The 44,363-nt window shown below is 60.8% G+C and carries 44 protein-coding genes and 1 pseudogene (1 of these 45 cut by a window edge); 29 read left to right on the forward strand and 16 right to left on the reverse strand.

The features are described 5' to 3' along the window. Together BX592_RS13075 and BX592_RS13080 are read right to left on the reverse strand one after the other, a co-directional pair. A protein-coding gene (locus BX592_RS13075) for a response regulator (protein ID WP_134192188.1) crosses the window boundary here: on the reverse strand, window positions 1-244 show its 5' end (the start). Its footprint begins 404 nt before the window's first position; only the first 244 of its 648 coding nucleotides appear in the window; its start codon is at window positions 242-244; the stop codon falls past the left edge of the window. Then, complete coding sequence (locus BX592_RS13080) at window positions 241-2,286, reverse strand: PAS domain S-box protein (RefSeq protein WP_134192189.1); 2,046 nt, start codon at window positions 2,284-2,286, stop codon at window positions 241-243. Before BX592_RS13080 ends, BX592_RS13075 begins: the two co-directional genes overlap by 4 nt. A gap of 276 nt (window positions 2,287-2,562) precedes the next feature. Between BX592_RS13080 and BX592_RS13085 the strand changes: the two genes are divergently transcribed. Beyond that, window positions 2,563-3,057 (forward strand): universal stress protein, encoded by a 495-nt coding sequence (locus BX592_RS13085; protein ID WP_134192190.1) that lies wholly within the window; start codon window positions 2,563-2,565, stop codon window positions 3,055-3,057. A gap of 75 nt (window positions 3,058-3,132) precedes the next feature. Here BX592_RS13085 and BX592_RS13090 read toward each other — a convergent pair whose 3' ends face one another. The 3 genes from BX592_RS13090 to BX592_RS13100 all read right to left on the reverse strand — a co-directional run bounded on the left by BX592_RS13090 (window position 3,133) and on the right by BX592_RS13100 (window position 5,418). Further along, complete coding sequence (locus BX592_RS13090; RefSeq protein WP_134192191.1) at window positions 3,133-3,999, reverse strand: universal stress protein; 867 nt, start codon at window positions 3,997-3,999, stop codon at window positions 3,133-3,135. After that, the gene (locus tag BX592_RS13095) at window positions 3,996-4,499 is read right to left on the reverse strand and encodes a universal stress protein (protein WP_134192192.1); all 504 of its coding nucleotides are present in this window, start codon (window positions 4,497-4,499) and stop codon (window positions 3,996-3,998) included. Before BX592_RS13095 ends, BX592_RS13090 begins: the two co-directional genes overlap by 4 nt. A gap of 79 nt (window positions 4,500-4,578) precedes the next feature. Beyond that, on the reverse strand, window positions 4,579-5,418 hold the full coding sequence (locus BX592_RS13100; protein ID WP_134192193.1) for a universal stress protein: 840 nt from the start codon (window positions 5,416-5,418) through the stop codon (window positions 4,579-4,581). A gap of 329 nt (window positions 5,419-5,747) precedes the next feature. On the opposite strand from BX592_RS13100, the gene phbB reads away from it, so the two are divergent. The 4 genes from phbB (at window position 5,748) to BX592_RS13120 (ending at window position 9,592) form a co-directional block, all read left to right on the forward strand. Then, complete coding sequence (phbB, locus tag BX592_RS13105) at window positions 5,748-6,494, forward strand: acetoacetyl-CoA reductase (protein ID WP_134192194.1); 747 nt, start codon at window positions 5,748-5,750, stop codon at window positions 6,492-6,494. Between the two features lie 95 nt (window positions 6,495-6,589). Then, window positions 6,590-8,365, forward strand: coding sequence for a PHA/PHB synthase family protein (locus tag BX592_RS13110; protein WP_377681479.1), 1,776 nt, complete (start codon window positions 6,590-6,592; stop codon window positions 8,363-8,365). 151 nt (window positions 8,366-8,516) lie between these two features. Then, window positions 8,517-9,044 carry a flavodoxin family protein gene (locus BX592_RS13115; protein WP_134192196.1) on the forward strand — a complete coding sequence of 176 codons (528 nt, stop codon included), beginning with the start codon at window positions 8,517-8,519 and terminating at the stop codon, window positions 9,042-9,044. Beyond that, entirely contained in the window at window positions 9,032-9,592 is a 561-nt protein-coding gene (locus tag BX592_RS13120; RefSeq protein ID WP_243849519.1) for a hypothetical protein, read from the forward strand. The genes BX592_RS13115 and BX592_RS13120 overlap by 13 nt, the downstream gene beginning before the upstream one ends. Here the strand turns inward: BX592_RS13120 and BX592_RS13125 are convergent, their stop codons facing one another. Continuing rightward, window positions 9,593-9,802: a ChaB family protein gene (locus BX592_RS13125; protein ID WP_134192197.1), complete on the reverse strand. Its 210-nt coding sequence runs from the start codon at window positions 9,800-9,802 to the stop codon at window positions 9,593-9,595. It lies immediately after the preceding gene. Between the two features lie 203 nt (window positions 9,803-10,005). Between BX592_RS13125 and BX592_RS13130 the strand changes: the two genes are divergently transcribed. Genes BX592_RS13130 through BX592_RS13140 form a run of 3 tightly spaced genes read left to right on the forward strand, consistent with a single transcriptional unit; the run spans window position 10,006 to window position 12,663 of the window. Beyond that, entirely contained in the window at window positions 10,006-10,665 is a 660-nt protein-coding gene (locus tag BX592_RS13130) for a BON domain-containing protein (RefSeq protein ID WP_134192198.1), read from the forward strand. Window positions 10,666-10,722: 57 nt separating this feature from the next. Continuing rightward, window positions 10,723-11,373 (forward strand): BON domain-containing protein, encoded by a 651-nt coding sequence (locus BX592_RS13135; protein WP_134192199.1) that lies wholly within the window; start codon window positions 10,723-10,725, stop codon window positions 11,371-11,373. 30 nt (window positions 11,374-11,403) lie between these two features. Beyond that, window positions 11,404-12,663, forward strand: coding sequence for a cation:proton antiporter (locus BX592_RS13140; protein WP_243849520.1), 1,260 nt, complete (start codon window positions 11,404-11,406; stop codon window positions 12,661-12,663). A 162-nt stretch (window positions 12,664-12,825) separates the two neighbouring features. Here the strand turns inward: BX592_RS13140 and BX592_RS13145 are convergent, their stop codons facing one another. Beyond that, window positions 12,826-13,089, reverse strand: coding sequence for a hypothetical protein (locus BX592_RS13145; RefSeq protein ID WP_134192200.1), 264 nt, complete (start codon window positions 13,087-13,089; stop codon window positions 12,826-12,828). 326 nt (window positions 13,090-13,415) lie between these two features. Between BX592_RS13145 and BX592_RS13150 the strand changes: the two genes are divergently transcribed. Next, entirely contained in the window at window positions 13,416-13,922 is a 507-nt protein-coding gene (locus BX592_RS13150) for a hypothetical protein (protein WP_134192201.1), read from the forward strand. A gap of 127 nt (window positions 13,923-14,049) precedes the next feature. On the opposite strand, the gene BX592_RS13155 is transcribed toward BX592_RS13150, so the two are convergent. The 4 genes from BX592_RS13155 to BX592_RS13170 form a co-directional block, all read right to left on the reverse strand. Next, window positions 14,050-14,568 (reverse strand): glycine zipper domain-containing protein, encoded by a 519-nt coding sequence (locus tag BX592_RS13155; RefSeq protein WP_243849521.1) that lies wholly within the window; start codon window positions 14,566-14,568, stop codon window positions 14,050-14,052. A gap of 36 nt (window positions 14,569-14,604) precedes the next feature. After that, the gene (locus BX592_RS13160; RefSeq protein WP_134192202.1) at window positions 14,605-15,378 is read right to left on the reverse strand and encodes a DUF4410 domain-containing protein; all 774 of its coding nucleotides are present in this window, start codon (window positions 15,376-15,378) and stop codon (window positions 14,605-14,607) included. Between the two features lie 3 nt (window positions 15,379-15,381). Next, entirely contained in the window at window positions 15,382-15,789 is a 408-nt protein-coding gene (locus BX592_RS13165) for a hypothetical protein (RefSeq protein WP_134192203.1), read from the reverse strand. 74 nt (window positions 15,790-15,863) lie between these two features. Then, the gene (locus BX592_RS13170) at window positions 15,864-16,193 is read right to left on the reverse strand and encodes a hypothetical protein (RefSeq protein WP_134192204.1); all 330 of its coding nucleotides are present in this window, start codon (window positions 16,191-16,193) and stop codon (window positions 15,864-15,866) included. Window positions 16,194-16,452: 259 nt separating this feature from the next. Between BX592_RS13170 and BX592_RS13175 the strand changes: the two genes are divergently transcribed. Genes BX592_RS13175 through BX592_RS13200 form a run of 7 tightly spaced genes read left to right on the forward strand, consistent with a single transcriptional unit; the run spans window position 16,453 to window position 24,540 of the window. Continuing rightward, entirely contained in the window at window positions 16,453-16,695 is a 243-nt protein-coding gene (locus BX592_RS13175) for an EF-hand domain-containing protein (RefSeq protein ID WP_134192205.1), read from the forward strand. A gap of 56 nt (window positions 16,696-16,751) precedes the next feature. Next, a complete protein-coding gene (locus tag BX592_RS13180; RefSeq protein WP_243849534.1) occupies window positions 16,752-18,224 on the forward strand; it encodes an efflux transporter outer membrane subunit in 1,473 nt (490 codons plus the stop codon). 20 nt (window positions 18,225-18,244) lie between these two features. After that, window positions 18,245-19,339, forward strand: coding sequence for an efflux RND transporter periplasmic adaptor subunit (locus BX592_RS13185; protein WP_243849522.1), 1,095 nt, complete (start codon window positions 18,245-18,247; stop codon window positions 19,337-19,339). Further along, the gene (locus BX592_RS13190) at window positions 19,336-21,387 is read left to right on the forward strand and encodes an efflux RND transporter permease subunit (RefSeq protein ID WP_279589185.1); all 2,052 of its coding nucleotides are present in this window, start codon (window positions 19,336-19,338) and stop codon (window positions 21,385-21,387) included. The genes BX592_RS13185 and BX592_RS13190 overlap by 4 nt, the downstream gene beginning before the upstream one ends. Next, window positions 21,381-22,451, forward strand: coding sequence for an efflux RND transporter permease subunit (locus tag BX592_RS34850; protein ID WP_279589186.1), 1,071 nt, complete (start codon window positions 21,381-21,383; stop codon window positions 22,449-22,451). Before BX592_RS13190 ends, BX592_RS34850 begins: the two co-directional genes overlap by 7 nt. A 32-nt stretch (window positions 22,452-22,483) precedes the next feature. After that, the gene (locus BX592_RS13195; protein ID WP_134192207.1) at window positions 22,484-23,227 is read left to right on the forward strand and encodes a response regulator; all 744 of its coding nucleotides are present in this window, start codon (window positions 22,484-22,486) and stop codon (window positions 23,225-23,227) included. Then, window positions 23,224-24,540, forward strand: a complete 1,317-nt coding sequence (locus tag BX592_RS13200) for an ATP-binding protein (protein WP_134192208.1) — start codon at window positions 23,224-23,226, stop codon at window positions 24,538-24,540. Before BX592_RS13195 ends, BX592_RS13200 begins: the two co-directional genes overlap by 4 nt. Window positions 24,541-24,592: 52 nt before the next feature. Here BX592_RS13200 and BX592_RS13205 read toward each other — a convergent pair whose 3' ends face one another. Continuing rightward, window positions 24,593-25,072 carry a CreA family protein gene (locus BX592_RS13205; protein WP_134192209.1) on the reverse strand — a complete coding sequence of 160 codons (480 nt, stop codon included), beginning with the start codon at window positions 25,070-25,072 and terminating at the stop codon, window positions 24,593-24,595. Between the two features lie 218 nt (window positions 25,073-25,290). Beyond that, window positions 25,291-25,932, reverse strand: coding sequence for a hypothetical protein (locus BX592_RS13210; protein ID WP_134192250.1), 642 nt, complete (start codon window positions 25,930-25,932; stop codon window positions 25,291-25,293). 229 nt (window positions 25,933-26,161) lie between these two features. On the opposite strand from BX592_RS13210, the gene BX592_RS13215 reads away from it, so the two are divergent. After that, window positions 26,162-28,453, forward strand: a complete 2,292-nt coding sequence (locus BX592_RS13215) for a heavy metal translocating P-type ATPase (RefSeq protein ID WP_134192210.1) — start codon at window positions 26,162-26,164, stop codon at window positions 28,451-28,453. Window positions 28,454-28,490: 37 nt separating this feature from the next. Here the strand turns inward: BX592_RS13215 and BX592_RS13220 are convergent, their stop codons facing one another. Then, a complete protein-coding gene (locus BX592_RS13220; RefSeq protein WP_134192251.1) occupies window positions 28,491-29,489 on the reverse strand; it encodes a universal stress protein in 999 nt (332 codons plus the stop codon). Between the two features lie 335 nt (window positions 29,490-29,824). On the opposite strand from BX592_RS13220, the gene BX592_RS13225 reads away from it, so the two are divergent. The 11 genes from BX592_RS13225 to BX592_RS13280 all read left to right on the forward strand — a co-directional run bounded on the left by BX592_RS13225 (window position 29,825) and on the right by BX592_RS13280 (window position 41,620). Continuing rightward, window positions 29,825-30,346, forward strand: a complete 522-nt coding sequence (locus BX592_RS13225; protein ID WP_134192211.1) for a hypothetical protein — start codon at window positions 29,825-29,827, stop codon at window positions 30,344-30,346. Between the two features lie 710 nt (window positions 30,347-31,056). After that, window positions 31,057-31,791, forward strand: a complete 735-nt coding sequence (locus tag BX592_RS13235; RefSeq protein WP_166676353.1) for a helix-turn-helix transcriptional regulator — start codon at window positions 31,057-31,059, stop codon at window positions 31,789-31,791. 82 nt (window positions 31,792-31,873) lie between these two features. After that, complete coding sequence (locus BX592_RS13240) at window positions 31,874-33,229, forward strand: FAD-binding oxidoreductase (RefSeq protein ID WP_134192214.1); 1,356 nt, start codon at window positions 31,874-31,876, stop codon at window positions 33,227-33,229. A 133-nt stretch (window positions 33,230-33,362) separates the two neighbouring features. Next, window positions 33,363-34,829: an AlkA N-terminal domain-containing protein gene (locus tag BX592_RS13245; protein ID WP_134192215.1), complete on the forward strand. Its 1,467-nt coding sequence runs from the start codon at window positions 33,363-33,365 to the stop codon at window positions 34,827-34,829. Next, window positions 34,811-35,395, forward strand: coding sequence for an enoyl-CoA hydratase/isomerase family protein (locus tag BX592_RS13250; RefSeq protein WP_243849523.1), 585 nt, complete (start codon window positions 34,811-34,813; stop codon window positions 35,393-35,395). Before BX592_RS13245 ends, BX592_RS13250 begins: the two co-directional genes overlap by 19 nt. A 97-nt stretch (window positions 35,396-35,492) precedes the next feature. Further along, a complete protein-coding gene (locus tag BX592_RS13255) occupies window positions 35,493-36,500 on the forward strand; it encodes a helix-turn-helix domain-containing protein (protein ID WP_166676354.1) in 1,008 nt (335 codons plus the stop codon). Between the two features lie 28 nt (window positions 36,501-36,528). Further along, window positions 36,529-36,867 (forward strand): P-II family nitrogen regulator, encoded by a 339-nt coding sequence (locus tag BX592_RS13260; RefSeq protein ID WP_134192217.1) that lies wholly within the window; start codon window positions 36,529-36,531, stop codon window positions 36,865-36,867. Between the two features lie 613 nt (window positions 36,868-37,480). Further along, a complete protein-coding gene (locus BX592_RS13265) occupies window positions 37,481-39,163 on the forward strand; it encodes a carboxylesterase/lipase family protein (protein WP_134192218.1) in 1,683 nt (560 codons plus the stop codon). 193 nt (window positions 39,164-39,356) lie between these two features. Then, window positions 39,357-40,145: an ABC transporter substrate-binding protein gene (locus BX592_RS13270; protein ID WP_134192253.1), complete on the forward strand. Its 789-nt coding sequence runs from the start codon at window positions 39,357-39,359 to the stop codon at window positions 40,143-40,145. Window positions 40,146-40,163: 18 nt separating this feature from the next. Beyond that, window positions 40,164-40,895, forward strand: coding sequence for an amino acid ABC transporter permease (locus tag BX592_RS13275; protein WP_134192219.1), 732 nt, complete (start codon window positions 40,164-40,166; stop codon window positions 40,893-40,895). After that, window positions 40,892-41,620, forward strand: a complete 729-nt coding sequence (locus tag BX592_RS13280) for an amino acid ABC transporter permease (protein ID WP_134192220.1) — start codon at window positions 40,892-40,894, stop codon at window positions 41,618-41,620. Before BX592_RS13275 ends, BX592_RS13280 begins: the two co-directional genes overlap by 4 nt. Window positions 41,621-41,954: 334 nt before the next feature. On the opposite strand, the gene BX592_RS13285 is transcribed toward BX592_RS13280, so the two are convergent. After that, window positions 41,955-42,533 (reverse strand): methylated-DNA--[protein]-cysteine S-methyltransferase, encoded by a 579-nt coding sequence (locus BX592_RS13285; RefSeq protein ID WP_243849524.1) that lies wholly within the window; start codon window positions 42,531-42,533, stop codon window positions 41,955-41,957. A 230-nt stretch (window positions 42,534-42,763) separates the two neighbouring features. Here BX592_RS13285 and BX592_RS13290 point away from each other — a divergent pair, with 230 nt between their 5' ends. Further along, on the forward strand, window positions 42,764-43,648 hold the full coding sequence (locus BX592_RS13290) for a LysR family transcriptional regulator (protein WP_134192221.1): 885 nt from the start codon (window positions 42,764-42,766) through the stop codon (window positions 43,646-43,648). Between the two features lie 153 nt (window positions 43,649-43,801). Here the strand turns inward: BX592_RS13290 and BX592_RS13295 are convergent. Then, window positions 43,802-44,269 (reverse strand): annotated as a pseudogene (locus tag BX592_RS13295) (SDR family NAD(P)-dependent oxidoreductase); the annotation flags it as partial. Between the last annotated feature and the right edge of the window lie 94 nt (window positions 44,270-44,363).

Consider the following 44,363-nt stretch of genomic DNA (forward strand, 5'->3'; position numbering starts at 1 on the left):
TGAGCACGAGGATGCGCAACTCGGGCTTTTCATCCTTGATCTGTTTGATCAGTTCAATGCCATTGCGGCCCGGCATCGACAGGTCCAGCACCAGCACCTGCGCGGGGGTTTTGCGCACGAGCGCAATGGTGGTCACGCCGTCGCACGCTTCGCCGGCTACCTCGAAGCCGCTGGCGCTCTGCAGGATGTGGCGCAGGCCGTCGCGCACCATCGCATGGTCGTCCGCAATCAATACCCTGGTCATGGAAGCGTCTCTTCCTGTTGCACGGCGCGTAGCGGAAAGGAAATGGTCAGCGCGAAGCCGTGATCTTTCGCTGTATCGATGGTAACCGTTCCGCCGAGCAGGCGCGCGCGTTCGCGAATGCCGATCAACCCGAAGGTGCGCGGTGTGCCGGCGTTCGGGTTCGCTTGCGCGCGCCGTTCATCGGCCGGTGCGCCCCGGCCGTCGTCCTCGACCTTGAGCAGGCAATGGTCGCCAGTCGTTGTCAGACTCACGCGCACAACCGTGGCGTCCGCGTGTCGTGCGACGTTGTTCAGCGCTTCCTGAACGATGCGGAAGATCGCAGTGGCGGCCTCGCGCGTGAAACTCGTCTGTCCGGCGTCGATCCGCCGTTCGGCGGGGATTCCGTAGCGTTGCGTAAAGTCGTTCGTCAGCCAGTCGATCGCCGCCAGCAATCCCAGGTCGTCGAGCATCACGGGCCGCAGATCGGCGGCGATCCGGCGCAGCGACGCGACCGTCGAATCGATGAGCCTGCGCATGCCGTCGAGCAGTCTGAGTGCCTGCGCCGCCGCGTGTCGATCGACAGGCGCATCCGGGTTTGCGGGCCGTAGTGCGCGTTCGGCCGCCGACAGGTCCATTTTCAGCGCGGTTAGCTGCTGGCCGAGATCGTCGTGCAGTTCGCGGGCGATGCGCGTTTTTTCCTCCTCGCGCACCTTCTGCAGGTTCGCGGACAGATCGGCCAGTTCCTCGCGCGACTGCCGCAGCGCATTTTCCGCACGCACCCGCTCGGTGACATCTCGCAGCACGACCGTGTAGAGCTTGCCCATGCGGTCGCGAATCTGCGAAATGGACGCCTCCAGCGGGAATTCTTCTCCGTTCGCGCGCACGCCGAACAGCACGCGCTGCCTGCCCATCTGCCGGTCGGACACACCGGTGATGCCGAACTGCTCGACATGTTTCGTGTGCGCTTCGCGATAGCGCTGCGGGATAAACCGGTCGAGCGTCGTGCCGATCGCCTCCATTGCCGATACGCCGAACACGCGTTCGGCCATCGGGTTGAAGATCACGATGCGCTGCGCGTCGTCGATCGTGATCACCGCGTCCGACGACGCGCGCACGACGCTCATCATGCGCGCCTCGTTGAGCACCTCATCGCTCGCGCCTGTTGCACCGTTTGCACGGCGCGACGCCCAGTAGCAAGCGAGCGTCGACAACACCGTTGCGGCAAGGCCGGCCACCAGAATCAGCGCGACCGGGCCGGCCGCGCCCGTCGCGGCGTCGCGATTGGCCGCGAACACGAACGTCAGCGGAGTGCCGCCGAATGAAAACGTCCTGGATGCGTCGAACGCGTGCTGTGGCGCCGGTACGTCCTCCGCGCCGCGCGACGCTTCGTAGACGGTCACTGGTGGCGAGCCGGCGACGAGACGCATGTCGATGCCCTGCTCGGAGATGCCGGCTGGTTCGAACAGACGCGCTGGATCGACCGACGCGAGCAGAAATCCGGACGGCTCGCGCCGGCCGGCTGACACGGGCGGGCTGGCGCGCGGCGCGCGCACCGGCAGCACGAGCAATAAAGCGCCTTCTTGCGGTTGCACGACGCCGACGGCGGGCACGGCAAGCCCGGTCTGCTGCGATGCGGTGGCACGGCTGAGCGCGGCGCGCACCGCCGGATCGCCGCGCGCGGCAAGCTGATCCGTGCTCATATACTCGAGCGTGCGTACAGGCGTGCGTGCGTTGCCGACATCGAGGGTTTCGGCGAATTCGCGGATTGCCTGCCCGGGCGGGACCGAAGCGCTTTCGATCGCGGTGCGCCCGGCTTCGAGCAACAACACGCTGCCTTCGAGCTGGTTGCGGGCGGTCGTGGCCAGACGCTCGACGCGGCGCTCGAAACGGGCGTGGGCCGTGTGCCGCAAGTCGTGCTCGACCCACATGGCCACACCCAGGCTGCCTGCCACGCCGCCGGCGACGATCAGTCCAATGACGACGGCCGGCTTGCGCAACCGCCAGCCCGGTTCGAGCCGGCGCGGCGTCTGCCCGTCCTGGTCCGCCTGATTGCGCGCTGCCATTTGCAACACCTCCGATCGATTCGACGGTATATCGCTTTACGCGCCAATGCGATGGCTGTAACAGGTCGCCTACCGCTGCATGCGCGTTTGGGGCGGCCGGCATGCTCGTGGCCACCGCACGCAAGATTGTGCTCGCGCGCACGCCGCGCGCCAATCCGGACCTACCGTGCGCTTCCTGTTGATCCGCGTCAACAGCAACCGGTTCGCCTTCGCCAAACTGGACTGGCGGCGCATGGCGCCGCGCTAGTCGGCTGGCATGCTTCAACGGAGGTCACGATGTACAAGAGGATATTGGTTGCGCTCGACGGCAGCCGCTGCGCCCGGCGCGCACTGGATGAAGCGATCGCCATCGCGGCTCGCGCGCACGCGGTCGTCGAAGCGGTCAGTGTGGTGTCGCACGGGCTGACGCTCGTCGATATCGATTCAGGATTCGTCGAGGAGCATGTCGTGGAGACGGCTTCGTACAAGGAGGCTGCGGCGGCGTTGGAGGAGGCGGAACAACAGTTTCGCGAGCACGACGTGACGGGCACCGCGCGCATGATCGATTCCAATGGCTCAACGGTAGCCGAGGTTCTGACGCTCGCGGCTGAGTCGTGCGGTGCCGATCTGATCGTGATGGGCGTGCATGGCCGCCGTGGGCTGAAACGTTTGCTGATGGGCAGTGTTGCGGAAGCCGTCTTGCGGGCGACAAACCGGCCAGTGTTGCTGGTGCGGGCCGCCGCACCGGAATCGCCGAGCCCGGACTCAGCTACGGCGCGATCGCCGCAATAGCCGTGGCGACCGCGCTTTACACAATGTAAAGAGGCCGCGCGGCGCCGCCGGCCTCCTGCTCATCACGATGTCTGCTCAATGTGACATCAGCACCGGTACCGTCATCGACTCCAGGATCGTGCGCGTCGCCCCGCCCAGCACGCGCTCCTGCGCGCGCGAGTGTCCGTATGCGCCCATCACGAGCAGATCGGCATGCAGATCCGACACCCGGTTCAACAGCGTCGCGCCGGCGCTTACGCCGGCCACGCGCGGCGTCGTCGAAAAGGACGCGCGGATATGATGCCGTTCGAGAAACGAGGACACGTCGATCGCGTGCGGTGCATGGGTGTCGCTCGCTTCGTATACTTCATCTCTTTCGTCCCTTGCATCCCGATGCCGGACGATCTCCTCGACCGTCACAAACCTCGCGCGCCGGATCAGCGGCAGCGAATCCGATAGTGCGCGGGCCGCTTCCAGGCTTGCGTCCCATGCGACGATCACGTTGTCGCCAAGCGTCTCGACCTTGCCGGCATACGGGATAACAAGCGCAGGCCGGCCGGACGTCATCAGCAGATCTTCGACGAAATGCCGCGCGATATACGTCGCCGGATCTTTCGGGTCCGTCTGGCCGAGCACGCTCAGGTCCGCATGCCGCGCGTGCAGCGTCGCGGTCTCGACCGCGGGTCCTGGCGGGGCGCGCCATTCGGCGCTGCATCCGGCCCGTTGCGCGGCATCGAGAAACGCGCTTCGCGCGCGCTGCTGCCGCTCCTCATGCTGCGCTTCGAGCGCGGCGGGCCGCAGGCTTTCATCGGTGCGGCATAGCGGGTGAAGCAGCTCCTGGCAAACGATATAAAGGCCGATCACGTGTGCATCGAAACGCCGCGCGAGATCCAGCGCGACCGCGGTGCGCGCCGAGCACGGACGACTGTCGTCGAGGTGAACCAGCAGCGTCTTGTAGCTCATGACAGTTCCTTTTCCGCGGCCGACTGCTCCGCCTCGTCGACGTTTTGGTTGCGCGCCTGCGCGGGCATCAGAAGAACAGGGCAGGACGCGACGCGCAGCACGCGTTCGGCCACGCTGCCGAGGACGAGCCGCCGGAAGCCGCGTCGCCCGTGCGTGCCCATCACGATCAGGTCCGCGCGGCATTCGGCGGCCGCCAGCTGAATGCGGTGCGCAACGTCTTCGCCGGGCGCCACGGCTTCGACAATGCGCGGGCTGCCGGTAACGGCGAGTTTCGCCATCCGGTCGCGTGCCGCCTCGATCACGCGCTCGCCTTCCTCGCGATATGCGTCTCGCACGATCGCCGGGTCGAACCCGGGCGTGTCATAGGCGATCAGCGGCACGTCGATCACGTACACGGGATGCAGCTGGGCGTGATTTTCGCGCGCAAGCCGCAGTGCTAAGCCAAGCGCGCGGGTCGATGTGTCGCTGCCGTCCAGCGCAACCAGAATGTTCGAATACATGGGGGCTCCTTCACGAAATGCCGTTTATGCGGTTCCGGTCCTTTACGCCGCGCACCCGGCGTCACTGCTCACCGCCGCCTTACCTCGACATCAGCACCGGAACGGTCATCGATTGCAGAACGGTTCGCGTCGCGCCGCCCATCACCGCCTCCTGCCAGCGCGCGTGACCATACGCGCCCATCACGATCATGTCGCAGCCGTGCTCGTGCGCGCACGTCAGCAGCGTGTCGCCGACGCGCGCATCGGTCCATCCTTCGAGCTCCAGCACATCGATGTCCGCGCCGTGGCGCGCGAGCGCAAGCGCGATATCCGCGCCGGGGATGCGTGCGCCCGGCGCTTCGCTGGCCGCGCCGTGCACGGTCACGACCGTGCTCTGTTTCGCGCGCGACAGAAACGGCAGCGCGTCATAGGCGGCGCGCGCGGCTTCCCGGCTACCGTCCCACGCGATCAGAATGCGCCTGCCGACGTCCGGAAATACGCCTGCGTACGGCACGAACAGCACCGGGCGTCCGGCCGCCATCACCAGATGCTCGGCGAAGTGGTCGTCGATGAACGACTCGGGGTCGTTCGGGTCGGTCTGCCCGGCGATCACGAGATCCGCCACGCGTGCCTGCTGCGTGGCGGCCCGGTTGCCGTGTCCGTTCGAACACAGGAAATGCCCGGTGACCTTCGCGCGTGCGCACTCCGCCTGAAACAGCCGCTCCAGCGCGCCGCGCCGCTGCTCGCGCCGGCGCATATGTTCGGTGTAGTAGTCCGCGGTGCCGGCCATCACGAAGAACGCGCGTGAATCGGGCGTGAAGGTCACGTACAGCCCGATGAGCTGCGCGTCGAACTGGCGGGCGATGCGCAGCGCGAGCTCAAGCCGTTGTTGCGCATGTTCGCTGTTGTCCAGATGGACCATAAGGCTCCTGTAACTCATCACTCGCTCCGTCGCTGGGTCGCCTGGTTGGTCAGCGGGCACACGGCCCGAACTCGAATCCAGTCTATGGCGCGCGGTGTCTGCGGCGTTGACGCAGATCAACGGGGCAAGCCGGCGTGCGCGGCAGCCGATGCGCGCGTGTGCCGCGTTCGCTTGACCCACATCAACGGCCGGCACTGCATAGGCACTAGATTGAACGCACGGCGGCGATGCGCTGCGACGGGCGTCGCACGAAGCTGCGGCATCAGCCAGCTGCATCAGCCGGCTGCATGATGCGATCGGAAACACGACGGTTCAAACGCAATGGCAGGCAGATCAGGGAGAACAGCATGTCGGACAAACGCGTGGCTTTCATCACAGGTGGCATGGGCGGGCTGGGTGCCGCGATCAGCCGCCGTCTCCATCAGGCCGGCGTGACCGTGGCGATGTCCCATTCGCCCGGCAACGATCACGTCGCGACATGGCTGATGCATGAGCGCGATGCGGGTCGCGACTTTCGCGCGTACGAGGCGGACGTGGGCGATTTCGACTCGTGCGAAGCATGCGCGCGCCGCGTGCTGGCCGAACTGGGGCGGGTCGACATCCTGATCAACAATGCTGGCGTGACACGCGACGTCACGTTCGCGAAGATGTCAAAGGAGGATTGGGATCGCGTGATGCGAACCGATCTGGACAGCCTGTTCAACATGACCAAGCCGTTCATTGCCGGCATGGTCGGACGCGGCTTCGGGCGGGTCGTCAATATCGGCTCGGTCAATGGCGCGCGCGGCGCTTACGGGCAGACCAACTACGCGGCCGCCAAGGCCGGCGTGCACGGCTTTACCAAAGCGCTGGCGCTGGAGGTCGCGAAACACGGTGTGACGGTCAACACGGTGGCGCCCGGCTATCTGGCTACCGCGATGGTCGAGGCGGTGTCGCACGACGTGATGCAAAGCCGCATCCTGCCGCAAATTCCGGTCGGCCGGCTAGGCAAACCGGACGAAGTGGCGGCGCTCATTGCTTTTCTGTGTTCGGACGATGCGGCTTTTATCACCGGCGCGGAGATCGCGATCAACGGCGGCATGCACATGCGATGAGCGAGATCAGCGGAACCGAAGCGCACGCGAGCATTCCGGCAGCGCAGGTGCGCGACGCCTCCGGCACCGTGCCCGCCGGCGTCCGGGGCCGAACCATGGCCGACGTCGGACACCCGCGGCGACCGAGGCCTTCGCAGGCGAAGCAGCACGATTTCGCGACGGCGTTGTCCGCGCATGCCGATCCGCTCGACCAGGCGGCGCAGGCGACGCTTGCTTCGCTTACCGGCGGCTTGTCGCCGGCATCGATGGCGCTCGCACTGCTCGACTGGTCGATGCACGTCGGGCTCGCGCCCGGAAAATGTCTGGACCTTGCGATGCGCGCATCGCATGCGTGGTCGTCCGCGCCGACTCGCGATGATGCCGCGCCGCCGGACACACTGCCGGCTGCCGACGCGACAGGTGACCCCCGGTTTGCCGATGCCGCGTGGTCGCACTGGCCATACTGCGTGTGGCGTGACGGCTTCCTGCGCGTGCAGCGCTGGTGGCGCGATGCGACCACTGGCGTGCCGGGGGTGAGCCGCCATCACGAAGACATGGTGAGTTTCGGCGCGCGTCAATGGCTGGATGCGTGGTCGCCGAGCAATTTCGTCGCGCTCAATCCGCTCGTGCTGCAAACTGCGGTGCGCACCGGCGGCGCGAATTTCGCGGCCGGTGCGCGCCACTGGCTCGAAGATGCCGAAGAGATTGCCTGTGCGCTGCGCGGCAAGCAGGCAGTGCGCGATCGCGGATACCGGCCGGGATATGAACTGGCGATTACGCCGGGGCGCGTGGTGTGGCGCAACGCGCTATGCGAACTGCTGCAATACACGCCAACGACGACCCGCGTCGCATGCGAGCCCATCTTTATCGTGCCGTCGTGGATCATGAAGTACTACATCCTCGACCTGCAGCCGCACAATTCGTTGATCCGCTATCTGGTCGGCGCGGGCTTCACGGTATTTGCCGTGTCGTGGCGCAATCCGGATGCGGCGGACCGCGAGCTCACGCTTGGCGATTACCTGAAACTGGGCGTGCTCGAGCCGCTTGCGTACGTACGCGAACGTTGCGAACGCCTGCCGGTGCACGCGGTCGGTTACTGCCTGGGCGGCACGCTGCTCGCCATCGCCGCGGCGGCGCTCGCGCGCGACGGCGCGCCGGATGCACTTCGCTCGATCACATTGCTGGCGGCGCAGACCGACTTCAGTGCGCCGGGCGAGCTGGGGCTGTTTATCGACGCGAGCGCACTGGCCGCGCTCGACGCGCTGATGTGGCGCCAGGGCTATCTGGACGGCGCGCAGATGGCCGCGGCCTTCCAGCTGCTCAACGCGCGCGATCTGATCTGGTCGCGGATGATGAGCGAGTATCTGCTCGGACGCCGCTCGAAGCCAAGCGATCTGATGGCGTGGAACGCGGACGCGACGCGCATGCCATACCGGATGCACATCGAGTACCTGACGCGACTGCTGCTGAACAACGATCTCGCGGAAGGGCGCTATTGCGTCGACGGAAGACCAGTCGCGTTGTCGGACATCGCCGTGCCGGCGTTCGTCGTCGGCACCGAGCGCGATCACGTTTCGCCGTGGCGCTCGGTGTACAAGCTGAACCTGCTCACGCACAACGAGCTCACGTTTGTGCTGACCGCCGGCGGACACAACGGCGGCATCGTTTCCGAGCCGGGCCATGTGGGCCGCTACTATCGCTGCGCGACGCGCGTGCCGGATGCGCCTTATCGCAGCCGGCACGATTTCGTCGAGCATACGGCGCCGGTCGAAGGATCCTGGTGGCCATGCTGGGCCGCATGGCTACACGCGCATTCGCGCGGCGACACCGGCGCACGCCGGGTCGATACCGGGCTGGCCGACGCACCCGGCTCTTACGTGCTGCAACCCTGATGCACGGACGGCGTTGCACCGCCTCTGCTGCGGTGCGCATGCGCTTGTTGATCGACGTCAATGCCGGTCGATGGTCGTTTCGTACAGTGACCACAAGCGCCGCGATTCGCGGCAGGTAGTGGGATGCGAACCCGTCATAGGAGATCCGGTCATGCAAGCGCCTCCTCGAATACTCATCGTGTGCTTCTCGAGAAGCGGCACGACACGACGCCTCGCCGATCGGCTTGCGGCGATTCTGCCGGCCGATTGCGAGGGCATTCGCGAACGCGGCGACCCGCGGCGGCGCCGCGGCATACGGGGTTTTGTACGTTCGCTTGCCGACGTGATCGCGCAGCGGCGCGCGGACGTGGTGCCGACCGCGTACGATCTGGCACGCTACGACATCGTCGTGGTCGGTACGCCGGTCTGGGCAAGCTGCCCGTCGACGCCGGTCGCGACCTGGCTTGCCGACCACCGGAACCAGCTTCGCCACGTGGCGTTTTTCTGCAGCCTCGGCGGACGCGGCAGCGACAAGGCGTTCGAGCGGATGCGCGCAAGCGCCGGCGTATCGCCGTTAGCCACCTGTGCAGTGACCGCGGCGGATGTGCAGTCGGGACACGACCATGCGCTGCTCGATGCGTTCGCGCACAAGATCCGCCATCGCCTCTCGACACTGGAGACGATCGAATGGACGATGTAGCCCGGCGCAACGGCAACATCACGTATCAGCATGCCGGCGCGCCACGCGCGAGTGGCGCGCGTGCGATGGCTGTACGCGCGTGCGTTGCGCTGGTGTGCGCCGCTTGCGCCGCGGGCTGCACCATTTCGAACTGGAATGATCCGTACTGGCACAGCCCCAATGGGGATGAACGCACCGCGGCATTTCTGAAAACCGAAACGCAGCTCGCCGCCGCACGTGAGCACGCATCGGTGGTCTGCGATACACAGGACGCCTGCGATCGGTTCTGGGCGCGCACCCGCGCCTATGTCGTCGAACATTCGCCGACGCGCATCCGTCGTGCGGACGATAGCGTCATCGAAACTGCCCGGCCCTATGAGTTTGGCATCGCGTACTTTCGGGCGGAGCGCGCGACCCATGACGACGGTTCCACGCGCATCAGCCTGAAAGGCCTGTGCCGCGGTATGTACAACGGTGCGGGCGGACCGGGTTGGACCTACTCGCTGTGCGCACCGCAGATCGAAGCGGCCGAAGCCGCTTTCCAGCAGACCATCGAACAACCCGGCTGATCATCGCCGCGCGACCCATTCATTTCCCACCTTCAGATACGAACGCTTCACCGCCGCCCATGCGACCCGATGCGCGATTTCCTCGTGTCGAGCGTCGGCCGCATATTCGTCATACGCGGCATTGAATGCAGCGCGGTAAATGTCCTGTGCGTGCGGCGGAAGATGTTCGCGCACCGATGCGGGCAGATCTTCATTGCTGGAGTAGGGCATGTCTTTCTCCTCGTTGTAACGGGCAAGACGTCCCGGTACGGGCAGCGTCGGCGTCAGACCGGCGCTCGGTGCATCGATGCATCGAGCGCTTGATTCCGGTCAAATCGCGCACGCGCGCACGCACTACGCTAGGTCAGGAGAGCAGCGCGGCTGTGCAATGTGCGCCGCTCGAATCGATATCAGCATACGAGCAAGGACCGGCAATGAGCACTGTAAAACCCGATAGTCAGATCCGGCAGGAAGTCGAGGACGAGTTGGCAGGCAATGCGGCGATCGATGCAAACCGGATCGGCGTCTGCGTGTCGAACGGCATCGTTACGCTGTCCGGCAATGTCGCGAGCTACGCCGAAAAACTCGCGGCTGAGAAATCGGCGATGCGCGTTTCCGGCGTCGACGCAGTGGTCGTGAAGCTCGATGTCAGCTTGCCGCAAAACGACCGACGCACGGACGAAGACATTGCAATAGGTATCCGCGGCATTCTCGACTGGATCGCCGGGCTCGACGAGTACAGCGTCAAGGTGAAAGTGGAGAAGGGCTGCGTGACGCTGACCGGCGAACTCCACGATGCGTACCGCAGCCGGGTCGCCGAGCAGCATATCGCGCACATGCGGGGCGTAGTCGGCGTTGCGAATCAGATCCGGATTCGCGGCGAAGCGTCGTCGGTCGACATCGAGCAGAACATCCGCAAGGCGATCCAGCGGCATACGGAGCGCGAACTGAAGCATATCGGCATTCAGATCGAACAAGGCAAGGTCGCGCTGTCCGGGCGGGTCACCTCGCCCGCGGAGCGCGCGCTGGTGCGCGGTGCGGCGCTTGGCACGCCGGGCGTCACAGCGGTCGACGACCGGCTGCGCGTCGCGTGAAAACGCGCGCGCATCACAGCGTAGAGAGTGAGAGTTTTGCGCAGACAGGAGTACACGATGAAAGCCCACGATAACGTGAAGCGCGCCGTCGAGCAGGAATTGCTCTGGGACAGGGGCGTCGACGCGCGGTTGATCAAGGTCGGCCTGACCGGCGGGATCATCACGCTCAACGGGTCGGTACCGAACGGCGCGCAAAAAAGGACGGCGCTACGCGCGGCTCAGCGCGCGGCGCCCGATGCAGTGGTCCATGACAATCTCGTCGTCCGGTGTCCGGAGGGTCGGCATTGCGTGGACACCGAACTCGCCGGCGAAATTCGCCTGAAGATTGCGCGAGACGCGATGCTGCGCAATGCGGCGATCGACGTCACGGTCACGGACCGGCGCGTGACGCTCACCGGCATGGTCGACTCTCCGGATCAGCGGGACGAGGCCGTGGCGTTGATCAGGGAGTTTCCGGGCATCGCGGACATCGACAACCGGGTCGTCACGCGTCTGGGCAAAATGGAGAGGGCGGTGGCCAGCAGTATTGCGAACGCGCTACTGAGCGCGAGCTTGCAGCCCGCCGACGATATCGTCGTCGATGTGCGCGATGGCATCGTGCGTTTGACCGGTACCTGCGCGTCGGCGACGCAAAAGGAGGCGGCCTGCAACGCCGCGTGGAACGCGAAGGGCGTGCGCTGGGTCGTCGATCAGTTGCAGGTGCGTTGACGACCCGCACGCATCGCTGGACGGAGCCCGATGATGCTGATCTTTGGCGTATTTGTCGCGTGTGTTTTTTTCTACAGCGTTCTGTCCCAGCGTCTCGAACGGACGGTGCTGACCGCACCGATGCTGTTCACCGCGCTCGGCATACTCACTGCGTGCTTGCCTGAAGCGCTCAAGGAAATGGCGCTGGAGCGCGACGACTTGCTGCTGATCGCCGAACTCGGGCTTGTGATGACGCTCTACACCGACGCCGCGCGCGTCGAGACGCATCGGCTGAGGGGGGAGACGAACCTGCCGGTGCGGCTGCTCGGGACCGGCATGCTGCTCACCATCGTGCTTGGCCTGCTGGGCGCCATGGCGCTGTTCGGCGCGTTGTCGTGGTGGGAGGCCGGCATTCTCGCGGCAATTCTGGCGCCGACCGATGCGGGGCTTGGCCAGGTCATCGTGACGAGCGCACTCGTGCCGAGGCGAATCCGCCAGGCATTGAACATCGAGGCGGGACTCAACGACGGGCTCGCGGTGCCGTTTCTGATGTTTTTTATCGCCGTCGCGGTCGCGCGCGAAACCAGCGGAGGCGGATGGATACTAGCGCGCTTCATGATCGAGCAACTGGGTTACGGTGCGCTGATCGGCGTCGGCATCGGCCTCGCCGGCGGCTGGCTGCTGGGCCTCGCGCAGCGCAAGGCCTGGGTCGCGGAGCCGTTCCTGCGGCTAGGCGTCGCGGCGCTGCCGCTGGCCTGTGTGCTCGCATCGGTCGCGACCGGCGCAAGCATGTTTATCGCCGCGTTTGTCGCCGGCCTCGGGACCAGTGTCGGTTATCGGGATGTCGGCAAGCATAGCGTCGACTTCTCCGAAGGACTGGGGCAGCTATTCAATCTGTTCGTGTTCTTTCTGTTCGGGCTGTTCGTCGCGCGCTACTGGACGCAGTTCACGGTCACGATGATTGCCTACGCGGTGTTGAGTCTGACGTTGATCCGGATGGCGCCGGTCGCGCTCGCGCTGAAAGGCACCGGCATGAGCTGGCCCACCATGCTGTTTATCGGCTGGTTCGGTCCGAGAGGACTGGCGTCGATCGTGCTCGCGCTGGTCTATCTCGAAGGGGACGCGCAACTGGCAGGGGAGACGACGATCAAGCTCACCGTGATGGTAACTGTCCTGCTTAGTATTTTCGCTCACGGGTTGAGCGCGCTGCCCGCGATCAACGGCTATGCGAAAACCGTCGCGTCATTAGGCGATCGGGCTCCGGAGCAGGAGGCGCCCGACGCCGTCGAACCGGGCGCGGGGCACGCGTGACGGGCCGGTGGTGCGCCCCAATATGGCGATCCGCCAATACCGTACCGGCGGTCTGGGCGAGAGAACCGCGCGAGCCATGCGATCGTTCATTCGGAACGCTCGTTCATTCGGCAGCGCGGTCATCCGAGCTCGGCTTCCCTTGCATGATGGACGAGTGGAGCCTTACATCAGGCTACCGTCGATCTCCGGATATTCCTGGTCGAGTATTTCGAACACCTGTGCCGTGCGGCCATGCAACTCGTGGGCGAGCCGGCGCTGCAAGTGTTCGTCGGAACGCAGCCAGGTGAAGGCGTTCAGCACTTCCGCGGAGGTTGGATGGACGTCGAGAATCTTTACGACGACATCGTCTTCGAAGGGTCCGATGATTTGACGAATTTCATTTGCAGTGGCCGGCTGCTGCGCACCTGACGCGGTTTGACTGTGCATGATGTGCTCCGTTGCGCGGGTCCGCGCATTCGCATGCAGACAGCGTAGATGCAGCCAGCGCGAACGTGTTGACGTGCGTCAAGACAGGCATTGCGCGTTCATCGAAACAAACCGGCAGCCTATAGCCCTTCCGTTGCTCGTGCCCACCGCGCGGTGACGTTCACGGGACGCTCCGGGTGGTTCAGCAATGCGCAGCGGCTGATGCTCCGCGCACTCGCAATTTCGTGACATTTTAGTAAAGCTTTAAAGCCCGAGATGCCGATGCCGTTATCACGGGTTGTGATCCGCGCCGCTGCGGTCCATACCAGTGCGTTGGAGTACCGAACGTGAGCGCCCTGAAAGGGCACCTTACTCAAATTATTCCGGAGTCTGCTGTGACATCGTCGTTTCTTCAAACACAATTGAATCTGCGTGCATCGCTGATGGATACCGCCAGTTCACACAACCGGCAAGCGAGCCCATTCGCGACAGTGGGGCAAGCGCATTCGCAGGAGTCGCAAGCGCAGCACGCAAGCGGAAACGAACCGGTTGAAGCCGATCCTGTTCAATTGTCCGCAGCGGGCAAAGCCATGGCGGCAGCGGCACACGTTCATGGCGATAGCACATCCGTCGAAGTGCAAGCGACCGAAGTCAGCACCACGGTATCGTTTAGTCCAACTCTGATGACAGCGACGTATAGTCTCGCCACGGGGCAACTGCTCTCGCTGGGCGCGCTCGGACGTGTTGATGCGCAGCAGAACCTCACGGTGACGGAATTGACAGCAAGAATCAGCCTGATCGAGCAGGAGTCGAAAGCTGACTTCCCATCGCTGGATATTGGCAACCCAAAGTAAATTTAGCGTGGAAAACTGACGATACGTTTTTGCCATCAAATCGTAAGGCGCACGTCTCCCGATCGGGCCACGCTCGTTGAAAGACACATATGTGGCATTGAACACGGCTCATCGGGAGAAACCGACGCTAATATGGAACGTAGTAGTAGGAAGGGACATAGATCAAGGTGGACGCTGGCGAGAGCACACGCGGTCCCGGCGTCGCGATCGTATCGCCTTTCGCAGTGATGCACTGCGCGTACACATTGTTGTATTGAGCCTGCAATCCAGCTTCGCTCTGTGCATGTTGCTGGCTACCCTTCAAACCACCCAGCACGAGTCCGGCCCCCGCGCCGATCGCGGCGCCGACACCGGCATTGCCGGCTCCCGCTCCGATCAGCGCTCCGGCCGCGGCCCCCGCCGCGGTGCCAATGGCAGGCGCCGCAAGTCCGGCCTTGCCTGCGTTTGCAACTCCCGCACTGCCGTCAATAGTTTGCGAGGCATAGGCGCGGCAACTGTAGTCATCCTGCTGAAACTCATTGAGGCTTTTGCCTTTGGGTGGCAGTGCAGTGATCGTCGGATAAGTCGGCGGCGCGATCGCACATCCGCCGCAGGCCGCGATGAGCGCGGCAATCGGTGCAAGCCGCACCATCGTGAAGGGAATCATTATCGAAGTCCTTGTTGACGAAACGCTCGACGGAACTCAGTTCGTGCGCGGCGCTGTTTGCCATCCTTCGGCGCTATCGAGCTTCACGATGCGTTTCGCGATCAGATCGGCGACTCTCTTTGCGTCGTCGATAGGGCTTGCGCGGAGCGTCTCCGATGTCGCATGAAAGACGCCGCCTGCCGCCGCCGACTCAACCAGTCGTCCTGCGACTGCGCCAACTCCGAGCGTTTCGGCCATGCCAGGCATGTGCCCGCTGTTTCGCGATGCCTTGCTCGACTCCATCAACATCTGTTCGCCATCGGCCGCCTGATACCAGAGCTGCACGGACGTCGCGATCTGGCTCTTGCCCGCGCCCAGTCCGATTACAAGACGGCTCGCCCGATTACCGGCATCGACTTTTTCAAACGTCCCTCTGACGATCAGGACATTTTGCCCAAGTGGCGGCGCATCGGTTAGCCGTATCGCCGGCACCCCCTTGCCGCGCAATTCCTTGACGATCTCGTCGGCGAGCGCGTCCTGCACACCGGACGCAAGCGAGAGCTGGCGCATGGAGTCTGACTGGCCGTGAAGGGACGCGTTAAGTGTCTCGACGAGGCTATGATCCGTTTGAACCAGTGCAGGGTCTATCTCAAACGCGTACACGAAAACCGCTTGCGGGCGGACAAGCGCGGCGCGCGACGCTTGTTCCGCTCGATCGACGTTTCCTCCGCCGCACCCCGCGAGCGAAAACATCGTCAGACAGGCCGAAATTGCGGCCAGCGTGCAGCGAACCTTGGCCGCCGTGATTGACGCGCCTCGCATCCGTTTCATTGCTTATCCTCGGTCATGCATTTGATAGAACCCCTCGCGTCCTCTTTCGGCGCCGCCTGACAGGCATTCGTCGAGTTGATCCGCCATTGCACCTAGCGCGTCAAGATAAATGCCTGACGATGAACCGTAACTGCGGGCAAGACCGGCGAGGTCGAGCAGCGCGGCATATCTGGCGGCACATTGCTTAGGAAGATCGACGGTCGGAGCCGCGGCGGCTTGCATTTGCACAAGCGTGGGGTTGCCCAGCGGAACGGGTGTGCAGCCCTCGAGCGACGCTATGCCGAGCGCGACGAAGAAAATCCAATTAACCGCAAATGCGGAATACGACGGCAAACAGCGCAACCGTTCCTTTACCGATGCTCTACGGTGTCGCGATAACGTCCAGAGCCTGGACACCATGATGTTGGACATATGGGTCAATGAATGTATGAAGCACGACGACGCTCGGCAAAAGGCGGCCACGCGCGGACATGCTCGAGTTACGGTCAGTGGTGGTACCCGTAGTAGCCCCCACCGCCATGGCCGTAGTAGGCGTGGTATCCATAGTTGTAGTAGCCGCCGCTATGGATGCCGACAACCAGCGACGGAGCGACGGCCACTGCCGGCGCCGCGACGACCGGAGCGGCCAAGACCGGTGCGGCGACAACCGGAGCCGTCACGATCACAGGCGCGGGCGGCGCGGCCACGACGACTGCGGGCGGGGCGACCACTACCGGACCCGCGACCGCAACCCCGACCGTCACACCCGCAACCGCGGAATCGGCGAGCACAGCCAGAACAACGCCGGCAGTGGATATCGAAAGCGTCCTGCTCATCACGTAGCCTCATTGAAAGAATCGAAGAAAAGAACGTCAGGCGCTTGGGGCAGGTGGCGCCTGACGGGCCTGTCGGATAGCCGGCAATATAGGCCTGCGTGCCGGTAAAAGTTGTACTCAAGTTATGTCAGGATATTTCGCTGCCGTCCGTGACATGAATTGACATGAAATATTACGGAGAGGGCGCGCGCTCATCTTTAGACTTCACTGCGCTAATGAATCAGCCGGAGCGAATTCCATGAAGCGATGTCGTGCATGTATGGCCTTTGTGGCCGTCTCTCTTCCGTGTATGGCGCAGTCGAAGGCCGCTCAGATACTCGCATTGAGATTTGCCGATGCCGACGCCGATGCCGACGCCGACGGCAAGCAGACCCACTGCGAGGCTGCGGCTGGCACGCCGCGCGTCGCGCAGTACTTCGACCAGATCGATAGCGATCGCAAGCGCTACGTACCACTTCAGGATGTAGAGAACTTTGTCGCGCGTCATCAGGCCAGGCCGTGAGGGATGCGTATGCGTCGTGGCACGCTCTGCGTATCCTGGCGCCCGTCGTGGGCTTGATGATGTCGGGATGCGTAGCGGTGGGTCCGGATTACGTGATCCCGGACGCGAAAATGGAGCAGTCGTGGCTTGGCACGCTCGACACACAGGAGCGCTCCAGGTCGTGCAGCTTGCTCTGGTGGGAATCGTTCGGCGACCCCGTTCTTGTCGATCTGGTCAAACATGCCCGCGAGAACAGTCCGACGCTCGAAAGCGCGGCGGTGCGCATTGCGCAAGCGGCGGCGCAATTGGCTGGTAGCGCGTCGACTGAATATCTGCAAAGCGGGAAACTCTCTGCCGGCGGAAAGCAGATTCATCACACGAAGATCGGTCCGTTCCCCGAAGGGACACAGCAGTCCGCCTTCGGACAGGGTACGGCGTCATGGGAAATCGACTTCTGGGGGAAATATCGCCGGCAGATCGAGGCTGATCGGGCGAACGTCCATGCAACAGAGGCCGCCTATGACGATGCGTTGGTATCGCTGACAGGTCAGGTCGCCAGCACCTATATCGATTTGCGCGTGAGCGAGGCACGACTATCCATCGCCAGACAGAACACCGAACTGCAGCGCAGTGAAGCAGCCATTGCGAGCGCGCAGCATCAACTCGGCGAGACGAGTGAACTCGCTGCGGCGCAGGCCGCGACCCTGCTTGCGCAAACGGAATCGCAAATCCCCCCGCTCGAGAGAATGCGCGCCCAGGACCGCGACCAGTTGGCATTGCTGATCGGTACAACGCCGACGGAGATTGACGGCATCGTGAAAGCAACCGGCGTGGTTCCAGTGCCACCGCACGCTATCGATGCCGGCATCCCGCGCGATCTGCTCAGGCGCCGTCCTGACGTGCGGCAAGCGGCGTTTGATGCCGCGCAGCAGAGCGCCTTGATCGGCGTGACAAAAGCGCAGCTCTATCCGTCATTTTCGCTAAGTGGCATCTTCGACGTCTCGTCAGGCTATTCGCACGCGACCGACCCCTTTGCATTAGGAAGCGCTGGCTTTTCGGTACTTGCAGGGACGTTGACATTGCCGGTGTTCAACCGGGGGCAACTGACGAGCCAGGTGCGGGTGCAGGATGCCCAATTCGAAAGCGCGGTGCTCAATTATCGGAACGTGGTGCTGCAGGCACAGCAAGAGGTGGAGGACGGGCTGGCCGGATTCTCGAGCACATCCGATGCATTGCGGCCTTTGCAGCGCGCAGTATTGACTGCAACACGGGCACTCGAACTTGCCACTCGTCAGTACTCAGCCGGTGAGGTTGCGTATCAGTCGGTGCTCGATTCTCAGCGCTCGTTGTCACAGGACAAGGATTCCCTCGCGCAAGGTCAAGGCGCGCTGGCACAGGCGGCCGTTTCGCTTTATCGGGCACTGGGTGGAGGATGGGAAAGAACGGTCGATGATATTCCGATATCCGAAGAGATCCGCACGTCGATGTCGGCCCGCACGTCATGGGGCGGACTGCTGGACAAGACGCATGAAGCGGCGCTTGCGCGCTAACTATTTTCAGGTCATTTCCGATGTACTGGTCGATGTTGAGCGCCCGCCGGGCGGGATTTGTGAAAGCCGCATGTCTGCTGATGCTCGTTTCGGGTTGTCACCGTGGGTCCGTCGCACAGCCCGCTCCACTTCCGGTTGTGCAAGTGTCCAGACCGCTGATCAGGCAGATCCAGCCCAGCTTGATATTGCCTGGAACGGTGGTCGCGTCAAGGAGCGTAGACCTTGTAGCGCGCGTGCCGGGATTTTTGAACTCCATCAATTTTGTCGATGGGGCCGACGTGAGCGCGGGGCAGTTGCTGTTTCAGATAGAGCCGGATACCTACCGCGCGCAACTCGCGTATGACCGTCTGGCGTTTGACAACGCGGATCGCGAGCTAAAGCGCCAGCGCCAGTTGCTAGATACGCGCGCAACGTCCGAGCTGAACGTAGAAAACGCACAGACCGCGCGCGACCAGGCGGACGAGAAGCGCGAACTCTCCGCGATCAATCTGCAATACACCCGAATTGAGGCGCCGTTTGCAGGCCGGATTGGCATTCATCTCGTGGATGCCGGGAATATGGTCGGCGCATCAGGGCCGACCAAACTGGCGACGCTCGACAGAATCGCGCCTGTGTATGTCGACTTCACACTCAATGAGCAAGACGCGGTGCGACTCGGTATCTTTGAGAAACTGTCAAAAGGCGAAAGTGCGATTCCAGTCAGCGTAGCGGCAACGGAATCAAAGCAGGCGGCAACAGGCGTTGTTTGCGCAGTCGATAACCAGATGGACAGCGCGACGGGATCCATCCGTCTGCGCGCGGCCTTCGTCAACGCTGACCATCGGCTGATTCCAGGCATGTCGGTGCGGGTTTCACTGCCATCGACGTCCGCCTATCGCGCGATGCTTATACCGCAGTCAGCGGTCGTAACGGACCAGGACGGTGCATCGGTGTTCATTGTCAGCGCTGACAAGCGCATCGTTCGACGCAGCGTCACGACAGCAGACCGCTACGACAGCATGATCGCCATCAGTGCCGGACTCACAGCGGACGATCTGGTCGTAACAGGGGCACCTGGCGTTGCAGCAGGGCAGAAAGTGCAGAGTCGTATCGTTAGCGCCGGAGCGACGCAATGATCCGCTTCTTCATCGATCGCCCGATCTTTGCCAACGTTATCGCACTGCTGATCGTATTGCTCGGCGGCGTGGCCCTTTTCAATCTTCCGGTAACCCAATACCCGCCGATCACACCACCTACAGTTCAGGTTGTCGCGCACTATCCGGGCGCAAGCGCGCAAACCGTCGTCAACCGCATCGCGTTGCCTGTCGAGCAACAGGTGAATGGCGTTGAGCATATGTTGTACATGCAATCTTCGGCAACGAACGATGGCACATACACGCTAAACATTACCTTCGCGATCGGTACGGACATCGACCGTGCGCAGGTGCTTGTTCAGAATCGCGTGGCCGCTGCGACCGCGCTGTTGCCGCAGCCGGTTCAACAACTGGGCGTGACGGTTCGCAAGCGTTCTACTGCGATACTGCAGATCTACACGCTTCAGTCGTCCAATCCTCGCCACGGCGCGCTTTTCCTTAGTAACTACGCGACGATCAACCTGCATGACGAATTGGCGAGAGTGCCCGGTGTCGGCGACGTAACGATATTCGGCGCGGGGCAATACAGCATTCGCATCTGGCTCGATCCGCAGCGCCTGGGCCAGCAGGGTCTCACACCCGCCGACGTGATTCAGGCAATTCAAAGCCAGAGCCGCGACGTCAGTGCCGGACAACTCGGCGCGCCGCCGGTCCCCACTGGGCAGCCATACCAGATGACGATCAACGTCGACGGCGCTTTGACCGGGCCGACGCAGTTCGACGACATCGTGATTAAAGGTGATAACACGAATGGCGGCCGTCTCGTGCGCATCAGGGACGTAGGACATTGCGAGCTCGGTGCCGCCAGTTACAGCCAGTTCTTCGATCTGGACGGGAAGCCTGCGGCGGGCATCGCCATATACCAGCTTCCGGACGCCAACGCGCTTGACGCGGGACGCGCGGTACAGGCAAGGATGGCCGCATTGGCGGAAAACTTTCCGCGCGACATCACGTATGGCTTGCCGTTCGATACGACGCGCTTTGTTAGCGCGTCGGTAAAGGACGTATACGTGACACTTGGCGAGACAGGTCTGATAGTCCTGGTGGTGATTCTGGTCTTTCTGCAGAACTGGCGTGCCACGCTGATACCGGCAACGACCGTCCCTGTGACGATCATCGGCGCCTTCGGCGCGATCTACATCATGGGGTTCACGATCAATCTGCTTACGCTTTTTGCGATCGTGCTCGCAATCGGTGTGGTGGTCGACGATGCAATCGTGGTGGTGGAGGCGGTCAGCCACCGGATGGAGGCGGGCTTGCCCGCGCGGCAGGCTACGCTGGACGCGATGCGTGAGCTGCTCGGGCCGATCGCGGGCATTACCCTCGTACTTGTATCGGTTTTCCTGCCGGCGGCGTTTCTTCCCGGCCTCACCGGGCAGATGTACCGCCAGTTCGCGCTCGTGATCGCCGCCACGACGCTGATCAGCGCGCTAAACGCGCTGACGCTGAAGCCGGTGCAGAGCGTGCGCTGGCTACGTACACGCCGGTCAGGACTGCCATCCCCGTTCAGCCGATTTTTCAACCGGCTCTATCTGCCGCTGGAACGGTCGTATCTACGAGGCGCAACGTTCCTCGTGCGGCATGGCTGGTTTTCAATCGCGGGGGCTTCGGCGCTCGTGCTCGCCGCGCTCTTTGCATTGATGCATGTGCCGACGGGTTTCATCCCGCTCGAAGATCAAGGCTATCTGTTGATCGCCGCACAAACAGCCGACGCGGCGTCACTTGAGCGTACCCGCATCGTCATGCAGGAAATACAACGGAGGGTCGCCGCGATCCCCGGCGTCGATCATGTGATCAGTATCGGTGGAGTGTCCGCGCTCGATAACAATGCATCCGCATCGAATGCCGGAATTCTCTACATAACGCTCAAAGACTGGAGCGCTCGCGGGAAAGGAGAGGACCTTCGATCGCTGTACCTGCGTCTGAACCACGAATTGTCCGGAATACCCGATGTGCGCACGCTCTGCTGGTACCACCGCCCATTCAAGGCCTGGGTAGCGGCGGCGGTTTTCAAGCCGAAGTCGTGCTGACCGACGGGTCGCACGACTACGCCAAGCTGCAACGGGCGACCGGCTCACTGATCGATGCCGTTGCACATCGCCGGGAGATTCAGGTTCTGATGAGTCCGTTCAGCGCCGATGTTCCGCAAATCTTGATTCGTGTCGACAGAGCTAAAGCCGAGGCGATGCAGGTTGGTGTCGACACGGTATTCGACGCGCTGGAACAGTTCGTCGGGTCGAGCTTCGTGAACCAGTTCACGCTGTTCAATCATACGTTCCAGGTATACGTCCAGGCCGACGGGAAGTTCCGGAAAAGCGCGGACGACCTTCGCGGCATCTTTGTGCGCGGCAGTGCGGGGCAGATGGTTTCGCTGGCCAACCTGATACGGATTGAACACGGCACCGGTCCAGGCATTGCATCGCTTTACAACCTGCGACCCGCTGCGACGCTCAGTGGCACGCCGGCCGCGGCGTATAGCTCGGGGCAGGCAATTCAGGCAATAGAAAACGCCGCAGCACGAGTATTGCCACCGGGTGTAGGGATCGAATGGACGGCCATGTCTTATCAGGAAAAACTCGTCGGCAACACCGCCTATGTGGTTTTCGCATTCGCGGTGCTGCTTGTGTTTCTGGTGCTTGCGGCACAGTACGAAAGCTGGTGGTTGCCGGGCGCCGTCATTTTCGGTTTGCCGATGGCGCTGTTGGGCACTGCAACTGTGCTCCTCAGTCTTGGTGTTGCGAATAACCTTTATACGCAGATCGGCATTGTCTTGCTGATTGCGCTGTGCGCAAAGAACGCAATCCTGATTGTGGAGCTGGCAAGAAAGCGGCGTGAGCAGGGTCTCGAGATCGAAGCGGCCGCTATAGAGGCCGCTCGCATACGGTTCCGCCCCATTCTGATGACGTCGATTGCCTTCATTCTAGGCGTTTTGCCAATGGTCGTAGCCTCCGGCGCCAGCGCGAGCGCCCGACGATCGCTTGGTATTGCAGTGTTTTCCGGAATGTTGGCGTCGACAGCGATTGCGACGCTTTTTGTTCCCAGCTTCTACGTCGTTCTTCAGCGGTTATCTGAACGAACACGCGCAGGCCGTTAGCACAACGCTCACCATCAAACCGGTTAAGCCCCATGAGTACAGACCTTGAACGCGAGCAGGCGCCAGGACGTCCCGCACGAATAATTGTGCTGGACGACGAAGCTGAACTGCGCAATATGTTGCAGAGTTTCCTGACTTCACAAGGGTTCGAAGTGCGGACCGTCGGCGACAGCGGCCGCCTATACAGGAATCTCGAGCGCGAGCCCTTCGACCTGCTGGTCCTGGATGTCGCGATGGAGCCCGAGGACGGGTTGTCGGTATGCAAGCGTCTGCGCAGGGAAGGGCAGACCATTCCGATTCTGATGCTCACCGCGCGAGGCGATCCGATTGATCGGGTTATCGGCCTTGAGACCGGCGCAGACGACTATCTCGCGAAGCCATTCTTGCCGCGCGAGCTGATCGCGCGCATCCGCGCGATCCTGCGAAGGCAGTACGTGCTTGGGAACGAATCGGTCAATGCAGGAAAAGACCTTATTTTCGGGCGCTTCTACTTCGACATGACACTGCGTCAGCTCACGAAAGACGGAGATGTGGTTAGCCTGAACACCGCGGAGAGAAGGCTGCTCGAGGCGCTCGCGGCAACTCCGAACCGCGCTGTCAGCCGGGAAAATCTGCTGGTCCGTGCGAGAGGGCGCGACTACGAGGCATCCGGGCGTAGTGTGGACGTACAGATTCTGAGGCTTCGCCAGATCATCGAAGACGATCCGTCCAGGCCAAGGTACATCAAGACAGTCTGGGGTTTAGGATACATGCTGATCGCGGAGGTCACGCCATGATGAAGTGCGCGTGGTGCCACTCATTGCTCGGTCGCAATGTCGCGCTTCTTGTCGCGCTTGTGATCGTCAGTCAGATCTCGGCCGTCATCGTATTCATACTGTTCGTCCAGAAGCCGCATATCGCGGAGGCCGCGTCGTTGATGGCATCACAGGTGACGACGATAGACCAGTTGCTTCAACATGTACCGGAGAGCCAGCGCGAACAGTACGTGCAATGGTTTAACGGACGGGACCATGCGCCGCCCGGCGCCATTCCCGTCGCACACACATCGCTGGTCAGTCCGATCCGCGGTCTGGAAGCGCGGTGGTTCATGAATGAACTGATCCGCAGTTTGCCGGACGACATAGAACTGCGCATTCAATCCACGACTGAGCATCGGCTTTGGGCGCAGGTACATATCGCGGATAAACAATACTGGGTTTCGCTTTCCTCGCTGTCCGGCGTCCCGAACACACGCTATGAGGGAATGTCGGCTGCGATCGCATTATCGGTGGCGCTGGCGTCTATTGCGACATTGGCTGCCTATGCATTGCACCGAAGGATAAATCGTCCGCTGAAGCATCTTGTCGAGGCCGCTCAACACCTTGGCGACGGCGGCCGCCCCGCGCCGGTGCCGGTGGAAGGGCCCACGGAGATTGCAACGGTCGCGGAGGCTTTCAATGGAATGATAAGGCGCCTCTCGGACAACGAGGTCGCGCGAGCGATGATGCTTGCGGGAATCTCGCATGACATCAGAACGCCGCTTACCAAACTGCGACTTGCGATTGCCATGAATGATAAGGGAGGCACTGACCTTGCTTCAGCCGAGCGCTTTATCGACGATATCGATATGATCGTCGGCCAGTTTATTGACTTTGCTCGCGGCACACACGATGAGGAGGCCGTGACAGGGAACCTGAACGAACTGGTGGAGCAACTGGTAGCGGACTTCGCAGGCCTTGGACACGATTTCCATCGCGATCTGAAGCCTTTGCCGCTGGTTCGTTATGGTCCCGTCGGGATGCTAAGACTGTTGATGAATCTTATGCACAACGCGGTAACACACGGGAAGACGGGCCTCAGTGTGCGCACGTGGCAAGAAGGAAGATCGGCCTGCGTCGGTGTGACGGACGAGGGGCCAGGGGTGCCGGGCGAGTTGCTTGCCCATCTGGTACAGCCATTCAAGCGCGGGCCGCAGTACAAGGGCAAGGCCGCCGGTGCAGGGTTGGGACTCGCTATTGCCAATCAGATCGCCGTCCAGCATGGCGGTAAGCTCACGCTTGCGACGAGGAGTGAGGGAGGGTTTGAGGCGGTGCTTGAGCTGCCGCTGTAGCCTTGCACGGCAGAGTAAAGCATGCGCCCGTCGTGGACCATCACACCTTTTATTATTTGTCGCTCCGCTTTTCACGAACGTTAAGTCGAATCACGTCGACATGGCCCGGCATATCCCCCGCCAGTTCGCTTTCCGTGTAACTGAAGTACAGAACCGTATGCCGGATCGGATCCAGAATTCGGAACACGTGAAGCTCCTTGAAGATGGGATTGACCGATTCGTCGAACACCTGCGCCTGGCGAGGTATCCGCTTCGACAAATCAAGCGTCCCGACTTGATGACAGGAGACTTCCGTGTCCGGGGCGTGCACGGGCTGAGCGTTTCCACCGAAGCGATTGTCGTCATGCGTTGTTGAGACATAGCAGGTGACGCCTGTCAAAAGAGGATCGTCGAATGCGGAGATCCCGACTTGTCCTCCATAGCGGTGTGAGTGCGTCGTGATTCTCGCGAATTCCTCACCGCGAACGGTGACAGGCACGGATGTCGCGAGCACAGTCGCCGTGCAGCAAAGAAGGACAAGGCAACGCGTCATGACGTTTCTCCTCCGGCACACTGGAGCCTCCCGCCCAAACCAAACCTCGTCCTGAAGGAGGTCAGCATGGTTCAGTCAGACTATGACTTGGCTTTTTTCGCCAGTTGACCCACGTCAACAGATGACCAGTTAGCAAGACCAGATGACCGCCGCCACGCTACAGGGCGATGGTGCGAAGCACAGAGCGGTATAGGCGTTGTGCCATGCTGCATCGCGGTTCAGTGCTTTGCTGTATGACCGCGTTCACCGGCGTCGCGTACTTTGATGGTGCGTCGCCATTTCAGCTTTCGTTGCTCGAGCAGCATTTTCCAGTCAAGTTTCATGATCGCGTACACGGAACCGAGCAACGCAATCTGCGCAACGACAAAATAGCTGCTCAGATACCCGCCTTCGAACTGCGATTCCGGATCGACATAGGACGAGACAAGCCGCCCCAGATGCGCCCACGCCCAATAGCTGATTGTGCGACCGGCAAAGAACGCGACGCCGATGGAGCCGAGCGGCAATCGCGTGAGTCCGTATGCAATGAAGAGATAGTTCGAAGGAAAGGGACTCAGCGCATACAGGCAGAATGCGCCCACGGTCAGCTTCTTGCGCGTCCTCAACCAGGCTTCGACAACTTCAATGTTTTGCCGGTCGGCCTCGCGCATCAGCTTCCCTCGCACGAGCGATCGTGCGAACTTTGCCAACACCAACCGTCCGATAGTCGCCGCACTGGCGGCGACGACTGCGAACACGAACGGATTGCCGTCGGGGAGGTTAAAGCCGACCCAGGACATGGCCATCCACGTGGGAGGCGCGAAGGCCGGCACGAGATTGATCAGCAGAACGGCAACGAACAGTGTCGCCAGTGTGGACATCACAGATTTACCCGAGCGATTTTCTATCGTTCTCAGCTTGCCGCGCCACAGAAGAATGCGGTTGATGCAGATCAACCGGCCGCTGGCCAGTTTCTGATCTGCTAGCAAGTGGACGGATGCCTGCCGGTCTACCGCATTCGTAACAGTTGGATATCCGTGACTAGCTACGCGCGATAGGGGGCGAGCAAGGTCATTCCTGTAAGCGTTGTGTTCGTGCGATTCACCCGCTATGCCACGTCTGTTCCGCTCTGTCGATGGTGTTCTTCTGGCCGTCTCGGCAGGAAGCCTGGTCATCGGCGTGATATTTGCCCGGCTCGGCGATGGCGCGCTTGCACACGCGTTGTGGGCCGCGGGCGCGTCGCCGGTCCTGGTGGCGCTGCTGGTGTCCATCTTTCGCGCATTGCGGCGACGCGAAGCGGGCGTCGATGTGCTCGCGCTGCTTGCCATCGGTTTCGCGCTCGGGCTGGGCGAATTTCTGACCGCCGCGGTGATCTCGTTGATGCTGGCAAGTGGACGGGCGCTCGAGCAGTACGCAAAGGAGCGGGCGCATCGCGAGATGACCGCATTGCTGAGCCGCGCTCCGCGTCACGCCAATCGCTTTGAAAGCGGTGAATGGCGCCGCGTGGAACTGGATGCGGTACTTCCCGGTGATCGTCTGCTGATCCGCAGCGGCGAACTCGTGCCCGTCGACGGCTCGCTGATCGGCGCTGCGCAGCTTGACGAGTCGATGCTCACCGGAGAATCGGTGATCCGGCAACGCTGCGCTGGCGAATCGGTGAGCAGCGGGGTGCTCAATGCTGGTGCCGGGTTCGAGATCGTCGCTGCTGCGAGTGCCCAGGACAGCATGTTTGCCAGCATCGTCCGCATGGTACGCGCCGCACAGCGTGGGCGCAGTCCCGCCGCGCGTCTTGCCGATCGTTACGCCCTGGTGTTCGTCGCGGTCGCGCTGGCGCTTGCCGCAGGCAGCTGGTTTGTCACTGGGAACGCGGTTCGGGCGCTTGCTGTACTTGTCGTTGCAACCCCGTGCCCGCTGATTCTTGCCGTGCCGGTGGCGATCGTCTCCGGTATGTCGCGTTGCGCGAAACGCGGTGTTCTCGTCAAAGGAGGCGGCGCGCTTGAACGGCTCGCACAAGCCAGTGTGCTGTTTTTTGACAAAACGGGAACGCTGACCGGCGGGCGCGTGCGCCTCGTGGCCATCGAAGCCAGCGCGGGCACATCACCCGAATCTGTTTTGCGCTTCGCCGCGTGTCTCGGCCAGGCCTCGGTACATGTCATTTCAGAAGCCGTGACCATTGCGGCACGCGAGCGCCACCTCGTCCTGAGCGTGCCATGCCAGGTGGAGGAGCAGCCCGGTGCCGGCGTAAAGGGCGAAGTCGACGGCCACGTCGTCGTAATCGGTTCGTTTGCCTACGTATCGTCATTCGCAACGCCTGCGTCCTGGAGCGCAGCGTTTCTTCAGCGGCTCGCTTACGAGGGCGCTTCCGCTGTATTCGTCGGCGTGGACGGTTGCATGGTCGGTGCGCTTCAGATGGCCGATCAGATCCGTCCGGAAACGCCCCGGGCGTTGCGGCTACTCAGGCAGGAGGGCATCTCACGGCTCGTTATGCTGACCGGCGACCGACGCGACCTGGCTGAGACGATCGGTGCGATGCTCGGCGTAACCGAAGTCCGGGCCGAGTTGACGCCATCCGACAAGCTCGCGGCGATTCACGCAGCCCGCCGTGATGGCACGGTCGTTATGGTCGGCGACGGCATTAACGACGCCCCCGCGCTCGCCGCGGCCGATGTCGGCGTCGCGATGGGTGCGCGCGGAGCGACAGCGTCGTCAGAGGCGGCAGACGTTGTGCTGCTGGTCGACCGTCTGGACCGGCTTGTCGAGGGTGTACGGGTGGCACGACAAACCAGGCGGATCGCCGTCCAGAGTGTGATAGCCGGCATGGTTCTGTCATTCGCGGCGATGGCGGTCGCTGCCCTCGGGTATTTGCCACCTTTGCCAGGCGCGTTGCTTCAGGAGGTCATCGATGTGGCGGTCATCGTGAACGCGCTACGAGTATTGCGGATACGGTCATCCGCGACCGCCGGAAGTCTTGCCGCAAATGACGCGGAACGTCTGAGGACGGAGCATATCGAGCTCGGACCGGTTATCGGACGGATCAGGGAACTGGCGGACAAACTACCTGGTTTGCCCGCAGCGTCAGCGGTGGAGGCGCTCACAGGTATGAACGATTTGCTGGCCGATAAGCTATTGCCGCATGAACAGCGCGACGACCTGGAAGTCTATCCGGGTCTCGCACGTCTTATTGGCGGTGAGGATCCGATGGCGCCAATGAGCGCGATGCACAGCGAAATCTTCCGGATCACGCGACTGCTCAGGCAGTTGACCGAGGGTCTACCGCCCGAGGGACCGGACGCCGGTAGTGTGCGCGAATTTCAGCGTCTCCTGTACGAACTCAGCGCAATCGTACATCTGCATTGCGCACAGGAAGACCAACTCTTCCACGTTCTGGGCGAGGGGGCTTAGGCATCGCGCACCGGACGGCACGCGTCGAGGCACGGCGTCACGCATCATGCGCTCGATCACTTTCAGGACCGGGGCGGCTGGGGGCGTCGTGGTGAACGAGCAGGAGCGGTGTTCGCGTGATACGCGCAACCCGAGCCGCGACGCTGCCGAGTATCCAGCGTGCCGCGCCGCGCCTGCCATGCGTGCCCATGACGACGAGTTGTGCGTGCCAACTGTCTGCTTCGCGTACGATTGCATGCGCAACATCGTCGTCGTTTCTGCCTGTCCCGAGGACGGCCGAAGTCGGCTGCGCCGATACACCGGGAAGGACTTTATCCGCTGCTGCGAGTGCGTGCTTGCCCTCGGCGGTGAAAGCGGGCTCGAGCGCATCGGGCACGAGGTCGCCGGGTCGCACGGCGTCATCGATCACATAGACGGATCGCAGACAGGTGTCGCGGTTCGCAAATCGCACGCCATACCGCAATGCGCTTACTGACTGAGGGCTTCCATCAACCGCGAAAAGAATGCGTTCCGGCAGATGATCGATCGGTGTGCGGCAGGCCTCGGGAACGATGAGTACGGGACAGCGCAGGTGTCTGGGCAACTGCCCCGACACGGTGCCCTCGACCCAGCGCGGTAACCCGTGATGTTGTCGGGTGCCGACTATCAATAGTTCGGCGCTCCATGCGTGAGCCGCGTCGACCAATGCACTCACGACGTCGCCACCATGTTTTGCCAGGTCGACCAGTTCCGTTGCGATTTTGAACTTACTGTCGGCGATCCGTTGCTTCGCTTCTTCCAGTGTTTCGGTGGCATCGTGCAGCAGTTCCTGTCGAGCCGGATTCAGTGCCCGACCCGCTTGTCGGGCAAGCGGAAAAATCGAATGCGGAGTTTCGGCTACGCTAACGAGCCGAACCTCCGCGCCGTCTGGAAGGATGTTTCGTGCGTAAATGAGTGCCTGCCGTGATGCCGCCGACGGATCAACGGCAATCGTGACCCTGCGTGGTAGCGTAGGTGTGATATCGCCTGAACTGGGCAGATTCAAGATGTGCTCCATGGTGTTCACGCCGTGCCGGCTCACATTGCACTGCGGCGTCATACCTTCTCGAAATGCCACTGACCGATATCAGTGCCGTAAGCGCGATACGAAGTGATGGTGATAGTCGATCCGATGTAACTGACAGCGGATCGGAAGCGGATCCGAAGCAGCTTGCGGTTATGGTCACGCCTCGTGGTCATGTAGTCTTGATTCAGATCAACCATTGCTTGCATGAGGTTTGGCCACAACTCAACGTCTCTATTGACGCGCATCAAAGGACGGCGCTGACTGAGGCCTAGAGTTAAAGGAAGACGGTTTCCTTTCGCGGTCACCGTAATCCCGTGGGGAGTTTCATGAAAACCTTCGTAGTTGCGATTGCGACTGGTCTCGCACTGACTTCGCCCATCCTCCATGCTGCTTCAAAGGACGCAACTGCTGCGCAAAGCGTGCCGAAGTCGCAAAGCCCGGATACCGCGACCTTCGACAAGAAGGTGGCCCAGTTTCGCGAACAGATGAAGACGATGCAGTCGCAAATGGACGCGATTCGTCGTACGCAAGATCCGCAGGAGCGCGAGAAGCTCCTTCAGCAACATTGGGCGACGATGCAGAGCGCGATGGCAACGATGCGCGGCATGTGGGGCCCCGGCATGGCGAGCCCGGGCTGGACGGGCCATGGCATGATGGGGCCCGGGATGATGGGGCCCGGGATGATGGGCGGCGGTTGGGGGCATATGGGAGGCTACTACTCCGGACTTAGCCCGGAGCAATTGCGGCAGCGGCAATATATGACCGACCAGTACCTTCAAATGCAGCAGGAGATGATGAACAACATGATGTGGCAACAGGAATACCGGACGCAACCGCCTCCGCAGTGAGGTTCGATCCCGGATTGCATCAAATCCTGGCCGAGTACCTTGTCAGCGACGGTCCCCTTCGCGGTGAGAACAATGACGGGTGCATTGCAGCCACACTCGCGAATGGTCGCGAGTACTTCGTCTCCCGGCGCCCGCGGCAGGCCAAGGTCAAGCACGACCAGCGCGTCGCTCATCGCCCGAGGGCGAGCAGTGCTTCAGCGCTGTCCCGCGCGTCCAATTGACAGCGAACCCGGCCTCACCATCCCGTTGTCACCATTTATCCAAGGCACTGCGCCGCCGCGAGCGTCCCGTCCCGGGGGCAGGGATGCGGGGAATAAAAGAACCAGATAGATGCATTGTAAAGATCCGCAGCCTTGTTTCACCACCCGAAGCGACCATAGGAACCGCCTTCCTTGCCGTCGGCACACTACCGTATGATCGGCGACGCGCTGCATGATGCAGCGCCGAAATTCCGCTGTCGATGCGGCGATTTGCCGACATCGTGGGAAAGCGGGCGGTGATCAAATTGCACCCGTTTTCGGGTCCACACTCAGATGACATGCCGCACTCCGGACCGACCAGACGAAATCAGGCTCGAACAAGGCAACGACGACGGACAGCCGGATGTTCTATACGCTGCGCGCTCGCCAGGCGAATCAGGCATCGAACTCGCGCAGCTTCGGTTTGCGGGCGGAATGCTCGCGGCCGGGTGCGCTTCGCGGCACACATTGATGTTCGATCTCGGCGGGGAACGCGGGCCGATTTCCTGCCGGATTGGCAATCGATCACTGGTACACGTCTCGTTGCCGGGCAATATTGCGATCTGCCCGGCCGATATCGAATTTCACGGAGAAACCCGGAACTCGAGCAGATATCTTCTGTTATCAATTCCTAAGCATTCGCTCGCTTTTTTCGCGGCAGAACGCGCCGGATCACCCTGTACGTTGAACGCAGTGCTGTCGGGATACGACGCGCAACTGCTCGCCGCCGCCGGTCAGCTGGCGGACGAGGCCGCGGCGGGTTTCTCGAGCGGCCCGTCGTACTGGAACGAGCTGACCGACGTGTTGTATGGCCGGCTATTTCAGAACTATCTGTTCGCCGCCGAACGCTCCGTCGACCGCACGGCGCTGGAGCCCCGCGTGATGGCGCGTATCAACGCATATGTCACCGCGCACCTGTGCGAACCGATCGATGTCGATACGATTGCGGCTGTGGCGGGCAAGGGCAGGTTTCACTTTCCGCGCATCTTTCGTCGTTCGGTTGGCATGAGCCCCTATCAGTATCTGGTGCAGCTTCGTTTGAGACACGCGATAAAAATGATCCGCGAATCGGAGATGTCGCTGGTCGAGATCGCCGCGGCGACCGGTTTCGTCGATCAGAGTCATCTCTGCCGATGGGTGAAGCGCGTCTACGGCGCAACGCCGACCCAGTTTGCGAAGCTTCTTGCACAACCGCGAGCCAATTAGCAGAAATCTCCAAGACTGACGGAGCACCGACGGATAGCCTTCATCGCGGGTACACACGTACCTTCGTAGATAGGAACCCGCGATGAATTCTGCCGACAAGCTGATTGCCGAGCTCAAACGAGTCTTACCGGCATCGTTTTCGTTACGCGGTGATCCGCGCTATGCCGCCGCAGCGAACATCTGGCCGAAAAACTCCCGTCGACCGCTGGCCTTCGTGCATTGCTCGACAGCGGAGCACGTGCGAGTGGCGCTTTCGGCCTCGCTCGATGCGGGACTGCCTGTGTCCGTACGAGGCGGCGGTCATGATTGGGAAGGCCGCGCGTTATGCGATGGCGTCGTGATCGATTTGACGCCGATGCGCCGCGTCGCCCTGAAGCATGGCGGCAGCGCGGTTGAGGTCGGAGGTGGCTGTCGAGGTACCGAACTCTTTGCCGTGACGGATCTTATCGGGATGGCGGCAACGACCGCTTCGTCGGGCGTGGTTGGATTGAGTGGCCTGACCTTAGGCGGTGGGTACGGTCCACTGAATGCTGCTTTCGGCCTTGCTTGCGACGGGCTGCTCGAAGCAGAAATCGTGCTCGCAAATGGCACGATTGTACGGACGAACGCATATAACCAGCCTGATCTGCTATGGGCACTACGTGGTGGCGGTGGAAACTTTGGCGTTGTCACGTCGATGAAGCTCGCATTGCACAGCGTTTCCAGCGTGTTTTCCGGCTTGATCCTTTACCCCTTTTCTCAGGCGAGGTCGGTGCTCGACAATCTCGCTGACTTCATCGCGGAAGCGCCGGAACAACTCGATGTACAGGTAGTCATGGCCTCAGGCCCAGAAGGTGCGCCGGTCGTCGCGATCGCTCCGACCTGGAGCGGCGCGCCGAATCAAGGCGACGCGAAAATCGACAGATTGCGGCGCCTCGGAGAACCGCTGATCGAAAACATGCAGCACAGCAGTTATGGAGCGTCGCGCAATCTGTTCGATTCGTATGCGGTAAACGGGCGCCGCACGTTCATGGCGACCCGCTGGGTGAGCCACATTCAAGGGGAAACCGCCGCTGTGATAGCGGAACGGATCGCGTGCCGCCCGTCGCAAGATTGCTCGATCGTCACGCACGATCTGCGCGGAGCGGCAACGCGTGTCGATCCGGCGGCCACGGCATTCGGGTTCAGGCAGCGGCATGTGATGCTTGAGATCATCGCGCAAAGCGATGAGGACTTGGGAGGCGTGTCGCGTGGAGAGTTGTGGGTACGCGAAACGGCCAATGCGCTTAACCCGTTCAGCTTTCCAGGTGGCTATGCGAATCTGCTTGCGCTCGACGAACGCGACCGCGCGCTCTACAGTTTCGGGCCGAATGCGTTGCGCCTCGTTGCGACGAAGCTTCAGTACGATCCGCACGATGTTTTCAAGTCGGCGATTCCTCTACCGTTCGTGTCACGCTAGCCGCTGATCGGGGCGATGCTGTGGTTCACGATCCCGAAGCGCCTTGCGGGTTCTCCAACGGACAACCATGTCCGAAAACGGCGCGAAAACTGTATGCCGGGTGAATAGAGTGCATTCAACGGAGAAAACGACGATGCTCGATAACGGACGTGACGCCTGGTATGCAGCGTTTAAGGCTAAAGACGCAAGGTTTGATGGGCGATTTTTCGTCGCTGTCTTTTCGACGGGCATCTACTGTCGCCCGATCTGCCCCGCGAAGCTCCCAAAGCTGGAAAACTGTTCGTTCCACCGGACGGCAGCGTCGGCGGAACAGGCAGGCTACCGTCCTTGTCTGCGTTGCCGCCCTGAACTGGCGCCAGGCAACGCGCCGGTCGACGCCTCCGCATCGCTTGCGCGACGCGCGGCCAGGTTGATCGAGGAAAATTGTGGAAGCGACATCGCGCTTGAAGGGTTGGCGAGTCAGCTCAATTGCACTGACCGGCACTTGCGTCGGGTATTCGTCGCCGAGTTCAGCGTCACACCGATTCAATACAGACAGACCTGTCGGCTTCTGTTAGCCAAAAATCTTCTGACCGACACTGAACTGTCTGTGGTCGATGTCGCGATGGCTTCAGGGTTCGGTAGCCTCAGACGCTTTAACGCTGTCTTCAAGAACCAATATCGACTCGCTCCTACAGCGCTTCGTCGCCAAAAGGAGAAGCGGGCAGAATCGGCGGCCCGACTCAATCTGGCGTTGGGTTACCGCCCTCCCTACCAATGGGATGCAATGCTTGCGTTTCTGGCGTCACGCGCCATCCCTGGGGTAGAAGTAATCAAGGACAACCTGTACGCGCGAGCTGTAGCCCTTCCAGGGCCGAACGGGAAAACACATTCTGGCTGGATACGGGTGTGGCATCTCCCTCAAAGAAAAGCGCTCAATGTCGAAGCGTCGCTGTCATTGCTCCCGGTTCTTTCACTGGTCCTGGCGCGGGTCCGCCATCTATTTGACCTGGGTTGCGATCCGCAGGCGGTCCATGAGGCTTTGGTCGCAATGAACGACCTGAAGTCAGGCCTCCAGGTTATTGGAACGAGGCTGCCTGGCAGCTTCGACCCGTTCGAGATGGCGGTAAGAGCCGTACTCGGTCAACAGATCACCGTAGGCGCCGCTCGCACCCTCGCTGCCCGAATGGTGAGCAACTATGGCACGCCAGTGCAAACCGCCGTCCCGGGCCTGTCTCACGCGTTTCCGCCTCCGGCCCGCATTCTCTCGCTCGAGGGAGACATTGAGAGCCATTTGGGTCCACTCGGCATCATAAGGACACGTGCGAGGACCATACGTGCACTAGCTCAAGCGTTAGTTGCACACGATATTAACTTTGGACAAGGCGTGGAGCCCGCGTGTGAAGTAAAGAAGCTGTTGGAGCTTCCGGGAATCGGTCCCTGGACTGCGCACTATATCGCCATGCGCGCAATGGCCTGGCCTGACGCATTCTTGCCGACAGACTACGGTGTCAAAAAGGCCCTCGCACCCCGCACGCCCAGGCAAATCAGCACACTGGCACAGGAATGGAGCCCTTGGCGCAGCTACGCCACGATCAATTTGTGGAACTCCCTGCATTAGACGATATAGACAACACCATGTCGACCCTGCTAATTAACATTGCTAACGGCATCGGCACATTAACGCTGAACCGTCCGCAGCTGAAAAATGCACTCGATTCGTCCATGCGCGATGCGTTGCGGGAGGCGATCCAGTCAATTCGCGCTGATCGCTCAATGCATGCAATCGTTATCTGCGGGAAGGAGAACAATTTTTGCGCGGGAGGGGACATCAACTCGAAGAACGTAGTTGATGCTCAAGCAGGTAGAGAACGGATCGACGACTCGCACGAATGGATCGGTACGCTGCTTGATCTCGATCGCCCGGTGATAGCAGCGGTGGACGGCGTTGCCTTTGGCACGGGCTTCAGTCTTGCGTTACTTGCCGAAGATCTTGTGTTTACCGCACGTGAACTCGACGCCGACGAGGCAAAGCAGCTTGGCGTGGCGTTTGAGATTGTCCATCAGCAAACATTGCATGCTCGTGCGCAACAACTGGCAGAGCACCTCGCGAACACATCGCCGGCTGCTTTCGGTTGCCAAGACGTGCGATCACTCAAGGGTAAGCGCGCAGGCATTGATGTGTAACTTCCGACGTACTCCCATTGCTCGGCGACTGTATTTCGACTTGGCGATGCAGTATCAAGCCAGACATATGGCTCGAGTCTTTCCAGGAATGAGCACCATGTTTGACACGAATTGCGAGAATATTTGGAATGGCACGCGAATGTCTCGAGCAGAATGGATTGACGCGATGTCATCCGTCGGTCATCAGTACCACTTCGATTCTCCCGATCCTGGCCCATCAATTCATTGTGGCGTGCACACCGGCAAGATCACAATCGTGAACCTCGACATCGCCTGGCAGTCGGCATCACCTATCATGCGTGGAAGTCACCTTGACAATCTTTTCTTGCAAGTTGTCAAAAGCGGTACGAGGTGCATCGAACAGCGAGGTCAGACGTATAAACTGAGGCCAGGCGACGTGGCTGTGGTTGATCCTCTGACCAGGTATAAAGCATCAGTTCATGAAAGAACGACTATTTCGATAATTCGCATTCCAAGGTCAGCGTTAAGCGACCGTGGGTTGCGCTACCGCTTTCCAGTAGTGTGGTGTCCGGATCCGACGTCGCCAGATGTCAGGGCGGTGCGCGACTTCGTCCTTTGCCTGGCTTCACAGGCTGACAAGGCAACCGGACTATTGCTCGCCCGGCTCGGCGAGCAGTGCCTGGATCTGATGGATGTACTGGTCAACGAGAGCGGCCGACCTCTCATGGCTCGCTCGCCAAGCCTTATCGTGACGCGCGCAAAGCAGATGATTCTGCGTCGTGTATGCGACCCCAATCTGAGTCCCGGATGCATCGCCGCGGCGCTAAACATGTCGACCAGCAGTCTCACCCGTGCATTGCGAGCAAATGGGCTATCAGTCATGCGCTATGTCTGGTCACTGCGCCTTGAGTGCGCAGCGCGGCGGCTGGGTGTCGGCGCGTCGCACGGCGCGATAAAGGCCATTGCGTACCAATGCGGTTTCCCGAGCCACTCACATTTCAGTCGTGCGTTTAAAGCACGCTACGACATGACGCCGCGCGAGTATGCAACATGTAATCAGATGGCACGCGACACCGAAGATCAAGATGCACAGGCAAGCGTTCCGTCGTCTGATAGGCATCCTTCACACATCGATCGCGGATAGCGTATGAACTACAGAAGGGTGAAAAATTTTGAAACTCATTACCGCAATCATCAAGCCGTTCAAGCTCGATGAGGCGCGCGAAGCGCTGTCGGCAATCGGCGTCTCGGGGGTCACGGTTACGGAAGTCAAAGGCTTTGGCCGTCAGAAGGGACACACCCAGTTGTATCGGGGCGCGGAGTACGTGATCGATTTCCTGCCGAAGGTGAAGATCGAAGCAACGGTGTCCGATGACACCGTCGACCAGGCGATTGAAGCGCTCGAGGGTGCGGTACGCACCGGCAAGATCGGCGACGGCAAGATTTTCGTCACGCCGATCGAACAGGTGATCCGGATCCGTACCGGTGAAACCGGCGCGGATGCCCTGTAGAAATACAGCGACCTTGCGCGAAAGCACCTCATGGGGGTTCTCGACAGAGAAGCACAGCAGCCTGTAGCACGTCGGCCCGCTCATGCTGAGTTCGACATCGTGAGCGTCCGGCGCGGTATGCACGAATGCCCGGCGCGCTCCGCAGTCCAACCAATGTCAGGCGATCTCGAGGCGAGGTCATTGAGGAAATGTGATGTTGTATCGCATCGGAGAGAACGATCTGGCAGATAAACGATAATTCACTTTATCTCGCCGCATATCTTCAATTTGTTATAAAGATTAATCAAAAAATGTTCAGTCAAAAATCTGTCATTTAATAAGCCATCCTACAGTACTTCGTTAACAGGATGACGCATTCGTCTCTATAAACCAGGTATCCTAAACGTCAGTTTAGACTCCACTTCGTCGAAGGTTGGCAGGGTACCTTCAAGTCGTCTAGTGACGTCGACAAATGAAGCCCGCAGAAGGATTCCCCATTAACCATGCCAATCTTGGGCGCGTTGCTCCTGAGCGGAATGAAAAGTAATTCCTTGCGAATCGAACCAAACTACAAATTGCTCGGACTTGGGGAATTCATCACCTTAACGATCGTTTATAAATCGGAAATCATTGCATGCGTATCGACAAAATTGAGAATGAGAATCCAGTTGGCAGGGTCGAAGTTCCGCCCGGTCCCGGCAGATCCTTGATGCGCCGCCTGGGCGCCTTGACAATCGTGGCGTCGCTTGTAGCAGCATGGGTTCACACTGCATCGGCTCATCCGCCAACGAAACATGGCGAGCCGGAGGTCATCGAAATCGACAGCGGCGCGCTGATCGGGACCACCGTGCGCGATGCCGTTGCATACCTTGGCATACCATACGCCGCGCCACCTGTTGGCAACTTGCGCTGGCGTCCGCCGCAACCGCCTGTCAGATGGAAGGGCAGCCTGCACGCCGATCATTTCGGACACACCTGTGCGCAAAATACCGACTACGGTGTTTTCTCATCCGCGAGCATGAACGAAGATTGTCTGAACCTGAACGTGTACACCCCGCCGGGCGCCTCGACACGTAGAAGCAGGCTCCCAGTCATGTTCTTCGTTCACGGAGGAGGTAACAAGGTGGGTGAGGGCGACGATTACGATGGAAGTGAAATGGCCGTAAAGGGTAACGTCATCGTCGTCACGATAAATTACCGCCTCGGCGCGCTAGGATATCTCGCGCATCCTGCGCTTGATGGCACCAATGCGCCGTTCGGAAACTACGGCTTCATGGACCAGTTGTTCGCTTTGCAATGGGTGCAACACAATATCCATAAATTCAACGGTGATCCGGGCAACGTGACCATCTTCGGACAATCGTCGGGCGGTGGTACCGTACTCGCTGATCTGATAGCGCCTGCAGCCAGGGGGCTCTTTCATAAAGCGATTATTCAAAGCGGTGCGTTCCAGGGTTTCAAGCAGATCCAGATTCCCAAAGCGGCCGCGGAGGCAAAAGGAGTGGGATTTGCAAACGCCGTCGGTTGTGCAGACCAAACCGCGGAGTGCCTGAGAAGCGTGCCGGTATCCGAGATACTCGCAAAGCAGGGCAGCTTCCTGTTGAGCGGTGGAGGCTTGGTCTTCGACCCGAAGTCCATGCTGCCCCGTACGTTCCAGGATGCATTTGCTTCCGGAGACTTCGCTCATGTGCCGCTCATCAATGGCTCCAACGGCGATGACGCGCGCTGGAACGTCGCCTTGCCGGAGGAGATGGGCGCTCCACCGCTTACCAGCGATGGCTATCCGGCCGCGGTAACCGGATTCTGGGGGCCCGCTCTGCAACCTCTGGTGCTTGAGCAATATCCGTCCGGCAACTATCCGAGCCCAAGTATCGCATTGGCGACTGCGGAAACCGACTATCTCTATGCGTGCGTTGCACATAAGTTAAACAACACACTCTCGACCGCTATGCCGGTCTACGCGTACGAGTTCAACGACAAGACGACGCCGGCTTATATGCCAACCGTCAGCTTCCACTTCCGCGCGTACCATACCGCGGAACTGCAGTACATCTTCCCGCACTACCATGGCGGTACCGGCTCGACGAATCCGCTCAATTTCGCTCAGCACCGTCTGTCAGACGAGATGATCGAACTTTGGACGAAATTTGCCAGCGCAAGAGGCAACGAACCGTGGCCTGACCACATGTGGGCGAAGTACGATCCGACGCGCCAGCGCATGGAGAGTTTTCAGTCTGAGGGCTCGACGTCGATAGATGGTAGAAGCTTCGCGCAGCGTCATCGCTGCGACATATGGGACTCCCTCGCCCTGTACTGACAACGATCTGTACCGCGAACATAGCCTTAAAACGTCGATGCGCTCTTCAACTGACGCTTGTCAGATGAAGTGCGCACAACCAGTCTGACGTGAGCCGCCGGAGCTCGCTTATGGCATTCGGTGTTATTCGTCTTCGAATGCCGCTTACCTATCTAAGGACACTAAGGTGAAAATCCTCACTATCGCCGCAGCGATGGGATTGCTGCTTGTCATCTCCGGGGTCGCACGGGCCGATCGTCTGAACGACATCCGTAAGTCCGGCGTTCTGCGTGTCGCGACACTTGATAGCAACCCTCCGTTCGGTTCGGTTGATCCGAAGAGCAATCAGATCGTCGGTCTTGATGTGGACTATGCACGCTCGGTGGCGAACCGCCTGGGTGTCAGGCTAGTGATACAGCCGACCAACCCTGCCAATCGCATCGCGTTTCTCAAGTCCGGCAAGGTCGATCTCGTTTTTGCGAACTTTACGATCACGGACGAGCGCAAAAAGGAGGTGGACTTCAGCATCCCCTACTTCGCGTCGGGGACACAATTCATCGCGAAGAAGGGCGTGCTCAGATTCCCTCAACAGTTGAACGATCTGCGCATCGGCGCGGATAAGGGCACCACCAACGTGCAGCAGGTGCAAGCGCAGTTTCCGCACGCGACCATCATCGCCTACGACGATACGCCGTTCGCCTTTGCCGCGCTACGCGCGGGCAACGTGCAGGCAATCACGCAGGACGGCCCAAAACTGGTCGGGCTGCTTGCACATGTCCCTGACAGGCAGAAGTACGAGATCCCGCCGTTTGCTATTTCGAACGACTATCAAGGCGCTGGTGTCCCGAAAGACGAGACTCGGTTGCGTGCCGTCGTCGACGAAACGCTGAGGGCGCTGGAGGCAAACGGTGAGGCAGCAAAAATATACGACCGGTGGTTCGGACCGGCGAGCCAATCGCCGTTGCCACGCCTGTATCGCATCGGCGACCCGCTCAAGCACTGACACGCCGGTTGAATCGAAATGAACGACTGGTTGCAACCCAGGTACATGGCATGGATCGCAAATGGGTTCGCATTAACGTTGCTGCTGTCGGTCAGCACGATCGTCGCGTCGACAGTAGCAGGGTTCGGACTCGCGATGGCGCGGCTGTCGCAACGGGCCGTGATTGCGCATGGAGCGGCGCTGTACGTCGTCGTATTTCGCAATTCCCCGTTGCTGGTGCAGTTGCTGTTCTGGTATTTCGGCGCAGCGACGCTACTGCCGTCATCGTTGATGAACTGGCTTAATGCGCCGCACATTCTCACGGTAGATGGTTTGGCACTTTCATGGCCGTCATTCGAGATCATCGCGGGATGGGTCGGTCTCACTTGCTATTCGACGACCTTCGTCGGCGAGGAATTGCGCGCCGGCATACGCGGTGTGCCAGCTAACCAGCACCACGCCGCGGCGGCACTGGGGCTAACGCCGTGGCTCGCATTTCTCTACGTGATACTGCCGCAGGCAATCCGGATCGCAATGCCGTCACTTGCCGGACAATATATGAACATCGTTAAGAACTCGTCGCTGACGATGGCGATTGGTGTGGCGGAACTGTCCTATATGTCGCATCAGGTCGATACCGAAACATTCAAGTCGTTCCAGGCGTTCGGCGCCGCAACCGTGCTTTATATCGTCACGATCGCGGTCATCGAAGCTGCATTGATGATCTGGCAACGTCGTGATGCCCGTACGATGGGACCTCGGCGAACATGATCGCTACCGACTGGTTTCCGACACTGCGTTACCTGCTGCTGGGCGCGTTTCCGGACGGGCCTTTGGGCGGGGCAGCGTTGACCGTGGCGATGTCTATCGTTTCGGCGTTACTGTCGTCGGTGCTTGGACTCGCAGGCGGCATCGCGCTGATGATGACCGGCGGCGGCGTGCGTCTTGCATGCGTCTCGATCGTCGGGTTCTTCAGAGCGATCCCTGTACTGATGCTGGTCTTCTGGGCATTCTTCCTGATGCCGGTCCTGCTGCACATCGATGTGCCGGGTCTCGCGACAGTCATCTGTGCGCTCGCGTTGATTGGCGGAGCGTATATGTCGCATTCGGTGCACGCCGGACTGGCTGCGGTGGGCGCCGGACAGTGGCAGGCGGCGGCATCGCTCGGTATGACGCGCTGGCAGGCATTGCGTTACGTCGTCATGCGCCAAGCTTTGCAAATGATGGCGCCTTCATTCGTCAATCAATGGGTGGCGCTCGTCAAGGATACGTCGCTTGCATATATCGTCGGTGTGCCGGAATTCACGTTTCTCGCGACCCAGGTCAATAACCGCCTGATGGTCTATCCCGTGCAGATCTTTCTGTTCGTAGGCGCTGTCTATCTACTGTTGTGCTCGGTTTTGCAATTCGGCGCGAATCGATTGCTGCCTGTCAATCCGAATACGACGCGCACCGGTCAAGCAAACGAGGCCCGTGAGGGGATGGAAGGCGGGTAGTAACGGTGGTCGCGCGTGAATGTTCGCGCGCAACCGAATGGCCCAAGGTCGGGTAGTACTTTCTTCATCGGCCGCAGTAGTTTGCATGTTGATTAGCCGCGCAGGACGCAAAGCACTTGCCTCCTTTGAGGAATCCGCTTTGCGTTTCTCACCGAATACTGCGTACAACGGCCGGATATCAGCTGCCGCCGAAATACAGCGTGCAGAAATCTATGGGGCCGACGCACGAGTCCGTATTTCGAGGACGACCTGCGTCGCCATGTGACGCTGCTGGCCTCCCGGTATGCAAAGACTGCTTTTCGACACGATAGAAGTTGAGCGTGAACGGCTCTTCTCACAATGCGGTTCCCCTTGTGGGCAAAAAAAAGTTTGCGGTATCCACTCCCTCAAGCCTAAGGAGGTGGATTTTCTTCTGGAGACCACCTGCGTAGCCAGTGAGGCTTCCACTTCTGCCTACCACTCGATGGCAGGGAATGATGATCGAGATAGGGTTGTGCCCGACCGCGCCTCCTACAGCTTGCGCGGCCATGCACACCTTCTTCATCTCAAGTGCTACCTGACAAGCAACCGCCCCATACGTTAGGGTCTCTCCGTAAGGAATCTTGAGCAACTGCTGCCAGACTACTTGTTGAAACGCCGTGCCATTGGGGGCAAGCGACAGGTCGTGAGGATGCGGCTTCTTTCCGGCGAAGTAAGCGTCCAGCCAGACTGACGCATGCTTGAATTCGTCTCTTCGTGAATCGGGTTCGAGCGTTTCGCTGACCGTCCCGCCAAAATATTTTTGCCCCTCCATCCATAGTCCGACCAGATTGCGACCATTGCTTGCCAGTAGCAGCCGACCAATGGGGGAGGGGTAGCTATGCGAGTAGTACATGATATTTGTCAGCGCCTTATAGCGATGGTGGGCAGTCAAAGGATGCTTCGTTGAGAGAAGCCGGCACGTCTTTGTTGACGGTAATCTAGCCAGGTCGCCTGGAGGTTTCTGGCCATTTCCGGACATGGTGACGCATGCAAAAACACAGTTGCGCCGAATGGGCGCGTTAGCCGATGATGCGAGTCGCTCAGATGATGTGAGCGATTTTTTGGTGAAGATGTTCGGACTAGCCAGCAGAATCTCATTTACATGTCGGAGAGAGTCAAAAGATGGACCGTATAGATGCGCTGCGCCTGTTGATCGATGTCGCCGAGATGGGCAGCTTTTCCGCAGTCGCCCGGCAGCGGACGGTAGCGACATCGTCGGTAACGCTTGCAGTGAATCAACTGGAAGACGAGGTGGGTGCCACGTTGATCACTCGCACGACGCGTCGATTGGTGTTTACGCATGAGGGCGTAGCGCTGCTGAACAAAGCGCGCCACATTGTTGATGAATGGGATGAAACGCTCGCGAACCTCAAACAGGAGGGGCCGTTGACCGGGCCGATACGCGTGACGGCGACAAATGATTTCGGCAGGATTCAACTGAGACCTTTGCTCGACCGCTTCCAGTCGCTCCATCCTGGCGTTCATGTGAGTCTGTTGCTCAGCGACACCACCCTTGACCCGGTAACCGACCATATCGATCTGGCGGTTCGCAACGGTCCGTTAGTCAATTCAGGCATGCATGCTCGCCTTCTGGTACGCGGTGAGCGGCTAGTATGTGCATCGCCGGACTATTGGCAACGGCGTGGAAAGCCTGCAATCCCTGATGATCTGACGCACCATAATTGCCTCATTCTGGCGCGGCCGGGTGCGCCTTTAGTCGCGTGGCCTTTCCGCGTGAGCGACAAGCATATCAACGTCAAGGTATCGGGCGACCGTCAGGCCAGTGACGGCGGTGTGCTTCGTGAGTGGGCGGTAGCGGGACTAGGAGTTGTCGTCAAGAACCGCTGGGACATCCGCGCCGAACTGATGCAAGGGGCGTTGGAAACGGCGCTGGATGACTATGTGGCCGGGTCAATCGATCTTTATGCAGTGTACCCGGCAGCCGTGCCTGGCCGTCGGGTTGCAGCATTGATTCGCTTTCTGTCCACTGAACTGGCGGGATTGTGACTTGACCTTCCACACGGCTGGTATGTGTGGGTCTGCCACGGAGTCAAAGTGGCCGTTTCCACGCTCCACCGTCCGCAATTTCGTTAATTGGCAGACGGGTCCGTGCTGCACTTTCAAGCACCTGCAACTCCGGGTCGGGAGAGCTATGGCTTGTCAAAATGCAGCGCGCACCACGCCACCGTCGGCGCGAAGGGCCGCGCCGGTGGTAGCCGATGACAAACCGGAGCAGACGTACACCACGAGATTTGCGACCTCATCGGGCGTCGTGAACCGTTTGAGCAGTGAGGTTGGTCTCGCCTCTTCAAAGAACTGCTTCTCGGCGTCACGGGATGACAGCCCTCCCGCCAACTTCCCCACGAACTCACTGACTCCTTCCGAGCTTGTAGGACCCGGGAGCACAGCATTGACCGTCACTCCAGTGCCAACGCAATGTTCAGCGAGCCCTCGCGAGACGGCAAGTTGCGCGGTCTTTGTCATGCCATAGTGGATCATTTCGACGGGGATCTGAATCGCACTCTCGCTGCTGATGAATACAACCCGTCCCCAGTCGCGCTGCTTCATGCCGGGCAAGTACGCACGCGCCAGTCGGACACCGGACATCACATTGACATCAAAGAATTGTAAGCGCGAATTTCCCCGCACCTAGCTTGCCAGCTTAAGAAGGTCCACGATTGCGTCCGCAACTACAACTTGCGGACGCAACCTATGAGAGAGA

This window comes from Paraburkholderia rhizosphaerae, assembly GCF_004366595.1.
Lineage (GTDB): Bacteria > Pseudomonadota > Gammaproteobacteria > Burkholderiales > Burkholderiaceae > Paraburkholderia > Paraburkholderia rhizosphaerae.

Excerpts from the sequence above, each read along its gene's own strand:
- BX592_RS13080 (WP_134192189.1), bottom strand. The coding sequence starts at position 2,286 with ATGGCAGCGCGCAATCAGGCGGACCAGGACGGGCAGACGCCGCGCCGG.
- BX592_RS13085 (WP_134192190.1), top strand. The coding sequence starts at position 2,563 with ATGTACAAGAGGATATTGGTTGCGCTCGACGGCAGCCGCTGCGCCCGG.
- BX592_RS13090 (WP_134192191.1), bottom strand. The coding sequence starts at position 3,999 with ATGAGCTACAAGACGCTGCTGGTTCACCTCGACGACAGTCGTCCGTGC.
- BX592_RS13095 (WP_134192192.1), bottom strand. The coding sequence starts at position 4,499 with ATGTATTCGAACATTCTGGTTGCGCTGGACGGCAGCGACACATCGACC.
- BX592_RS13100 (WP_134192193.1), bottom strand. The coding sequence starts at position 5,418 with ATGAGTTACAGGAGCCTTATGGTCCATCTGGACAACAGCGAACATGCG.
- phbB (WP_134192194.1), top strand. The coding sequence starts at position 5,748 with ATGTCGGACAAACGCGTGGCTTTCATCACAGGTGGCATGGGCGGGCTG.
- BX592_RS13110 (WP_377681479.1), top strand. The coding sequence starts at position 6,590 with ATGGCCGACGTCGGACACCCGCGGCGACCGAGGCCTTCGCAGGCGAAG.
- BX592_RS13115 (WP_134192196.1), top strand. The coding sequence starts at position 8,517 with ATGCAAGCGCCTCCTCGAATACTCATCGTGTGCTTCTCGAGAAGCGGC.
- BX592_RS13120 (WP_243849519.1), top strand. The coding sequence starts at position 9,032 with ATGGACGATGTAGCCCGGCGCAACGGCAACATCACGTATCAGCATGCC.
- BX592_RS13125 (WP_134192197.1), bottom strand. The coding sequence starts at position 9,802 with ATGCCCTACTCCAGCAATGAAGATCTGCCCGCATCGGTGCGCGAACAT.
- BX592_RS13130 (WP_134192198.1), top strand. The coding sequence starts at position 10,006 with ATGAGCACTGTAAAACCCGATAGTCAGATCCGGCAGGAAGTCGAGGAC.
- BX592_RS13135 (WP_134192199.1), top strand. The coding sequence starts at position 10,723 with ATGAAAGCCCACGATAACGTGAAGCGCGCCGTCGAGCAGGAATTGCTC.
- BX592_RS13140 (WP_243849520.1), top strand. The coding sequence starts at position 11,404 with ATGATGCTGATCTTTGGCGTATTTGTCGCGTGTGTTTTTTTCTACAGC.
- BX592_RS13145 (WP_134192200.1), bottom strand. The coding sequence starts at position 13,089 with ATGCACAGTCAAACCGCGTCAGGTGCGCAGCAGCCGGCCACTGCAAAT.
- BX592_RS13155 (WP_243849521.1), bottom strand. The coding sequence starts at position 14,568 with ATGATTCCCTTCACGATGGTGCGGCTTGCACCGATTGCCGCGCTCATC.
- BX592_RS13160 (WP_134192202.1), bottom strand. The coding sequence starts at position 15,378 with ATGAAACGGATGCGAGGCGCGTCAATCACGGCGGCCAAGGTTCGCTGC.
- BX592_RS13165 (WP_134192203.1), bottom strand. The coding sequence starts at position 15,789 with ATGTCCAACATCATGGTGTCCAGGCTCTGGACGTTATCGCGACACCGT.
- BX592_RS13170 (WP_134192204.1), bottom strand. The coding sequence starts at position 16,193 with ATGAGCAGGACGCTTTCGATATCCACTGCCGGCGTTGTTCTGGCTGTG.
- BX592_RS13175 (WP_134192205.1), top strand. The coding sequence starts at position 16,453 with ATGGCCTTTGTGGCCGTCTCTCTTCCGTGTATGGCGCAGTCGAAGGCC.
- BX592_RS13180 (WP_243849534.1), top strand. The coding sequence starts at position 16,752 with ATGATGTCGGGATGCGTAGCGGTGGGTCCGGATTACGTGATCCCGGAC.
- BX592_RS13185 (WP_243849522.1), top strand. The coding sequence starts at position 18,245 with ATGTACTGGTCGATGTTGAGCGCCCGCCGGGCGGGATTTGTGAAAGCC.
- BX592_RS13190 (WP_279589185.1), top strand. The coding sequence starts at position 19,336 with ATGATCCGCTTCTTCATCGATCGCCCGATCTTTGCCAACGTTATCGCA.
- BX592_RS13195 (WP_134192207.1), top strand. The coding sequence starts at position 22,484 with ATGAGTACAGACCTTGAACGCGAGCAGGCGCCAGGACGTCCCGCACGA.
- BX592_RS13200 (WP_134192208.1), top strand. The coding sequence starts at position 23,224 with ATGATGAAGTGCGCGTGGTGCCACTCATTGCTCGGTCGCAATGTCGCG.
- BX592_RS13205 (WP_134192209.1), bottom strand. The coding sequence starts at position 25,072 with ATGACGCGTTGCCTTGTCCTTCTTTGCTGCACGGCGACTGTGCTCGCG.
- BX592_RS13210 (WP_134192250.1), bottom strand. The coding sequence starts at position 25,932 with ATGTCCACACTGGCGACACTGTTCGTTGCCGTTCTGCTGATCAATCTC.
- BX592_RS13215 (WP_134192210.1), top strand. The coding sequence starts at position 26,162 with ATGCCACGTCTGTTCCGCTCTGTCGATGGTGTTCTTCTGGCCGTCTCG.
- BX592_RS13220 (WP_134192251.1), bottom strand. The coding sequence starts at position 29,489 with ATGGAGCACATCTTGAATCTGCCCAGTTCAGGCGATATCACACCTACG.
- BX592_RS13225 (WP_134192211.1), top strand. The coding sequence starts at position 29,825 with ATGAAAACCTTCGTAGTTGCGATTGCGACTGGTCTCGCACTGACTTCG.
- BX592_RS13235 (WP_166676353.1), top strand. The coding sequence starts at position 31,057 with ATGTTCGATCTCGGCGGGGAACGCGGGCCGATTTCCTGCCGGATTGGC.
- BX592_RS13240 (WP_134192214.1), top strand. The coding sequence starts at position 31,874 with ATGAATTCTGCCGACAAGCTGATTGCCGAGCTCAAACGAGTCTTACCG.
- BX592_RS13245 (WP_134192215.1), top strand. The coding sequence starts at position 33,363 with ATGCTCGATAACGGACGTGACGCCTGGTATGCAGCGTTTAAGGCTAAA.
- BX592_RS13255 (WP_166676354.1), top strand. The coding sequence starts at position 35,493 with ATGTTTGACACGAATTGCGAGAATATTTGGAATGGCACGCGAATGTCT.
- BX592_RS13265 (WP_134192218.1), top strand. The coding sequence starts at position 37,481 with ATGCGTATCGACAAAATTGAGAATGAGAATCCAGTTGGCAGGGTCGAA.
- BX592_RS13270 (WP_134192253.1), top strand. The coding sequence starts at position 39,357 with ATGGGATTGCTGCTTGTCATCTCCGGGGTCGCACGGGCCGATCGTCTG.
- BX592_RS13275 (WP_134192219.1), top strand. The coding sequence starts at position 40,164 with ATGAACGACTGGTTGCAACCCAGGTACATGGCATGGATCGCAAATGGG.
- BX592_RS13280 (WP_134192220.1), top strand. The coding sequence starts at position 40,892 with ATGATCGCTACCGACTGGTTTCCGACACTGCGTTACCTGCTGCTGGGC.
- BX592_RS13290 (WP_134192221.1), top strand. The coding sequence starts at position 42,764 with ATGGACCGTATAGATGCGCTGCGCCTGTTGATCGATGTCGCCGAGATG.